This is a genomic window from Type-D symbiont of Plautia stali (assembly GCF_001485335.1).
In the GTDB taxonomy this organism is placed as follows: domain Bacteria; phylum Pseudomonadota; class Gammaproteobacteria; order Enterobacterales; family Enterobacteriaceae; genus Pantoea; species Pantoea vagans_C.
Map to the genome: position 1 here is coordinate 1 of NZ_BBOC01000044.1, position 45,607 is coordinate 45,607.

At 53.5% G+C, this 45,607-nt stretch carries 40 protein-coding genes; 18 read left to right on the forward strand and 22 right to left on the reverse strand.

Annotated features, from left to right (window positions below):
- Positions 1-330 precede the first annotated feature (330 nt).
- Positions 331-990, forward strand: a complete 660-nt coding sequence (locus PSSD_RS14815; RefSeq protein WP_058972772.1) for a DUF1345 domain-containing protein — start codon at positions 331-333, stop codon at positions 988-990.
- Here the strand turns inward: PSSD_RS14815 and PSSD_RS14820 are convergent.
- Positions 987-1,295, reverse strand: coding sequence for a hypothetical protein (locus PSSD_RS14820; RefSeq protein WP_058972737.1), 309 nt, complete (start codon positions 1,293-1,295; stop codon positions 987-989). The genes PSSD_RS14815 and PSSD_RS14820 overlap by 4 nt on opposite strands.
- A 109-nt stretch (positions 1,296-1,404) precedes the next feature.
- On the opposite strand from PSSD_RS14820, the gene PSSD_RS14825 reads away from it, so the two are divergent.
- A complete protein-coding gene (locus PSSD_RS14825; protein WP_058972738.1) occupies positions 1,405-1,683 on the forward strand; it encodes a VF530 family protein in 279 nt (92 codons plus the stop codon).
- A gap of 180 nt (positions 1,684-1,863) precedes the next feature.
- Entirely contained in the window at positions 1,864-3,294 is a 1,431-nt protein-coding gene (locus PSSD_RS14830; RefSeq protein WP_058972739.1) for a purine-cytosine permease family protein, read from the forward strand.
- Between the two features lie 37 nt (positions 3,295-3,331).
- On the opposite strand, the gene PSSD_RS14835 is transcribed toward PSSD_RS14830, so the two are convergent.
- From PSSD_RS14835 to PSSD_RS14850, 4 genes are all read right to left on the reverse strand, one after another.
- Complete coding sequence (locus PSSD_RS14835; protein ID WP_058972740.1) at positions 3,332-3,883, reverse strand: YbhB/YbcL family Raf kinase inhibitor-like protein; 552 nt, start codon at positions 3,881-3,883, stop codon at positions 3,332-3,334.
- A gap of 77 nt (positions 3,884-3,960) precedes the next feature.
- Positions 3,961-6,060 (reverse strand): FUSC family protein, encoded by a 2,100-nt coding sequence (locus PSSD_RS14840; protein WP_058972741.1) that lies wholly within the window; start codon positions 6,058-6,060, stop codon positions 3,961-3,963.
- Between the two features lie 350 nt (positions 6,061-6,410).
- Entirely contained in the window at positions 6,411-7,526 is a 1,116-nt protein-coding gene (locus tag PSSD_RS14845; protein WP_058972742.1) for a lactonase family protein, read from the reverse strand.
- 248 nt (positions 7,527-7,774) lie between these two features.
- A complete protein-coding gene (locus tag PSSD_RS14850) occupies positions 7,775-8,026 on the reverse strand; it encodes a helix-turn-helix domain-containing protein (RefSeq protein ID WP_052205924.1) in 252 nt (83 codons plus the stop codon).
- Positions 8,027-8,153: 127 nt separating this feature from the next.
- Between PSSD_RS14850 and curA the strand changes: the two genes are divergently transcribed.
- Positions 8,154-9,185 carry an NADPH-dependent curcumin/dihydrocurcumin reductase gene (gene curA / locus PSSD_RS14855; protein WP_058972743.1) on the forward strand — a complete coding sequence of 344 codons (1,032 nt, stop codon included), beginning with the start codon at positions 8,154-8,156 and terminating at the stop codon, positions 9,183-9,185.
- Between the two features lie 310 nt (positions 9,186-9,495).
- Here the strand turns inward: curA and rluF are convergent, their stop codons facing one another.
- On the reverse strand, positions 9,496-10,377 hold the full coding sequence (gene rluF / locus PSSD_RS14860) for a 23S rRNA pseudouridine(2604) synthase RluF (RefSeq protein WP_058972744.1): 882 nt from the start codon (positions 10,375-10,377) through the stop codon (positions 9,496-9,498).
- A 189-nt stretch (positions 10,378-10,566) separates the two neighbouring features.
- On the opposite strand from rluF, the gene PSSD_RS14865 reads away from it, so the two are divergent.
- Positions 10,567-11,280 (forward strand): HPP family protein, encoded by a 714-nt coding sequence (locus PSSD_RS14865; RefSeq protein ID WP_058972745.1) that lies wholly within the window; start codon positions 10,567-10,569, stop codon positions 11,278-11,280.
- Positions 11,281-11,300: 20 nt separating this feature from the next.
- On the opposite strand, the gene PSSD_RS14870 is transcribed toward PSSD_RS14865, so the two are convergent.
- The 11 genes from PSSD_RS14870 to PSSD_RS14920 form a co-directional block, all read right to left on the reverse strand.
- Positions 11,301-12,206, reverse strand: a complete 906-nt coding sequence (locus PSSD_RS14870) for a metallophosphoesterase (protein WP_058972746.1) — start codon at positions 12,204-12,206, stop codon at positions 11,301-11,303.
- Between the two features lie 12 nt (positions 12,207-12,218).
- Positions 12,219-13,037 (reverse strand): carbohydrate ABC transporter permease, encoded by an 819-nt coding sequence (locus PSSD_RS14875; RefSeq protein WP_058972747.1) that lies wholly within the window; start codon positions 13,035-13,037, stop codon positions 12,219-12,221.
- Complete coding sequence (locus PSSD_RS14880; RefSeq protein WP_058972748.1) at positions 13,034-13,945, reverse strand: carbohydrate ABC transporter permease; 912 nt, start codon at positions 13,943-13,945, stop codon at positions 13,034-13,036. Before PSSD_RS14880 ends, PSSD_RS14875 begins: the two co-directional genes overlap by 4 nt.
- Positions 13,946-13,955: 10 nt before the next feature.
- Positions 13,956-15,233: an ABC transporter substrate-binding protein gene (locus tag PSSD_RS14885; protein ID WP_058972749.1), complete on the reverse strand. Its 1,278-nt coding sequence runs from the start codon at positions 15,231-15,233 to the stop codon at positions 13,956-13,958.
- Positions 15,234-15,260: 27 nt separating this feature from the next.
- Entirely contained in the window at positions 15,261-16,364 is a 1,104-nt protein-coding gene (locus PSSD_RS14890) for an ABC transporter ATP-binding protein (RefSeq protein ID WP_058972750.1), read from the reverse strand.
- Positions 16,365-16,566: 202 nt separating this feature from the next.
- Positions 16,567-17,562 carry a sugar-binding transcriptional regulator gene (locus PSSD_RS14895; RefSeq protein WP_058972751.1) on the reverse strand — a complete coding sequence of 332 codons (996 nt, stop codon included), beginning with the start codon at positions 17,560-17,562 and terminating at the stop codon, positions 16,567-16,569.
- A gap of 76 nt (positions 17,563-17,638) precedes the next feature.
- Positions 17,639-18,496: a phosphogluconate dehydrogenase C-terminal domain-containing protein gene (locus PSSD_RS14900; RefSeq protein ID WP_039328639.1), complete on the reverse strand. Its 858-nt coding sequence runs from the start codon at positions 18,494-18,496 to the stop codon at positions 17,639-17,641.
- A gap of 5 nt (positions 18,497-18,501) precedes the next feature.
- Positions 18,502-19,311 (reverse strand): sugar phosphate isomerase/epimerase family protein, encoded by an 810-nt coding sequence (locus PSSD_RS14905; protein WP_058972752.1) that lies wholly within the window; start codon positions 19,309-19,311, stop codon positions 18,502-18,504.
- A complete protein-coding gene (locus tag PSSD_RS14910; RefSeq protein ID WP_058972753.1) occupies positions 19,311-20,084 on the reverse strand; it encodes a triose-phosphate isomerase family protein in 774 nt (257 codons plus the stop codon). Before PSSD_RS14910 ends, PSSD_RS14905 begins: the two co-directional genes overlap by 1 nt.
- A gap of 2 nt (positions 20,085-20,086) precedes the next feature.
- Entirely contained in the window at positions 20,087-21,832 is a 1,746-nt protein-coding gene (locus tag PSSD_RS14915) for a dihydroxyacetone kinase family protein (protein WP_058972754.1), read from the reverse strand.
- 1 nt (position 21,833) lies between these two features.
- Positions 21,834-23,168 carry an MFS transporter gene (locus tag PSSD_RS14920; RefSeq protein ID WP_058972755.1) on the reverse strand — a complete coding sequence of 445 codons (1,335 nt, stop codon included), beginning with the start codon at positions 23,166-23,168 and terminating at the stop codon, positions 21,834-21,836.
- A 442-nt stretch (positions 23,169-23,610) separates the two neighbouring features.
- Here PSSD_RS14920 and PSSD_RS14925 point away from each other — a divergent pair, with 442 nt between their 5' ends.
- From PSSD_RS14925 to lplA, 3 genes are all read left to right on the forward strand, one after another.
- A complete protein-coding gene (locus PSSD_RS14925; protein WP_039328632.1) occupies positions 23,611-24,069 on the forward strand; it encodes an RpiB/LacA/LacB family sugar-phosphate isomerase in 459 nt (152 codons plus the stop codon).
- 30 nt (positions 24,070-24,099) lie between these two features.
- Positions 24,100-26,091, forward strand: a complete 1,992-nt coding sequence (tkt, locus tag PSSD_RS14930) for a transketolase (RefSeq protein WP_058972756.1) — start codon at positions 24,100-24,102, stop codon at positions 26,089-26,091.
- Positions 26,092-26,295: 204 nt separating this feature from the next.
- Positions 26,296-27,312, forward strand: coding sequence for a lipoate--protein ligase (gene lplA, locus PSSD_RS14935; RefSeq protein ID WP_058972757.1), 1,017 nt, complete (start codon positions 26,296-26,298; stop codon positions 27,310-27,312).
- Between the two features lie 64 nt (positions 27,313-27,376).
- On the opposite strand, the gene PSSD_RS14940 is transcribed toward lplA, so the two are convergent.
- Positions 27,377-28,081: a pirin family protein gene (locus PSSD_RS14940; RefSeq protein ID WP_058972758.1), complete on the reverse strand. Its 705-nt coding sequence runs from the start codon at positions 28,079-28,081 to the stop codon at positions 27,377-27,379.
- A 227-nt stretch (positions 28,082-28,308) separates the two neighbouring features.
- Here PSSD_RS14940 and PSSD_RS14945 point away from each other — a divergent pair, with 227 nt between their 5' ends.
- Entirely contained in the window at positions 28,309-28,872 is a 564-nt protein-coding gene (locus tag PSSD_RS14945; RefSeq protein WP_058972759.1) for a TetR/AcrR family transcriptional regulator, read from the forward strand.
- A 2-nt stretch (positions 28,873-28,874) separates the two neighbouring features.
- Here the strand turns inward: PSSD_RS14945 and PSSD_RS14950 are convergent, their stop codons facing one another.
- The 4 genes from PSSD_RS14950 to PSSD_RS14965 form a co-directional block, all read right to left on the reverse strand.
- Complete coding sequence (locus tag PSSD_RS14950; RefSeq protein ID WP_268810639.1) at positions 28,875-29,468, reverse strand: TetR/AcrR family transcriptional regulator; 594 nt, start codon at positions 29,466-29,468, stop codon at positions 28,875-28,877.
- A gap of 122 nt (positions 29,469-29,590) precedes the next feature.
- Complete coding sequence (locus PSSD_RS14955; protein ID WP_058972761.1) at positions 29,591-31,015, reverse strand: efflux transporter outer membrane subunit; 1,425 nt, start codon at positions 31,013-31,015, stop codon at positions 29,591-29,593.
- A gap of 1 nt (position 31,016) precedes the next feature.
- Positions 31,017-34,178 (reverse strand): efflux RND transporter permease subunit, encoded by a 3,162-nt coding sequence (locus tag PSSD_RS14960; RefSeq protein ID WP_058972762.1) that lies wholly within the window; start codon positions 34,176-34,178, stop codon positions 31,017-31,019.
- A 1-nt stretch (position 34,179) separates the two neighbouring features.
- Positions 34,180-35,328, reverse strand: coding sequence for an efflux RND transporter periplasmic adaptor subunit (locus tag PSSD_RS14965; RefSeq protein WP_058972763.1), 1,149 nt, complete (start codon positions 35,326-35,328; stop codon positions 34,180-34,182).
- 734 nt (positions 35,329-36,062) lie between these two features.
- On the opposite strand from PSSD_RS14965, the gene PSSD_RS14970 reads away from it, so the two are divergent.
- The 9 genes from PSSD_RS14970 to icmH form a co-directional block, all read left to right on the forward strand.
- A complete protein-coding gene (locus tag PSSD_RS14970; RefSeq protein ID WP_058972764.1) occupies positions 36,063-38,366 on the forward strand; it encodes a type VI secretion system Vgr family protein in 2,304 nt (767 codons plus the stop codon).
- Positions 38,366-40,660, forward strand: coding sequence for a DUF2169 family type VI secretion system accessory protein (locus PSSD_RS14975; protein WP_058972765.1), 2,295 nt, complete (start codon positions 38,366-38,368; stop codon positions 40,658-40,660). The genes PSSD_RS14970 and PSSD_RS14975 overlap by 1 nt, the downstream gene beginning before the upstream one ends.
- Positions 40,661-40,663: 3 nt before the next feature.
- Positions 40,664-41,749 carry a pentapeptide repeat-containing protein gene (locus tag PSSD_RS14980; RefSeq protein ID WP_058972766.1) on the forward strand — a complete coding sequence of 362 codons (1,086 nt, stop codon included), beginning with the start codon at positions 40,664-40,666 and terminating at the stop codon, positions 41,747-41,749.
- On the forward strand, positions 41,736-42,344 hold the full coding sequence (locus PSSD_RS14985; protein WP_058972767.1) for a DUF3540 domain-containing protein: 609 nt from the start codon (positions 41,736-41,738) through the stop codon (positions 42,342-42,344). Before PSSD_RS14980 ends, PSSD_RS14985 begins: the two co-directional genes overlap by 14 nt.
- A gap of 12 nt (positions 42,345-42,356) precedes the next feature.
- The gene (locus tag PSSD_RS14990) at positions 42,357-42,737 is read left to right on the forward strand and encodes a DUF4150 domain-containing protein (protein ID WP_058972768.1); all 381 of its coding nucleotides are present in this window, start codon (positions 42,357-42,359) and stop codon (positions 42,735-42,737) included.
- Between the two features lie 76 nt (positions 42,738-42,813).
- Positions 42,814-43,317 carry a hypothetical protein gene (locus PSSD_RS14995; protein WP_058972769.1) on the forward strand — a complete coding sequence of 168 codons (504 nt, stop codon included), beginning with the start codon at positions 42,814-42,816 and terminating at the stop codon, positions 43,315-43,317.
- Positions 43,317-43,802: a type VI secretion system lipoprotein TssJ gene (tssJ, locus tag PSSD_RS15000; RefSeq protein WP_058972770.1), complete on the forward strand. Its 486-nt coding sequence runs from the start codon at positions 43,317-43,319 to the stop codon at positions 43,800-43,802. The genes PSSD_RS14995 and tssJ overlap by 1 nt, the downstream gene beginning before the upstream one ends.
- Positions 43,803-43,821: 19 nt before the next feature.
- Complete coding sequence (gene tssK, locus PSSD_RS15005; protein WP_058972771.1) at positions 43,822-45,165, forward strand: type VI secretion system baseplate subunit TssK; 1,344 nt, start codon at positions 43,822-43,824, stop codon at positions 45,163-45,165.
- Positions 45,166-45,183: 18 nt separating this feature from the next.
- Positions 45,184-45,607: type IVB secretion system protein IcmH/DotU (gene icmH / locus PSSD_RS15010; RefSeq protein WP_439654604.1), on the forward strand; the 424-nt coding region annotated here is incomplete at its 3' end.

A 45,607-nucleotide genomic window follows, 5' to 3' on the forward strand; every position in this document is an offset into this window, starting at 1 on the left:
TTTAGTGCGCATAATCATGATTATGTTAAATAAGATATCTGGTACGCACTAATCATGGGTTTATGACATTCCCTGACATCACCGACTTCCACTTCCGCCCTTAAGCTGTCCTCTCAAAACGGCGTCGCTACGCAAATCCTTGCGGGTAAAGTCTCACGTGTATCTACAGAATTCACGTAGACGCGTCTCAAATGAAGCCTGTTTATCACTCATTTTGTCAGATTTCGCCGTCACGTCATGTTCGTCACCAGAATCGATCCCGCGTTAACCTGGCTAAGTCAACAATCGTCTACAGTTAAGATACTCAATCTCTGGGAAATTATGCTCGCCATGCCCTTTTCTCTTATGCCTCATCTTTTCGCGCGCCTGCGCCTGCTGATCTCCGTTGCGGCCGGAATCGTCTGCTATTTGCTACTCCCTGCACAATTGGGCGAAATGCAGCGATTACTGATTGGCTGGAATGTGCTGGCCTGGCTCTATTTGTGGTTTCTTTGGTTCCGGATGTTGCGTACTGACTCAGTGGAAATCAAACGTATTGCCAGGATGCAGGACCAAAGTGCGGCGCTGGTACTCGGTATGGTGATCTTGGCTTGTATGGTCAGTATTGTGGCCATTATGAGTGAGTTGCCCGCATTGAAAAGCCTGCATGGCACGCCGCGAGTTATGCATCTGGTGCTGACAGCAATGACGCTGATTGTTTCATGGGCGTTGCTGCCTAGTTCTTTCGCTATGCATTACGCCCATCAACATTACCTGCGAAAAAGTGACAATGTCACCCCGATGATCTTCCCTGAAAAGCCTGATGAGCCCAATTACTGGGATTTTCTCTACTTCTCCTTCACCATCGCGGTCGCCTCACAAACCGCCGATGTGGCAACGGGCACCACTGAGATGCGCAAACTGGCGCTGCTTCAATCCGTGATCTCGTTCATCTTCAATCTGGCTATTCTTGGTTTATCCGTGAATGTCGGAGCCGGGTTACTGAGCTAACGGCGGCCCTTAATCACCGAGGCCGACCAGTTGAAATCATTAACCTCACTCGCCGATTGTGCTTCCGGTTTTTTACGGCGAGTGGGCGTTTTCTTTGCTTTGTCGGCTTTCGCTTTCTCTTTGGCTAGCTTAAGGGTCATGACCTGTTGGCGCGCCTCTGCGGTGTACTCTTTTTCTTTCTTCGCGTCAGGCTCTTTACCGCTGCGCAGCCGATGTTTTTGCATCAGCCCTTTGAAAATCTCATCCACTTCGCCTCGTTCAGCCTCATTAAACTGATCGATTGAAATCATTTTCTTATCGCTCATCGCGTCTCTTCCTGTATAAATGGCCCGACTTCAGTTTACATCATTGCTGCACGCTCGGCTTTCTTGTAACCTTGCCCGCCAATCTCTCGCCTGTAAACAAGGATTCATCATGACCGCACACCCTTCTAAAGATCCGCTGCACGGCGTGACGCTGGAAATGATCGTGAATGCACTCGTGGCCCGCTATGGTTGGGATGAACTCGGCAAGCTAATTAATATTAACTGTTTTAAAAACGACCCGAGCGTCAAATCCAGTCTGAAATTTTTGCGCCGTACGCCGTGGGCTCGCGCGGAAGTTGAAGCGCTGTATCTCGATTCACTGGATCAGCCCGCAGACAACAATGCGGAAGCGCCAGGATTTAACCCATGGACTGAAGGCCGTAAATAACGCAAGGCCATTCGATTAACAACCTTGCCAGCGTCATCACATTTTCCAATGACCCCTCGCCTTGTAACTTCACATCTCGCATGACAATATCGGTACATGTATATACATGTATCTTCAATTGCATTCACACCACACTAACAATAAAGCCCCTGTCGTGTTCATTGTTTCAGCGAGGAAACCATGTCAACCGAATCACCTGCAGCAGATTACACAGGCACTGACAAACAACGCCTGACAGAAACCCGTTCGATCGATTACATCCCGTTGCACGAACGTCATGGCCACCCTTTCAGCCAGTTCACACTCTGGTTTGGCGGTAACTTACAAATCACCGCCATCGTTACCGGCGCGCTGGCCGTGGTGCTGGGCGGCGATGTGGTATGGTCGCTAATGGGTTTGCTTGTTGGGCAGATCGTTGGTGCAGCCATCATGTCATTGCATGCTGTCCAGGGCCCACGCCTCGGGTTACCGCAAATGATCACCAGCCGCATGCAGTTTGGCGTGTTTGGCGCAGTGATTCCGTTGGTCCTGGTGTGCATTATGTATGTGGGCTTTTCCGCTAGCGGTACCGTGTTAGCTGGGCAAGCATTAGCGAAGCTGATCAACGTCAGCAATGCGGCTGGCATGATCCTGTTTAGCGCTATTATTGTCGTGATCGCGGTACTGGGTTATCGCGTAATTCACAAGCTGGGGAAAGTGGCCAGTGTGATTGGGGTGCTGGCTTTTGCCTACCTGTTCATCACCCTGCTTTCTTCGCATGATTTGTCAGCGGTTTGGCAGAATCAGCACTTCACCCTCGCCAATTTCCTGTTGGCCGTTTCGCTGTCATCCTCCTGGCAAATCGCCTTTTGCCCTTATGTGTCGGACTACTCGCGCTATCTTCCGGCTGATGTCTCAGCCAGGAAGCTGTTTAGCTCCGTGTTCTTTGGCACCGTATTGGGTACTCAGGCGTCCATGAGCTTGGGCGTGATAGTTGCCGCGATTGCCGGGAAGGCGTTTTCAGGTAACGAAGTGGGCTACATCGTCGGCTTGGGAAGTACCGCTACCATGGCAATGGTGATCTATTTCGCCATTTGCTTTGGCAAAATCACCTTTACCACGCTTAACGCTTACGGCAGTTTCATGTCACTCACCACTATTGTTTCTGGCTTCCGTCAGCAAACCGCGATCAGCAGGGGTAATCGCATACTGTTTGTGGTGCTAATGGTGACGGTGGCTTGCATCATCGCGCTGATCAGTGAACCGGCGTTCCTGAAATCCTTCACGCATTTCCTGTTGTTCCTGCTCGCTTTCTTCGTGCCATGGAGCGCCATTAGCCTGACCGATTTCTATCTCATCACCAAAGGCAAGGTCGATGTCCCCGCGCTGTCACAGCCCAATGGCCGTTACGGTCGCTGGAACTGGACGGGTATCACGGTTTACTTCCTGGGCGTGCTGGTGCAATTGCCGTTTATCGACAACCCCTTGCACCACGGTTCGTTAACCTGGATTTTTGCTGGCAATGATGTGTCGTGGATTATCGGTTGGTTTGTTACTGCACTACTGTGGCTGGCGGCGAGTCGCTGGGATCGTCGTGGGAAATTAGTACGTTCAATCTACCCATTTGAGTGACATTGTCACGGCCGCCCAATGTGGCGGCCGTTCTGCATTACTTATCGTTGGTAAACTTGCCAACCAGCGTTGCTCCACCTAATGCATGCCCCTTCAATTTCGCTATCAGCTCATCATGCGTCAGGCCAGCCGGTAACTGATTGACGGGCAAATCGGTCGCAACCAGTACAAAGTTGTAGTTATGCATACCACTCCCTACCGGTGGACAAGGTCCATAATAGCTTGTGGTGCCAGGTGAGTTTTTACCTCCGGTATAACCTACTCCTTTGCTCAATTCACCTTGCGCAAACTGGCTGCGATCGGCCGCAATGTTATAGGCTACCATGTGCGTCACACCCAACCCTTTACCGCCTACCGGGTCAGTGAGCATCAGAGCAAAGCTGCGGGTTCCCGTCGGTACATTTGACCAACTCAATGCCGGGGACACATTGTCGCCGGTGCAGGATGGATTGTTTTTGTTGTTGCCCGCGAAGGTCTTGTTCAGCACCGCACTGTCATTAAAATCTGACGATTGCAGTGTAAATACCGGGGCAGCCATCACGGCTCCCGGTAGTAGCGCCAACAATAAAATCGGTTTCAACCTAACCATCATTCACTCCTGTTGATGAAAAAATCAGTCACGGGAACAAGTATATAGCCTGATTGTGTCGCTGCTGCGTTTATCGCTTAGTAGGCGCGCTGGCGATAGTCTTGCAGTTGCATCATCTCGATTTGGCGTGGTGTTGCCACCGGCCACGACTGTTGCGGGTACAAATAAAGCCGGATGCTGAACAGATGGAAAAGTGGCGTCAGCAAGCTGTCATCGCGCTTCGCCAGCCTCTCCAGCAATAACAGTAGAAGATCCAATTCATCCAGCAGATCATGGTGCGGCGGTGTTTGCAAAGATTTGAGGCGACGTTTAAGAAACAGTGCCAGCTCATGAAACATCTGGCCACTGTCCAACTGGTATTTAGCCAACAGATCTTTATGGCGTGCGTAATAATCGAAACTGTTTACCCCCAACCAAACCTCGGTGAGTAACATGCCAGCAGTTGACATGTCGGGCTGCGGATCGAGTCGCAGGCGTGGCAGCACCACATTGACCTTGTCCAACATCAGGCTGATAAATCGTTGCCGCCCAAGCAGCGACGAACCATTACGTTCCAGCTCTTTGATGAAACGCAGCAGCTCGCGTAATCCCTGACGCACTGCACGTCGCGCCGTCCAGGACGGCCGTTTGTTACGCATTAAGACCGTGACAATGACAGCGAACAGTACGCCCGTTAACGAAGCGATGGCATTGTTGATCAACAGAACCAAGTCAGGCTTAAGATGATGCCCTAAACCGATAAAGCCGGGGATTTGGATTGCCACGCTAATCCCAATCATGTTGGTTGAGGGGCGCGCAATCATCAGCCCTAACACTAACAAGCCCGGCGTGAGACAGATGATCAAGGCTTCAAACGAAGTCGCCTGCGGTATCAGTAACGCCACGTAAATCACACTAATAAAAATGGCGACGATGACACCTCGCACAAATAACTTCATCGAGGTGAGCGGTGTGTCCATGCTGGCGAACAATGAACTTAAGATCGCTGCCATCACCGGTGCGGAAGCACCATCATGCCAACCGGTGCCGATCCACAGCAGGCATGATCCAAAGATGGCGCAAAAAGCCGTTAATGCAGAGAGCCGTATCAGCCCTTTATCATAGAAGCGATGGGTTCGCTTGCCGCGAGCTGGTGTGGTATCCCCTGAGAGATCGCTGACCAACCCGCCCACACTTTGATAAGCACCGGCAATGCGCACGAAATCGGCCATGCGCTCCAGTAGTCCGGTTAGCAGCATGCAGTGTTCAGTCGGCAAATCACCGTTGCGCCATGCGGCGTTGATATCACTTTGACAACGGCTGAGTTCCAGTTGAATACCGCTGGTTTCGCCTACCGCTTCACCATCGTTGAGCCAATGCAAAAACAGCCTGAAAGCCACGGCAACGTTGTCTGGGAACGCAATCTGCTGCGCCGACAACCGCTGCAGGCGCATTTCTATAGCCGTCAGGGTTGGGATCAAATAGGACAGATGTTGATACTGTACGCTTACAAGACGGATCAATCGCCTTGCTGCATCACCTTCATACACACAGTGGGTGATCAGCATTTCCACCTGCTGGGGGTTGGTGGCCATACGCGTCAGAATCTCATCGCGCTCTGGTGATTTATCGCTGGGAATGCCGGAGAGCAGGTCGTTGCATAGCTTACGCGCATTGAGATACCACTGGCTGACGCTCTGCTCCAGCAAACTGCGCATAGAGACCGGGAACAGTAAGGCATGAACCAGGCTGCTGCACAACGTACCCACCGCAATCTCTTCGATACGAGATAACACGGTATTGGTGATCGCCATCGGCGTCATGACTTCAGGAAAACCCATGATGGCGGCACTGTAGCCAGCCAGCATAAAGACATAGCTTTTGGGCGTGCGGTCATGCAACGACAAATAGAGACAGATACTCACCCACAGTGAAATAGACAGGCTAAACAGCAGCGGATGTTCAACGGTGAGCGGGAACACAAAGAAGACAAATATGCCACCCAGCAATGTGCCAAGCATACGGAACAAGGATTTAGAGATCGTCGATGCTGAGTAGAGTTGGGAGGCAATAAATACGGTAGTAATTGCCCAAGCCGGTTTATCCAGATTGAGTTCCAGTGAGAGATACAGTGCCAGAAAGGCAGCCAGACAGGTTTTTACAGCAAAAAAAACGGCGTTTTTTGAAAACCACTGCATGACAGTATTGAGACCAAACCAGCTTAAGTGCGGCGTATCCTGACAGAATAATATTTCTGCTCACGGCGATAAATATGTCAAATTATTACATCATCGAAAATGGTGTTTTAACCTTGCAATCGATATCAGGGTAATTATTAAGGTTCACTTATGTTCTTCAACCTAAAAAACATTAATTTTTAGAAATTCCTCTGATTTATATAGGGTTTTAAGTTCGGATTGTTATCAGCACCATAAATGTGTTCTGGATCACACTTTTAAAAATAACCCTAACAATAACAACGGCTCCATAAAAACATTTCGCGCAATCTGGCGCGGTTTGCTGCGCCAGATCATCGCGAAGTCGACATTCAGTCACTAACTATCGTCACCCAGTTTGCATCATCGTCTGCCGGTGCTTCACCAACGCGTATTAGCGCCCCGCTTTCGGCATCGATGGCGTAACTGCCGGTCACCTTGCTTTTCTCACCACTGGCAACAAGCCAACGCCCATCCTGAGTAATGGCAAAGCTACGCGGCTGTTTTTCTACTGGCCAACTGCCAATCAGCGTGAGTTTTCCATCCGCGCTATTCACGCGATACCCGGTTAAGGTGCTACTGGTGCGTTCGCTGACATAGAGAAAATGTCCATTGGGAGTGAGATGAATATCCGCCGACCAAATGCGTGGCGTGGTGTCACTGTATCCAGCTGGGCGTTCGCGGCCATGCTGCAATTTATACTCTGCGGCCACGGCATTCGGTGTTTCACCGACTTTCGACAGCTCACCCTGCTCATTACGGCGGAACTGCGTGATGATGCCGCCCATTTCACCCACGTTATAGAGGTAACGTTGGTCCGGTGATAACACCGAGTGGCGTGGGCCGTTTTCTGCTTCAGTTTTGACGTAACCATTAGCCAGTGCGCTGAGTTCACCCTCGGAACTCAGTTTTAGTTGCAGCACGCGATCGGTACCGAGATTGCCGACATAGGCGGTTTGCCCTGCATCATCAACAATCACCGAATGCGCTGCATGGCCCGTTTTATAACTGCCCACTGCTGGCGCGATTATCTTGCCATCTTTTGCCAGGCGATAGACATGTACCACATCACCGTCATAAGAGGCACCGAGTAAAAAACGCCCTTGTTTGTCGGTGCTGATATAGGGATAGCTGGCTGCAGCAGCGACTTCGCCTGTTTTACTGAGATCGCCCGTTACGTGATCGATGTGCCAGCTCACCAGTTTTAACGGTTTGCTGCGAATGGCGGCGTATAAATGCTGGTGGTCTGTGCTCAGCGCCATCGGCATGATTTTGCCCCCTGCTGGCGTTCGACCGAGCAGCTGCAAAGCGCCAGTTTGATCATTTAAGGTATAGCGCGCGATAGTGCCGTCGTCCGCTTCTGAAACATAGACAAAGGTTTTAGCCAGCAACGGTGTACTGAGTGTCATCGCTGCCAATAGGGTAGCGGCCTGTAAAGCTCTCTTCATTTCATCCTCTCCACGCACCGGTATTGGCACCGCAATAGGTATAGTCAGCTGATTTAAAAGCCGTTATGTGAGATTGCCTGAGACCGGCTGTGCGCTTGTACAAGCTTTGAATTTATTCAAGGGGTTATGAAATTTGGCGTAGAGAAGTTTAGTGTGGGTTTGTGCGCTGGCTCACTGGGAAGAAGTATGCTCCCCAGCGTGTTCAGAGTAAGGAGTCTGTCTTGCGTTTTTTTGGGCGTTTCACATCATCAGTCATCGCTAAACAACGCCTCTAGTTCATCTAACTGCGGAATGCCCGCTGACTGCACGGTAAGCTTTAACCCAAGTGTATTGAGGTATAAGGTCAATACTTTCAAAGATCCTGAGTAATGGCCATTTTCTATCTGAGAGATAACCGTTCGGTGTATCCCCGCATAGGTTCCAGCTGTGGCTTGTGTCCAGCCGTTGGCCTTACGCTTCTCTTGGCACTTCTTCCCGATTTCACGCATACCTGGCAACATAGGCCCTCAAATGTTGTTATATAGCAACATAAAGCCAATAATGAACCTTTTGTTATTATATAGCAACACTTCCATCTGACTTTGCATCAACTACACTTGCCTTATCGAACACTACTATGAGGTTTACATGCCACAACCAACACAGGTCAATCACGCTTGGCTACTCGCCTCACGCCCTCACGGCGAACCGACAAAAGAGAATTTCAGGCTAGTTGAACAGCCCATCCCTGCCTTAAAACAGGGTGAGATGCTGCTGCGTACCGCGTATTTGTCACTTGACCCTTACATGCGTGGACGTATGGATGACAGCAAGTCTTATGCGGCCCCGGCACAACTCGACCAACCTATGGTGGGCGGCACAGTGTCTCAAGTGACGGAATCATTGCATCCTGATTTCAAGGTTGGCGATTGGGTAGTAGCAGGCAGTGGCTGGCAGAGTTATGCCGTGTCCGATGGCAGTGGCGTGAGTAAAATCGGCGACCTTCCCCATCCTTCCTGGGCGTTAGGGATTCTGGGTATGCCCGGATTTACCGCCTATATGGGTTTAATGGACATTGGACAACCCAAAGCCGGTGAAACATTGGTGGTGGCGGCGGCAACCGGACCCGTTGGCGCCACAGTTGGACAGCTCGGGAAATTAAAAGGCTGCCATGTGGTGGGTGTTGCGGGTGGTGAAGAGAAGTGCCGCTACGCAATTGAAACCCTCGGTTTCTCGGCCTGCCTTGATCATCATAAAGAAGATTTCGCTGAGCAACTCGCAGCAGCTTGTCCTGATGGCATTGATATCTATTTTGAAAACGTTGGCGGTAAAGTGTTTGATGCGGTCTTCCCGTTATTCAATACCGCTGCGCGCGTGCCGGTTTGTGGGCTGGTTTCGACTTACAACACAGGTAACGCCCCAGCGGAAGGACCCGATCGCACCCCACAGATCCTTGGCAGCATATTAAAACGCCGCATCCGCCTGCAGGGATTCATCATTTTTCAGGATTACGGTGATCGGTATCCAGAATTTCTACAGGCGATGACGCCTTTGGTTGAGCAGAAAAAAATTCACTATCGCGAACACATGATTGAAGGCCTGGAGAATGCACCGCAGGCATTCTTCGATATGCTGAAGGGCAAGAACTTCGGCAAAACGGTGATCAAGGTTGCTGGTTAGCAGAAATGAAAGCCGGTTGTTTCGGCAGAAACAACTGGCTTAATGGTCAGTCAATTTTGCCTGGTCCGTGGCATGAGCAGTTCAGAAAGGATTTGACTGCGCTGCTGGGTGGAGAGCCAAAACAGGCGTGGAACCCAAGCGGGCCGAGCTTGAACTGCGTAGAGGCATTGCATCTCTTTTAACCATTGTGCGTTATTCATTGTTTCCTCCTTTGTTATGAAAAGTATGGAGGCATAAAACCGGAACAAATAGTGAGGTCTTTATAATTACTGTTCCGGGTTTATGTATTTAATCAAATAACACTGAGAAACTAGCGCCCTTTCTTTTTACGACCAGGTTGGGTGAAGCGCTGACGTCCAGCAGGCTTGCCCGCCGCTTTCTCGCTATGTTTAGGTCCGTTAGAGGCGGGTTTCTTCGCCGCCGTGGCCGGTTTCTTCTTAGCCTGACTTTTCTGTATTTTTTGATCTTCTGAAGAGGAGTCTTCAATCAGCTTAAATAAGTCAATCAGCTCATCATCAGTAAGATCGCGCCACTCACCCAGCGGAATCCCCTTGAGGCTGACGTTCATAATGCGTGTGCGCTCAAGTTTGGTGACTTCAAAACCAAAGTGCTTGGTCATACGGCGAATTTGACGGTTTAAACCCTGTACCAAAATAATGCGGAATACAAAGGTCGACTCTTTCTTCACTTTGCATTTTTTGGTCACCGTACCCAGCATCGGCACACCGGCTGCCATCCCGGCGATAAATTCATCGGTGATAGGTTTATCAACCGTGACCACGTACTCTTTTTCGTGATTATTGCCCGCACGCAGGATTTTATTGACCAAATCACCGTGGTTGGTCAGAAAAATCAGGCCCTGCGAATCTTTATCCAGGCGACCAATCGGGAACACGCGTTTACTGTGGTTAACGAAATCACCAATATTATCGCGCTCGCCTTCTTCCATGGTGGTAATAATGCCCACCGGTTTGTTAAGCGCGATCAGTACCAAGTCTTCTTCGTTGCGCGGTTCGATCAACTGCCCGTTAACCTTCACTTCATCCCCGGCGAACACCTGCGCACCCACCGTGGCGCGTTTACCGTTAATAAAAACGTTGCCTTGTTCGATGTAGCGATCGGCGTCACGGCGTGAGCAGATTCCGCTCTCGCTGATATATTTGTTCAGGCGCGTGGATGAGTTGGGCAGCATGGATCCTCCGAAAAAAACGGACTATACAGCAACCTTAGACGTTGTGTAAGCCACTGTTAACCATCACTGCATTGATGGGCATTTAAATCACCAAACCGTAACAACACACTAACAGTGTGGTTGCTCCTGACGAATCGATCAGCGACAATCGCCATCCATCGTTTTTTCTTATGACAGAGTAATTCCACTATGACAGCCAGATTGCTCCTCTCGCTGCGAACTCTCCTCGCGCGTCTCTGGCCGCATCCGCTTCCCGTGGCCAAAAAGCAGATGGCGATAGCCAGTTTTGGTGCAGGCCTTGGATTAATGATCACCAGCCTGATCAGCCACAAGTTGCTCGGCGAGGTGAACCTCTGGTTTGTTGCCCCAATGGGCGCTTCCGCAGTATTGCTTTTCGGTTTGCCCAACAGTCCGTTGGCACAGCCATGGTCGATTGTCGGTGGGAATCTGGTTGCAGGATTGATCGGTGTGACCACGGCGATGTATGTTCCTTACCCCGCTTTGGCCTGCGGCATTGCCGCTTCACTGGCGATTGCCGTGATGTTTCAACTGCGCTGCTTACATCCACCCAGCGGCGCAGTGGCGTTGACGGCAATTCTTGGCGGCAGCGGAGTGCAACAACTGGGCTACCACTTCATTCTCACACCGGTATTGTTGAACTCTTTGTGTCTGGCGCTGCTGGCCGTGCTGTTTAACAATCTTGCTGGCCGACGTTATCCTCACCCGCTGGCGGCGAGTGAATCCAAGCCTCAACCGATTGCTTTGGAGGTCCCTATTACGCGCGCCGACCTGCACCAAGCGCTGGAGGGAGGCCAATTGCTCGATATTGATGAGGACGATTTGCAGCAGTTACTACAGCGAGCAGAAGAGATCGCCAGATGCCGGCAACAGCAAGGTGAATAATTTTAAGAGCCGGGCGCGCGTCACGTCCGGCTGATTTCACCACCAAATCCGCTAATACTTACCCGTTCTTCGCTTAATTCCACAACCGCAAACGGGACGTTGCTGGGGTCATCCAGCATCCCTTTCATGGTATAAAAGCCTGTTTGACCGATACGAGCAACGTTGCCGCGATGGTCATGGCCAGAGAAGCAGAACCGTATGTTGTAACTAGTTAGGAGTTCCACCAGCACACTGCTGTTCATCAGGGCATGTGTCGTCAGTGGTGCCAGTGGATAGTGGCCAAATACCCCAACATTTTCGCCCCGCAACTGAGCCTCAATAAGCTGCTGCTCAATCCACGCTAATTGCTGTTGCCCTACCGCACCATTCCACGGCTGGGCCTGCGGTTGTTGTTGCGCCTGTAACTCAGCTAGCAAGGTTTCGGCTTGAGAATAATCATCGCCATTCAACGCATTGCAGTAGAGGCTGACATCGTTTCCGTCATAAACAATAAAACGCCACCCGCTGAAGCGAAATGCGTAATAGCTTTTCGGCAAGGGCGCACGATGGCGAAGATGCTGTGCAATGGTCTGAGCATCATGATTACCCAACACCACCGCGTGCGGGTGTTCCAGCCGATCGTACAGCGGCAAAATAGCGCTGTAGCTCTCCCACCCGCGGTCAACGATATCCCCTAGCGTGACGACAAAATCCAGGGGCTGTTGATTCAGTGCCGCTATCGCTTGTGGCAACTTTTGCAGCGCATGGCGATAGTAAAGATTATTGGCGATATCCGGGGCCACATCGGCATACTGAGGATCGGCAATCAGGCCAAAGCGCAGCGTGCTGTTTAATGGATTAGCTCGCAAATCGGGCATGGCGTAGAGTTCGGCAACATCACCCAACAGTTCGCGCTGTAATGAGGTCAATGGATGCGGATTTGTCACGGAAAGTACTCCTTAGCGAATACCGGCACGCATAAATGACTGAATAAACTGGCGCTGAAAAATCAGGAACAGCACCAGTAATGGCAAGCTGGTCATCAGCGTCGCCGCCCCAATCAGCGCCCATTGCACGCCCTGCTCTGGCGCGGAAAATAACTGTAATCCCACGGTCAGTGGTCGCACATTAACCGAGTCGGTAATCACCAGCGGCCACAGGAAATCATTCCAGTGGAAACTGATCGACACCAGCGCAAAGGCGATATAAATCGGCTTTGCCAACGGCATATAGATTTTGCGCAGGATATAAAAGCGACTCGCCCCCTCCACTATTGCCGCCTCTTCCAGCACCAGCGGAATGCTTTTGAACGTCTGACGCAGCAGGAAGATAGCAAAAGCAGAGGCAAAATAAGGCAGTGCGATGCCCGTCAAGGTATCGCGCAAACCCAGTGCGCCGATGGTTTTGTAGTTATTCAGAATCAACACATCGGGGCTGATCATGAGTTGCAGCAAAATCAGCGCGAAGATGAATCCTGAGAACTTCATTTTGAAGCGCACCAGAGCGTAAGCCGCCATGGTCGCCAGAATCAGTTGCACCACCACAATCATCAGTACCAGCAGCGTGGTATTGAGGAAGTAGCGCGCAAAAGGTGCGGCATGCCACGCGTTGATAAAATTATCAAACGTCAGAGGTGATAACAGCGAGAAACTGGCCTGATCCGAGGCGGGATGAATTGCCACCCATAATGCCACCAGTATCGGCAGAAACCACAGTAGCGCAGCAAGCCAAATGACCAGGTTCAAACACTTGCCACCCAACGAATCTGTCTTCTTCATTGATAGTGAGCTCGCTTGTCCAGCAGGTTAAATTTAATCAGCGCAATCGCCGCCAGAATCACCAGTAGCACTACTGTCATCGCAGCAGCGGCTGGCATATCCCAGAAGCTGAACGCGGTGCGATAGATATAGAACAGCAGCAAACTACTGCTGTTGTTAGGCCCGCCGTTGGTCATCGCAATGACCTGATCAACAATGCGGAAGGCATTCATCGATGCATTGATCAACACAAACAGCGTGGTGGGCATCAGCAGTGGCCACTGCACGCGTCGGAAAAAATATCCGCGTGACGCCCCTTCAATCTCTGCAGCTTCACTCAGACGCGGATCGATCTGCTGCAATGCAGCAAGATAAAAGATCATAAAGAATCCGGCCTCACGCCACACCGACACTGCCATCAAGCAATATAGAGATGTACCAGGTTCACCAAGCCAGTTCACCGCAGGCAACGAAAACAGCGCCAGCAACTTATTGAGTAACCCTAACTGCGGCGTATAGAAAAACAGCCACAGATTCGCGATGGCAATCATAGGCAACAGTGAAGGAATAAAGAACGCAGCACGCACCAGTGAGTTACCCGCCAGACGGCGATTTACCGCCAGCGCCATCAGCAAGGCCAGGATGACGGCGAGAGGAATGGTGATCAACGCATACAGCAGATTGTTCCACAGCGACTGGATGAAGATATCGTCATCCAGCAAGGCCAGATAATTATCCAGCCCGACAAAATGGGCTGGATGGTTACTACGCGAAGCACTGAACAGACTCTCCCAGACGGTTGCTACCGCAGGATAGTGAGTGAACAGCAGCAAAAAACACAGCGCCGGTAGAATTAACAGATATCCATAAAGTTGCATTGACCATAAACGCGGGCGATGCAGCGGCATACTGGTGAGAGTCGTGCTCATAGCGCTTCCGTTACTGATACGATTTTAACAGGCGTTCGGCTTGCTTCTGTGCACCTTCCAGCGCTTCAGCAGGGGATTTGGCCTGCATCACTGCGGCTTCTACTGCATGATTGAGTGCATCCTGAATCTGCACGCTGTTATAAGTAGAGAGTTCTGGCTGGGCATATTTCAACTGCTCGCGAGCCACCAGTGCCTGAGGCACTTGTTTCACGTAATCCTTCATCACAGCGGTGTCCCATGCAGCTGGAGACGTTGCGACGTAACCTGTTGCGATACTCCAACGTGCGGCCTGCTCAGGCGACGTCACCCAACGGATAAACTCCATCGCTGCTTTTTGCTGTTCAGGTGAGCCATTTTTGAAGACGTAAAGGTTGCCACCCCCGGTTGGGCTGCCGCGCTGGGTTTTCTCTGGCAGCATGGCCACGCCAAACGGGAATTTAGCGTTATCACGCACGTTGGTCAGATTGCCGGTCGTTGTCACCATCATGGCGGTTTTCCCGCTGATGAAATCCTGCGGCGTTGTGCCCCATGCGATCGCGCCTTTCGGAGAGACTTCCTCTTTCTGACCCAGGTCGGTCAGCCACTGCAGGGTCTCAATGTTGCCCGGCGTATTGAAATTGACCGCAGTGCCCTTGCCATTATCCAGGCGACCGCCATTGGTGGCAGACAATCCCTGAAAGGTCCAGTAACCAATTGGCGTTGAGGGGATTTCGATGCCCCATTGACTCACATCATTGCCATTTTTGATGGTCAGTTTCTTACCAAAATCGACCACTTGCTGCCAGTTGGCAGGCGGAGTGTCAGCATTCAGACCGGCTTTCTCGAACGCCTGCTTGTTCCAGAACATCACGATAGTCGATCGCTGGAACGGCACACCCCAGACCTTGCCGTCGATATGACGCAGGAAAGCCGGATAGAAACCTTCGATCCACTTTTTACCCTCATCACCGGTTGCCAGATCGCTGGCTGCCACAATCGCACCCGCATCAATCAGCGAATAGGCTTCAATATCACCGATCACCGCCAGTTGTGGCGCATTACCGCCACGGAAGGCGGTCAGTGCTTTGGTGACTGTCGTCGAGTAGTCACCGGTGTACACCGGTTGAATGCTCACTTCCGGATGCACTTTTTCGAAATCAGCGACCAGCGCGTCAACGGTATGGCTGACTTTGCCACCCACCGCGATCGGATAGTACATCTGCAATTTGACAGGATCGGCCGCAAAGGCCGAGGCAGTGACGCAAAGTAGTACAGCAGAGGCCAGACGTGAGTAACGGATCGCAGACATGATTTTCCCTTGGGCGAAAAACAACGGTTAAACAGCGTATTTATTTTGTGAAGCAAACATGTGTTGTTCAGCGGAGGTGCTGCGTTTGCCACTGGTGGTTGAAAACAGGTATTGGCGGGCGGCAGACCACTGCAATCCCACCTGGCTGCCCTCGTCATAGCGCTGCATGCCGGGCACTTTGACGGTGATCACTTCGCTCAATCCAGCCAGTTGGCAGGCCAGTAAGGTGTCAGCCCCCATATATTCGTAACTGACAACGCGCGCAGTCAGTGCCGCACTGGCGGGGGAAATCAGCTGGATATCTTCGGCGCGCAGCCCGAGGCTCATCGCGACCTCATCGCAATGCTCCACCACCGGAGTCTGTAAATGGCTGAGATAGTGATGCTCACCTTTCGCATGCAGCGGCAGGATGTTCATCGGTGGCGCGCCGATAAACTGGGCAGCAAAGATACTGGCCGGATTGTTATAGAGATCGTTCGGTGTGCCGTGCTGTTCAATCTGGCCGTCATTAAGCAGGATGATGCTGTCAGCCATGCTCATGGCTTCTGTCTGGTCATGCGTGACATACAGCATGGTCAGTCCCAGCTTCTTCTGTAACGCGCGGATCTCGCGACGCATGCTTTGGCGCAGCTTGGCATCAAGATTGGATAATGGCTCGTCCATCAGACACAGATTGTTATTGGCGATCACCGCCCTACCCAACGCCACGCGTTGCTGCTGCCCACCAGAGAGTTGCGAGGGCAAGCGTTCCAGCAGTTTATCCAGTTCCATCAACTTGCTGACATCATCAAGCCGCGAGGCGAAAGTCTGCTTATCTTCGCCGCGCGCTTTCAAACCAAACAGCAGGTTCTCCCGCACGTTGAGGTGCGGAAACAGCGCATAGGACTGAAACACCATTGAGAGCTTGCGCTGTGAGGGTGGCAAATGAGTAATGTCGCTGTGTTTAAAATGGATCTGACCGCTGTCTGCGGTTTCCAGTCCCGCTATGGTGCGAAGCAGTGTCGATTTACCACAACCAGAGGGACCAAGTAGCGCGACAAAGCTGCCTTCTGCAGCGTCAAAACTGATGTTGTCCAGGGCAATTTTTTCACCCCAGGCTTTAGTAATGTGATGAAGCGAAAGATGGCTCATGCATCCGCAGTCCTGAAAACAGAATGGCGGTAAGCTAGCGTAGGGAAATGAAGGATTTATGTAACTGGAGTGACGGTTGAATGACTGACAAAAAATGACAGCATTCGACCGCAAGGAAAGTTTATAAAACTTGTTATCAACGGCGATAATCGCCGTTGATTTAAGATCTTATAAACTCTCTTGAGCGAACAGTGATTCTAAATTACTGCGACATACTCAAAATCGTGCGGATATTCTGTGCAGTGGTCGCCACAATATCGATCGCGCCGGTGCGCAGTGCGCCGAGAATCGCCAGCGCTTTGGTATTCTCTGAGGCAATGGCAATCACGCAGGGGATCTTACGCAACTCTTCGATGCTGAGACCAATGACGCGGTCGTTCATCACCGTGTCCACATGTTGTCCCTGCGCATTAAAAAAGTCATAGCCAGCGACATCGCCTGTCACGCCCTGATTAACGTGCGCATCAATAATTTCGTGCGGCGTAAACCAGCCCAGTTTGACCATATAACTGTTTTCATTCATATCCCCGATGCCCACTAAAGCGACATCGGCTTTACGTGCACGGTCTAGCGTCTCTTTAATGGTGCCGTTTTGCATAAAGGCATCACGCAACCCGCGGTTTTCGACGTAGGCCGGCGCATACAGGGTTTCACTGATGCCACCAAACTTCTTCGCCAGACGACGGCTAATGTGGTCCGCATTAATCGCATCACCCGGACGATGGGTACCCCCAATCCCGCTGATAAACAGACAGTTGCGCGTGGGAACCTGACCAGGATAATCGGCGACGGCGGCAACGTTGCGCCCCTGTCCTACCGCGACAATGGCGTTATCTTTCAGCGACTGGGCAAGATGCGAGGAGACGAGCGCAGCAACCTGACGGCGCTGTTCTTCATCATCGGGGGAATCCAGGGCGATCAACGCGCGTTGCAGTTGCGGGAAACGGTTTTGCAGTTGTTGTTCTAGACGCGTACTGAAAACCGGATGGTAGCGTACATTAATTTCGACGATGCCCTCTTCGCGCGCGCGTTTGAGCAGGCGTCCAACCTTAATGCGGGAAATCCCAAACTTACGCGCAATCTCCTCCTGGGTGATTTCGTCCTGATAATAAGCCACTGCAATTTCGGTCAGCAGCTCGGAGTCCTGAGAAAGCGTGTTTTTTCCATCCGTTACCTGTCTTGTATCGTGACACTTGATTTGAGGAAGGAGTTATATCATTGATACGACTCGCTTCGCCAGACAGCGACGATGCGAGTCGTTGACCACATCACGCTTAACGCTTGATCGCGTCGATTTTCAGCATGCGGGCAATCACGATATCCAGTTCTTTCTGATCGAAGATCTGCTTCCAGTCTGGCTTCACAATCTTCTCACGGCCGTACTCCATGGCGATCATGCAGGCATCAGAGAACGGGTTAGTGGCACGGAAGGCCACGGCCAGTGCGATCTGAATATGACCATAAAGCATCGCTTTAGCGGCTTCTTCTGGTACACCGCTGTGTTTCACGGTCTCATCCAGCGCTTCTTTCATAAAAGCACCGACCATACAGGCCACGGTTTCTACCAGCGTTGGCTCCAGATAAGCCAGCTGCGTCACGGTGACCCAGTGCACTTCCTCCACCGGGCCGTACATCACGCTGATCACTTTGCTGAGCTCGGCTTTCTGTGCGTCACTGCCGGTTTCATAGGAAGCTGCAACGTGTTGAACAGCCGCAATACCGCCGAAGGCATCAGCGTGCTCTTCTTTGGTGTAGCGCTCCAGGAACACGGATGGATGGCAAGGATGCGCAACCGCATACTCAATACCCTCACGATGGGCAATCAGATTCGCGTAGGCTGCAGCCGGGTCCAGCGTCAGCAGAATCGCGCCTGCCTTCATCTGCGGTACTACGCCTTCTGACACTTTGCCCAAAACGATATCTGGCACCGCCAGAATCACCACGTCACTCAACGGCACCACTGAGGCAGCATCAGACAATTCGCGACCTTGAGCGGTAACTTGTTCCTGTGCTTTTGGCGAGTTCTCAACGTAAAACACCTGGTAGTCGCTTTTCTGGAAGTTGGCAGAAATACGCATACCCATTTTGCCGCCCGCGCCAATCACGGTGATGGTTTTCAATGCATTGCTCATCTGTATTACTCCTGATCTTGTTTACTACGTAAGAATTCAACGGTGCGGCGAGTCCATTCGGCTTCTCGCTCGCAGGTCAACGCGGCATCGTCCTGCCACGGCAACCAGTGTTCGACGATTTGGTTAATCTCTCTTTCGACCGGGCGCACGCTGGCGATCATCCGGTCGTAATCCAGTAGCCCTTCGCCCATCGGGCAACCGGCAAAGGTAAAGCCGACCCAGCCATCACGACGGGTGAAGGCGAAATCTTTGATATGCAGATTGCCAACACGTGCCGCGGTATTGGCGATCACCTGCTCCGGCAGTTCCAGTCCGGCAACACAGTTTGCCGGGTCCAGACAGACGCACAGCCACGGCGACAGAAACTTATTGATCACCGACATCATGGCGCCACTGTTCACCTGCTCATAGGTCTCAAGGCAAAGGCGTACTTGCTGGCGGGCGAAATCAGGCAACACCGCACCAATCAATTCCGCTGCTTCATCCAGTGACGGACGATGATCGGCGGTATAGAACATCGAGCGCACCACACGCGCATCAAGAATGTTGGCCATGTGCAAATAGCGACGCAGATGGGCCGTGCCCAACCCACGCGTGCCCAGCTCAAGCGTGATGCCCAGCGTATCCGCCTGCTGACGCAGCGCCTGCAACTGCTCGTCAGACCAACTTTCTATCGCTGGATAGTCACAAATCTGGAATACCGACACATCCATTTCTGCGGTCTGTTGCAGCATCTGCTCCAGCGTCAGGGGATGCGGTACTTTGCTGGACATACGCCAGAAAAAGGCATAAGTACTGAGTCCGATACGGCTCATTAACGGATCTCCTTTGCCAGCACGCTGGCTTCTTCAATAATTTGCGCCAGCGCATGCGGATCATGGGCAAAGCGACCAAGGAACAGACCATCCACGTCTGCCCCCAGGCGTTGAATCAGCCCCGGTCCAGCACTGCCGCCGTAGATAATCTTCAAGGTAATGCCTTCAGGCGTTTTCAATTGCTGCAAGCCCGCGCACACTGCACGAATGTAGCTGTCAGGTGCGGGTTGTGGTGCGCCAATCGCCCACTGCGGTTCATAGGCGAAGAACACTTCACCTCGCAACCCTTGCTGCGTGGCATCGGCCAGCGCTTCGGCGAGTTGCTGCTCGCACAGTGCAATCGCCTGCTCTGGCTCAGCCTGTTGCTCTTCCCCAATGCACAGCACCGGCGTCAAACCGTGGCGCAGTGACATCGCCACCTTGGCTGCGATTTGCGCTTTATCTTCATGAAAATGACGACGGCGCTCAGCATGACCAATTTCAGCCAGGGAACAGCCCAACTCCTGCAACATGCTGGCGCTGACTTCGCCGGTCCAGGCACCGTTTTCCGCCTGACAGACATCCTGTCCGCCAAAACGTATTGGCGTGCGGGAAAAAATCTCGGCAACCGCCGGAATTGCCGGATAGGCCGGCAAAACAAATAAACCTACGTCGCCGTTTTTGACAGCCGGAAGCTGCGCCAATCCGGCCACTTTGCGGCACCAGTCCAACGTTTGCTGGTAGCCGAAGTACATTTTCAGGCTCACGCCAAGCCAGATTTTAGGCTGAGACATCATTAGGCTCCTTGCTGAGAGGCACGGTATTCTTTTAGCAGGTCGCCGACCGTGTTGACGATCATCGCCAGCGAAATCGCACCGGCATCAGGCGTACCCACACTTTTTTCTGCTAAAGGACGCGCACGGCCCATTTTTGGCACCAGTTGCGCAGTATCCTGAGCTGCTTTGTCCGCGATTTTCGCTGCAGCCAACCAGGCATCAGTGAGTGACGAACCCTCAGCAACCGAGGCATTCAGGCTGTCGCTGAATGGCACCAGCACATCCACCATAGTCTTATCGCCGACTTTCGCTTTACCAAAGTGCATGATGCCCTCTTTGGCTTCTCGCACGCCCGTTGCTACGCGCTGCGCATTCGGTGATTGCTGATCGCCTATCGCCGTACCCAGCGCCGTCAATGCAACGCCCCACAGCGCACCCGACGTACCGCCGGCTTTATCTGCCCAGGCATCTGCAGCACGGCACAGCAAGCTGCCCGCACCCGCACCACGCGCAGCCACTTCACGCGCTTTTTCTACGGCACCCAGTACGCCGCGCTCCATACCAATGCCGTGGTCGCCATCTCCAGCCACGGCATCGATATCCCCTAACTTGCCAGCGTTACGTTGTAACAGGTCAGCAACGGCTTCGAGTGTATGCAACACACGTTGCGCGCTTTGCTGCGACTCAACAGAGGCCTGCGGCAACGCTTCTTCGCTGCTTTCTTCACACTCTGCCGCGCTCAGCGGTTCCGCAATCAACACGCTGCCTTTACGGTAAGCCGGCGTATTAGCCGGTGCGCGCCACAGTGTTTCCAGCTCTTCGTCAAGCCACATCAAGGTCAGCGACGCACCGGCCATATTAAAGCTGGTGACAAACTCACCCACATCCGGCTCAACCACCTGCAATCCTGCCGCATCGAGCAATTGCGCGACGCGGCGATACACCACAAACAGTTCTTCATACTTCACCGATCCCAGGCCATTCAGGATCACCGCCACGCGCTGACCTTCAATTTGCTGGATATCGACAGGCAGTTCACTCAGCAGGCGCTCGACAAAGATTTCGGCCAGTTCATCTGCACGCGGAACAGCGGTTTCACTGATACCGGGTTCGCCGTGAATACCTAATCCCAACGCCATACGCCCTTTTTCAACTTCAAACAGCGGATGAGACGCGCCAGGCAGCGTACAGCCCGAGAACGCCACGCCAAAGGTGCGGGTACGATCGTTAGCATGCTGTGATTTTTTCAGCACGGTGGCTAAATCATCACCTGCTTCTGCCGCCGCACAGGCGGCTTTGAACACGCATAAGTCTCCGGCCACGCCACGGCGCTTCGCCAGTTCGTCTTTGCTGGCACTGGAGATATCATCCGTTACCGCCAGAATTTCGCAGGCAATGCCTTCAGCACGCAGGCGTTCGCAAGCCTGGCCAAAGTGCAATACGTCACCCGCGTAGTTTCCGAACATCAACAGCACGCCCGCACCGTTATGCGCCGCACGTGCCACGTTGTAAATCTGCTGAGCAGATGGCGAAGCGAAGAGATTGCCCATTGCCGCGCCATGTGCCAGACCTTGTCCAACCAACCCGGCGAAGGCCGGATAATGACCGGAACCGCCGCCCACAATCACCGCAACAGTATTGGGCTGGCTGCGCGTACTGCGCACCACACCACCAGTGACCTGACGAACTTTATCGGCGTTGGCGGCGACAAAGCCTTCAATGAGTTCAGCAGCAAAGGCTGAAGGTTGATTAAACAGGTACGTCATTTTAGTGCTCCTGTGCGATAGAGGTCGGCTGAGACTGCGGACGGCGGCGGTTAAGTAACAACATGAGGACAGCAGACAGCAGCATGAATCCACCGACCACAAACATCGGTAAGACGTAGCTGTTGGTGGCGTCATGCAGTGCGCCGGTGATATAGCCCGCGGAGAAGCCCGCCACGTTTCCTAAAGTATTGATTAATGCAATCGCAGCCGCCGCTGATGCGCCCGTCAGGAACTGCGTAGGCAGTGTCCAGAAGTTCGGCAAGGCAGCGAAGATCGAGCTGGCTGTAATAGCAATGACCATGATGGTGGTGAACGGTGAGTCCATATACAGCGCCAGAGGCACGCTGATACCCCCCGCCAGTGCCGGAATAGCAATGTGCCAGGTTTTGCAGCCGCGACGAGTGGCATCTTTTGACCAGAAATACATCACCACAGCCGCGATAAGGTATGGTACGCCGGTAATTAAGCCTTTCTGCATCACGTTAAAGGTGGTGCCAAACTGCTGCTGGAAGCCAGAAATAATGGTTGGCAGGAAGAAGGCCAGCGCATAAAGGCCATAGATAAAGCCGAAGTAGATCAGGCACAGCATCCACACGCGACCATTACCCATCACTGAACGCAGGCTGTGTTTCTGTTGACCCTGCTTCTGCTGGTGCTCGGCTTCCAGTTCGTTAGTCAGCCAGGTTTTCTCTTCAGCTGTCAGCCATTTGGCCTGGCGTGGGGAATCCACCAGCCAGAACAGCGCTGCAATACCGATCAGAATCGCCGGGACGGAAACCCCCAGGAACATCACGCGCCAGCCGTCCAGACCAAACAGACCGTGCTGTTCGATCAATCCAGCTGCCAGCGGTGCACCGAACACCACGGTCAGCGGCTGCGCCAGATAGAACAGTGACAGAATTTTGCTGCGATGGCGGCCCGGCACCCACATGCTCAGGTACAGAATCGCGCCTGGGAAGAAGCCCGCTTCGGCGATACCCAGCAGCAGACGCAGCGTATAGAGCCCTTCCACACTGCTCACCCAGGTGAACAGCAATGAAACGATACCCCAGCTGATCATGATGCGTGCCAGCCAGCGACGCGCACCAAACTTATGCAGCGCCAGGTTACTTGGCACTTCCAGCAGGATATAGCCGATAAAGAAGATGCCCGATGCCAGGCCAAACTGAACGCCCGTCAGACCAAGGTCCTGGGTCATACCGTTAGGGCCAGCAAATGAAATCGCCGTGCGGTCAAGGAAGTTGATAAAGAACATCAGCGCCACAAAAGGCACCAGACGCCAGGAGATTTTGCTGATAGCGGACTTTTCAACCGCTGTCATGTTTTGCTGACTCATAACGCACCTCCGTGACGTGCGTGGTTAAAGCTTTTGATTGGTGTTGACCAGCCGCCAAAGTGGCGCTGGGTGCAGGTGTACTGAGAGGTACGTTTTAAATGACACATGTTCGAGTCCTCGATGGGTCTTCTTGTACATTGGTATCGTTATGCGAACAAATGAACACTACACGGATAATTGTGCATCTCTCAACTGCAAATGATGAAAGTGTGAGCCTGCTCATGAGATTTGATTTTGGTGTTAAATCGGAGGAATACGGCAAAGTAGCGGCAAACTAGCGCTGAGACTGCGTTCCTGCCCTGCGATGGTGGGCAACACGCATTTAAAACACATGAACAACCGTTGAACATATGATGGTATTTATGGCAGGCTGTCAGTGAACATCTTATCGCCTACGTAACAAACGTTCAGGCATAGGAACCCAACCTGCTGGAGAACCACGATGAAAACAATCGCTATTGGCGCCGATGATGCGGCTATCGAATTGAAAAACATCATTAAAAAACTGCTGGAAGAGAAAGACTTTCAGGTGACGGACTACACCAATGACGCGCAAAACGACCGTCCTATGTACCCGGATGTTGCTTTTGCTCTGGCCACCGCCATTCAGAAAAATGAATTCGAGCGCGGCATCCTGCTGTGTGGCACCGGTATTGGCGTTGCGATTGTGGCGAATAAGGTTGAAGGCGTACGGGCCGCTCAGTGCCACGACACCTTCTCTGCCGAACGTGCCCGTAAAAGCAACAACGCACAGATCATGACCATGGGCGCGCGCGTGATTGGTCCAGAGTTGGCGAAAAATATCGTTAACGCCTGGCTGGCTTCAGAATTTGAAGGCGGCGGTTCAACGGCCAAAGTTGAGAAGATCGGTTACTACGAACAGGTTTCACATACTAAATAATCGCCGACTTCTCACCTCTGGAGAATCCTTATGTCAACACGCCGGGAAAGAGCAAACGCCATTCGTGCATTGAGCATGGATGGCGTTCAGCAAGCGAATTCAGGACATCCGGGTGCCCCGATGGGCATGGCGGATATCGCGGAAGTTCTGTGGCTCGATTTTTTGCAACATAACCCTTCACACCCTCAGTGGGCCAACCGTGACCGCTTCGTGCTGTCTAATGGCCACGGCTCGATGCTGATTTATAGCCTGTTGCATCTCACCGGCTACGATCTGCCTATCGATGAACTGAAAAATTTCCGCCAGTTGCATTCTAAAACGCCGGGGCATCCGGAATACGGCTATACGCCAGGGGTGGAGACAACCACCGGGCCGCTCGGTCAGGGCATTGCTAACGCCGTAGGTTTCGCGATTGCCGAACGTACACTGGCAGCACAATTTAACCGCCCAGGTCATGACATCGTCGATCACCACACTTACGTGTTTATGGGTGACGGCTGCATGATGGAAGGCATCTCTCACGAAGTGTGCTCCATCGCCGGTACCCTGAAACTGGGCAAACTGGTGGCCTTCTATGATGACAATGGCATCTCTATTGATGGCCACGTGGATGGCTGGTTCACCGATGACACCGCGATGCGTTTCGAATCCTACGGCTGGCACGTGGTGCGTGGCATCGACGGGCACGATGGCGATGCCATTAAGCAGGCAATTGAAGAAGCCAAAGCGGTGACTGACAAACCTTCACTGTTGATGTGTAAAACGGTGATTGGTTTCGGTTCGCCGAACAAAGCCGGCACCCATGATTCGCACGGCGCCCCGCTGGGTGTTGACGAAATCGCGTTGAGCCGGAAGCAGCTAGGCTGGAACCACGCCCCGTTTGACATTCCTTCAGACATTTATGCCCAATGGGATGCCAAGGAAGCCGGTCAGGCCAGAGAAGCGGCATGGGATGAAAAAGTAGCGGCATACGCAGCGGCCTACCCGGATTTGGCTGCAGAGTTCAAACGCCGTGTGAATAACGCGTTGCCAGACAATTGGGCCAGTGAATCGCAGAAGTTCATCGAACAGCTGCAGGGTAATCCAGCCAAAATCGCCAGCCGCAAAGCCTCTCAGAATGCCATTGAAGCCTTCGGTAAGATCCTGCCGGAATATCTTGGCGGCTCAGCTGACCTGGCACCAAGCAACCTGACCATGTGGTCTGGTTCTAAGCCGATCAATGAAGATGCTGCCGGTAACTACATCCATTACGGCGTGCGCGAATTCGGTATGACCGCTATCGCCAACGGCATTGCGCTGCACGGTGGTTTCCTGCCATACACCGCCACCTTCCTGATGTTTGTCGAATACGCCCGCAATGCTGCGCGTATGGCTGCGTTGATGAAAGTGCGTCAGATCATGGTCTACACCCACGACTCAATCGGTCTGGGCGAAGATGGCCCAACGCACCAGCCGGTTGAGCAGATGGCCAGCCTGCGCGTAACGCCAAACATGAGCCTGTGGCGTCCATGTGACCAGGTTGAATCTGCTGTGGCGTGGAAATACGCGATTGAGCGCGTAGACGGCCCATCAGTGCTGGTGTTCTCACGTCAGAACCTGGCACAGCAGGATCGTACTGCTGAGCAGCTGGCTAACGTGGCACGCGGTGGTTACGTGCTGAAAGACAGCGAAGGTACGCCAGAGCTGATCCTGATCGCCACCGGTTCAGAAGTCGAGCTGGCTGTCACCGCTTACGAGCAACTGACCGGCGAAGGCCGTAAAGTGCGTGTGGTGTCTATGCCATCTACCGACGCCTTCGACAAGCAAGACGCGGCATACCGTGAATCTGTGCTGCCGAAAACGGTGGCTGCACGTGTCGCGATTGAAGCCGGTATCGCCGATTACTGGTTCAAATACACTGGTCTGCACGGCGCGATTGTTGGCATGACTACCTTCGGTGAGTCTGCACCGGCAGAGCTGTTGTTCAAAGAGTTCGGCTTCACCGTTGAGAACGTGGTGAAGACCGCGAAATCGATTCTGTAATCCGTGGTCGCCATAAATGGCGACCGTACAGATTCTGATAACCGTAGCGTGCGCATTTATGCGCACTTTTTTTAAGCCCGCACTTGAGCTGATACTTGTCCCCCATGCGACCCCCGGACGGCTTTAGCACAGGTTGCTTACCTTCGCCCCTGAATACGCGTATTCTGTCCCCCGCTTGCCCTTTCTCATGGAACCGGAGGAACGATGTCCACCCTACGCTTACTTATCTCTGACTCGCACGATCCCTGGTTTAACCTCGCGGTAGAAGAGTGCATCTTTCGTCAGATGCCCACCACCCAGCGCGTGCTGTTTTTATGGCAGAACGCGGAGACCGTGGTCATCGGACGCGCGCAAAATCCGTGGAAAGAGTGCAACACACGGCGCATGGCTGAGGATGGCATCAAACTGGCGCGACGCAGCAGCGGCGGCGGTGCCGTGTTTCATGACCTGGGTAACGCCTGCTTTACCTTTATGGCGGGCAAACCGGAATACGATAAATCGGTTTCAACCGCCATCATCTTGCAAGCGCTGGAAAAACTTGGCATGCGTGCAGAAGCCTCGGGGCGCAATGATATCGTGGTCGATGTTGAAGGCGGCATGCGTAAAATATCCGGGTCAGCCTACCGTGAAACCCCAGATCGCGGTTTCCATCACGGCACCTTTTTGATGAATGCTGACCTGTCACGGCTGGCGGATTACCTCAATCCTGATATCAAGAAACTTCAGGCCAAAGGCATTACCTCTGTGCGCTCTCGCGTGGCCAATATGGCCGAGTTCATCCCAGATATCAGTTTTGCTGATATCTGCCGTGAAGTGATTGCTGCCTATTTTGCTTACTATGGGGAAACCTGCGAACCCGAGTACATCTCGCCACAGGCATTGCCGGATTTACCCGGATTTAAAGAGCAGTTTGCGCGTCAGAGCAGTTGGGAATGGAATTTTGGTCAGGCACCGGATTTCTCACATGTGCTACAAGAACGTTTTGCCTGGGGCGGCGTGGAGATCCACTTTGATGTTGAGCGCGGCGTGATTACTCGCAGCCAGATATTTACTGATAGCCTCAATCCTGCCCCGTTAGAAACACTCGCGGTGCGCTTGCAGGGCGTGGCCTATCGCCCGGAGTCTCTGCAAACCGAAATGCAAAAACTTATCAACGAATTTCCGGCGCAACACAATGAACTGAACCAACTGGAAAATTGGCTGATTAACAGTATCAGGTAAATATTCACACGGGTGCGGCGTGGAAAGGCGTACCAAAGTACGCCCCTACCACCCTCGGATAAGCTCAGGTCCCACTGACCGTCCCGCTCATTACCGCCGTTGCGGCATCGCGCACCAGAAACGCGATGAGCGTCGTGTCACGTTCGCCGCGCACCGGCGGCAGTGCGCCCTGCACACTGATAGCATCCCCTTGCAGCAGACGCGCCTCGCCCACCTGCACGATACCGTCCAGCACGGAAATCCAGCTGCTATATCCACGCAAATGCGGAACATCCACTTCAACACCACGCGCAATTTTGAGATCGAAAATCAAAACATCCTGACGCAGGATCATCGGCGCGTCGCTACTTTCCGGTCCAGCCAGCAATGTCCAACTGTTAGCGGGCGCATCGGCGGCACGGCTGAACGTCTGCACGCGTGACTCCCCGCCGCTGTAAGATGGCCGAATATACACCTGCAGCATCTCTGTTTCGATAAAAGGGGCAGACTCGGCAAAACGCACGCCGCTGCCGGCACTGACCACCATCGCGCGTCTGGTATTGAGCGCCGTTTTCTCGCCGTCCTCGCTAAGATGCTGAGCCGAGCCGCGCCAGACATAGCTGAAGATCTCATCATCTTTGTGCGTATGCAGCGGGATGTGCGCATCCATTTTCAGCGTCATCTGGTCGATAACCGCCAGCGGACCTAATGACTCACCGGGACGTTGACGACGAATAGTAAAGGGACCGTATTCAAACAACTGATCCCGCTGAGCACGTATCAGATTCATGGTTTCTTCCTCACGAATTTCTCTCTTACCCATCATGATAACGGCAGAAAAAAACCTGAACAGATGTACAATTTGCTCGCTTACATCAAATATTTTGAATATTAATCACCTGTAGCAATCATCATCGCAAGCACACAAATCCTCAGCGTTAAGTTTTTCCATTCTGGATTAGTCAATAGGCTTTTTTTTGCGTAAAATAAGCTTTTTTCTAGCGGGTAATAAACAACATGAATCGCAGCGAACAAATTTTGGATGCAGCCGAGCAGTGCATGCGACAAAAAGGTTTTCATCAAACGTCGATTCAGAATATTGCCAGCGAGGCCGATGTCAGTATTGGTTTGATATATAAATATTACAAAAACAAAGAGGCAATCATCGAGGCGCTGGTGACGCACGTTGTTCAGCGTATGATTACCATGCTCAATGCAGATTTCGAGCAAATTGCCCATGCCGGTGGCATGACGCATTCGGCCAATGACATTATTCCCGCTGAAGTGGAAAACAGTATTATGTTGCTGATGGAAGTGTCGTCAGAAGCGACGCGCAATACGCGCATTCGTCAGATAATGAACGATGCCTGGCAGGTACTGAAAAATAACTTCATTACTCAGGAGCAGGCACTGAATCCTGCTCTGGACGCCAATAAAATCCACACGCGTTTGTACATCATGTCGCTGGTGATTGACGGCATCATCATTCGCCGTTGCATGAAACAGCGAGAAGTGCCGGCCAGTTTTATGTCCTTTTTTGACAACATCGCTAATGATGTTAACCAGCATGGCATCGCGTAATCTCAGCTAAACAGGTGACGGCTGAGGATACCGTTGATCCTGGTGAGTTCCTGTTGATCCACCTCTTTATCGCCAAATGCGCGACAGGCAACACCGTCCACCAGCATCAATAAAAACTGAATCCGATGCGCACGCTGTTGAGGATTGACCTGCGGCATCTGTCGGGTAAAAATGGCGTCCAACTCCGCCACCAGTAATTGTTCTTCTGCCGCCAGCACATCGCGGACAGATTGACTGCGTGATGCTTCTGAATACATTTCAAGTAATAGACAGCGGTCCTGATGCGGCCACGCCTGCCAGAAAAGGGAATCCGGATTGATAATATCATCGGTCCGCGTTTCGCCCGGTAGATTACTGGTCAGAAAAACACGCCAGTTAATTGCAATATTCTTAATCGTTTCGCTTACAATTAACTCCTTACTCTTAAAATAACGATATATCTGCCCTGCCCCCAATCCGGATTCACGGCTAATATCGGCCATGCTGGCACCGTGAAAACCCGAGCGGCTAAAACAGATTTTCGCAGAGGCGATAATCAACCGCTGACGCTGTTGTATTAATGATTCATTTTCTGATCTGCTCAAAATAACTCCCACAATGACAACGGCATAATTATTTTTTTATCATCATACGCGAAGGTTTTTATCGCCGGAATGGCAGACTTAAATCCGGTTACATTTTTACCCCAAGCCGATGCGTGACCGGCTTGGGGTTTTCCTTACATTTTCAGTTCAGATTCTTTCAACGCCGTACCGCCACCCATCACCTTGTAGAAAGTATTGAGATTTTGGTAGTAGGCCTGCTCAACGCTCACCAGGCTGGTGCGCGCGGTATACAGCGTGCGCTGCGCGGTTAAGGCATTAAGATAGGTATCGACCCCATTCTGATAGCGCAGATCGGCCAGATGGTAGTACGTCTGCGAAGCCGCAACGTTATTACGCTGGCTGGTGAGCTGATCGTTAATGGTGCCACGCCGTGCCAGGGCGTCAGCCACTTCCTGGAACGCGGTTTGTACCGCCTTCTCGTACACCGCCACGTAATACTCCTTCTGCGCTTTGGTGTAATTCAGGTAAGCCACGTTATAGCCGCCTTTGAAGATCGGCAGAGAGATGCTGGGCGCAAATGACCATACGCCCGCCCCGTTCTTAAACAGTGACGAAAGATCAGAACTGCCCACGCCGCCGCTGGCCGTCAGCGAAATGCTCGGGAAGAAGTTGGCACGCGCCGCACCGATATTGGCATTTGCCGCTTTCAGATTGTGCTCTGCCTGCAACACGTCAGGGCGATTATTTAACGCGTCAGATGATACCCCAGCCGGCACGCTACGCAGCGCATTGCCAATTGACTCGATGCTCTCCGGCAGCAGGTTATCCGGCACGTTTTTTCCTACCACCAGGTCCAGCGCATTTTTATCCTGCGCCACACTGGTGGTGTAACTGGCCACATCCGCCTGTGCCGACTGATAGGTGGTTTCAGCCGAAGCGACATCCACCATTGAATCCACGCCGTTTTGCATGCGTTTGCGCGTGACCTCCAGTGACTGTCGCGCGCTTTCCGCTGTCTCTTTGGCGATGGCCAAATTGCTGCGATCGGCGGCCAGTTGCAACCAGTAATCCACGGTGTTGTAGAGCACCGTCAGGCGTGTACTGCGTGCGCCCTCCAGCGTGCCAAGATAGGTTTCATATTGCTGGCGCGTCAGACTCTGGTTTTTACCAAACAGATCCAACTCGAAGGAGCTGACGCTGCCCTCTGCGGTATAGCTATTGCTCAGCGCGGTTTGATTGCCTTCTCCGGTCAGGGCGCGCGAGCGTGTGCCGCTCACGCCAGCACTGAGGGACGGGAACAGATCGGCGCGCTCCTCACCGTACTGCGCATGCGCAGATTTCACGCTGGCCACCGCTTCGCGCAAATCACGGCTGCTGTCGAGCGCCATCGCCACCACCTGGCGCAACTTCGCATCCAGCACATAATCCTGCCAGCTGATATCGCGATAGTTCGCCGCCGCTCCCCGCAGATTACGATAGGCATCGCCGGTCGGTGTTGTGGTGCTGACCGCATCTTTCGGACGATCGTAATGCGGATCGAGTGATACGCAGCCCGCAAGGAAGCACGGCAAAATCACCATTAAAAGTTTTGCAGACATATTACTCCTCCGCCTTAACAGCAGATTCAGTTGACTGTGCATCGTCATGCGGAATCGCCGGGAACACGCGACGGACCAGAACAAAGAACAGCGGAACAAAGAAGATGGCCAGCAAGGTGGCGGTCAAGGTACCGCCGATAATGCCGGTACCGATGGCGATACGGCTGTTGGCCCCCGCGCCCGTGGATATCGCCAGCGGCAGCACCCCAGCGGTAAATGCCAGTGAGGTCATAATGATCGGACGCAAACGCATCGACGCAGCATGAATCGCCGCTTTGACCAGATTCTCCCCTTTGCGGTAATTCTCCTCAGCAAACTCGACGATCAGAATCGCGTTCTTCGCCGACAGCCCGATAATGGTCAGCAGCGCCACCTGGAAATAAACATCGTTTTCCAGCCCGCGCAGGCTGATCGCCAGCAACGAACCAATCACCCCTAACGGCACCACCATCATCACCGAGAACGGCACCGACCAGCTTTCATACAGCGCCGCGAGGCACAGGAACACCACAATCAGTGAGATGCCATACAGCGACATCGCCTGGTTACCCGAGAGTTTTTCCTGATAAGAGAGCCCACTCCACGCGAAGGTCGTTCCGGCCGGCAGTTTCGCCGCCAGTTTTTCCATGGCGGTGATGGCGTCACCCGAACTTTTACCGGATGCGGCCGATCCTTCAATCTCGTAGGAAGCCAAACCGTTATAACGTGACAGCACATCTGGACCGTACGCCCATTGGGAGGTAGCAAACGACGAGAACGGCACCATGGTGGTATTACTGTTGCTGTCCGTGCCGCGTACATACCATTGATCGATATCTTCAGGCTTGCTGCGGAACTGTTGATCGCCCTGCATATAGACTTTCTTCACGCGACCGCGATCGGTGAAGTCATTGACGTAACTGCCGCCAATCGCCGCACTGAGCGTGTCGTTGATATCGCTGATGGTCAGGCCCAGCGACTGCGCTTTAGCATCATCAATGCTGACATCTAACTGCGGCAGATCCGGCAGCGAGTTAGCACGCACCGCACTCAATACCGGATCCTGATTGGCTTCAGCAATCAGCTGGTTACGCATCTGCAGCAGCTGGTTACGGTCGGTTGCGCCGCGTCCCTGTAGCTCAAAGGTAAAGCCGTTGGATTGTCCCAAACCCGACACGGAAGGCGGTGACAGCACAAAGATTTGTGCATCGCGGATACTGGACAGCGCCGCCATCGCGCGGCCGGCAATCGCATCGGCGCTGTTTTCGCTGCCTTTGCGCTCGCTCCAGTTTTTCAGAGAGATAAAGCCGATGCCGGCGTTCTGACCGCTACCGGCAAAACTGAAGCCGTTCACCAACATGCTAACGTTGACGTTGTCCTTCTCTTTGGTCGCGAAGTACTGCTGTACCTGGCGGCGAACTTCACTGGTGCGATTTTCAGTGGCACCCGGCGCCAGCTGATACTGCACCATGATATAACCCTGGTCTTCGGTCGGCAGGAAGCCGGTCGGCAGACGCATATAGAGCACCGCGCAACCAATGAGCAGCACCGCATACAGCAGCAGATAGCGCACCGAGCTGTGCACCACATGGCCAACGCCTTTGTGATAGCGCGCCTGCACTTTTTCATAGCTACGGTTAAACCAACCAAAGAAACCTTTGGTGCCACTCTCGTGGTTATGCGGTTTCAGCAGCGTGGCGCACAGCGCCGGGGTCAGCGTCAGGGCGACAATCACCGACAGCACCATAGAAGAAACAATGGTGATAGAAAACTGACGGTAGATCACACCAGTCGAGCCACTAAAGAAGGTCATCGGCAGGAATACCGCTGACAGCACCAACGCGATTCCCACCAGCGCGCCGGTGATCTCCTTCATGGATTTCTCCGTCGCCTGGCGCGGCGGTAATCCCTCTTCACGCATCACACGTTCAACGTTCTCCACCACCACAATCGCGTCATCGACCAATAGCCCGATGGCGAGCACCATACCAAACATGGTGAGGGTGTTGATGGAGTAGCCAAATACGGATAGCACGCCAAAGGTGCCCAGTAATACCACCGGTACGGCAATCGCAGGGATTAAGGTGGTGCGGATATTTTGCAGGAAGACAAACATCACGATGACCACCAGAATCACCGCTTCAATCAAGGTCTTAACGACCTCTTCGATTGAAATCTTGACGAAGTCGGTGCTGTCCAGTGGGTAGGCAATCTCATAACCCGCTGGCATGCTGCTGCGGAATTCATTGATGGCGGATTTAACCTGCTCGGCGGTGGAAAGAGCATTGGCACCCGATGCCAACTGCACCGCGATACCCGAAGCCGGATGGCCGTTCGCCAGCACGTTCGCGCTGTAGTCTTCATCGCCCATCTCGACACGCGCCACGTCACTGAGGCGTACCACCGAACCGTCAGTCTGACTTTTCAGCACGATATTGCGGAACTGTTCAGGCGTTTGCAGACGTGAACGGGAACGCACAGTCGCCACCAGCTGCTGTTCTTTGCTGGCCGGCTGCGCGCCCAACTGACCGGATGAGACCTGGGTGTTCTGGCTCTCCAGTGCCGTGGTGACATCTGACGGCATCAGTGAATAAGAGGCCAGCTTGCTGGGATCAAGCCAGATGCGCATCGCGTATTCAGCGCCAAATACCTGCACGCTGCCCACGCCTGGCACACGCGCCAGGGTATCTTCCATGTTACTGACCATGTAGTCGGCAACATCCGATGAACTGCTTTTATTGGTTTTATCGTAAACCGCAAGAATCAGCAGGAAGTCGCTTTGCGCCTTTTCCACCGTGACACCTTGTGACGTCACCGCTGTCGGCAGACGACTCTCGGCTTGCTGAACCTTGTTCTGCACCTGTACCTGAGCGATGTCAGGATCGGTGCCCTGTTGGAAGGTCACGTTAATTTTCACCTGCCCCGTGGATGCGGTGCTGGTGGAGTTAAAGTAGAGCAACCCATCAAGCCCGGTAAGCTGCTGCTCGATCACCTGCGTCACGCTGCTCTCCAGCGTTTCCGCCGAGGCGCCGGTGTAAGTGGCCTGAATGCTGATCTGTGGTGGCGCAACGTCAGGATATTGTGCAACCGGCAAACTATTAATACTCAGCAGACCGAACATCATAATGCAGATGGCGATAACCCAGGCAAAAACCGGGCGGCGGATAAAGAACTGAGCCAACATATCAGTTGCCCTCGCTGGTCGCGGCTTTATCGTTTGGCGTCACTTCCACCGCTTTGACGCTCATGCCCGCCTGCACTTTACCGGTGCCTTCAACAATTAGTTTGTCACCCTGATTAAGTCCCGAGGTGATCAGCCATTTATTGCCAATCACGCGGTCAGCCACTACTTCACGGCTTTCCACTTTATTCTCTTTATCCACCACCAGCGCCGTGGCATTGCCTTTGGCGTCACGAGTGATGCCCTGCTGCGGTGCCAGAATCGCATTGGTTTTTACGCCGTTCGTCACGTTGGCTCGCACATACATGCCGGGCAGAAGTTCATGCTGCGGATTGGGGAAAATCGCGCGTAGCGTGACGGTGCCGGTCGCTTCATCCACGGACACCTCCGTCAGTTCCAGTTTGCCGGGATGATCATAGGCGCTGCCATCTTCCAGTTTCACCGTCACCGGCACTTCATCCGTGCTCTGCTGCAGTGAGGCCTGCTGGCGCTTCAGTTTTAGTAACTGCACGCTGGATTGGGTCAGGTCGACATAAATAGGATCTAAAGCGCGGATGGTTGCCAGCGCGGTGGTTTGGCTGGCAGTCACCAGTGCACCTGGCGTAACCGATGAAATACCAATACGACCGCTGATCGGTGCGGTAATACGCGTGTAGTTCAAGTTGATGCGCGCGCTTTCAACGGCAGCACGATATTGATCAACTGACGCCACATTCTGCTGATAGGTAGCCAGCGCATCGTCAGCATCCTGACGCGATACGCCATTTTCTTTCACCAGCGCGGCATAACGTTCCGCTTTCAATTTGCTGCTTTTTACCAGTGCCTGCGCATTTTTCAACTGCGCCACTGCCTGGTCGTAACTGGCCTGGTAGCTGGCAGGATCGATCTGATACAGCACCTGCCCGGCTTTCACTTCATCGCCCTCAGTGAACAGGCGTTTCTGAATAATGCCCTCAACCTGAGGCCGTACTTCTGATGTCATGCTGCCCGTGACGCGCCCGGCGAGTTGGCTGTCCAGCGTGACTGATTCGCTTTGCAATGTTTTGACGCCCACTTCGGTGGCCGTATTCGGGGCTTGTTGGTTGCTATTTTGATCGCAAGCGGCGACTAACATCACCAGCCCGGCGATCACACTGCGCTGAAAATTCTTCATGAATTACCCTGTAGTGAACGTTCATTCTCAGATTGTAGTCTATCAAATCATCTACGCAGCGACTGTCAGGAAAATGAAAATTTGCCGGGTACGGGATTCTGGAAACATGAGGAAATTTAATATTCAGCATGAAAGATAATCATGTTACGAACTGGCAATAGATATGTTCTGTGAAATACAAAACGACAAAATTAAAATGCAGTCATTTGCATTAAAGTGCATAAATGTACTACCCTCGATTAAAGTGACATTAGGAAAGGCCATTTTCAATAAATAACTTTCAGTTAAAGTTACTCCCGATATCTTCCCCAACAAACATCATCACCCTCTGTTTTATTAACCCCACCCGCCCCTGAATTTATTGAGCAGCCCGTCATAATAAAAAATTATTATTCACTCAAAAATAAAGTAGCAGGTGAAATACAGGTTTTTGCTATTGGCTGCCAGGCCAATATTCACAAGGCAAGCGCTATTTGTCGTACTAAAGATGACAATTTAATTTGAAGCGTTATGCTTTTGTTAGAAAAGCGTTTAGGAAGTTTCTTATCTTCACACCGACCAGCAAATAATATAAAAACATTTCAAGATTTGTAAATTTCACTATTAGCAAAGGGCATCCGTGAAAACGGAATTAAGTGCTCTCAGGTTTTTATTGCCAATTTATTTCAGGATGCAAAATGGAACATTTTGCGGTCCGTGCGGTAGCCATGCCGAAATAAAAAGGAAGGGTCAATATGGATCGTGTCGTTGTTGCACATTCTCCACTGGGCGAGTCACTACTGTTCAAGAGCATGACTGGCCATGAATCACTCTCCTGCATTTATCACTATGATGTTGAATTCCTGTGTAAAGACAACAGTATTGCTCTGCCTGACCTGTTGGGGAAACCGCTGACTCTGGCGCTTAATCCGCGTCCCGGCGTGACCCGTTATTTGAGCGGCATCATTACGCGCATGGCATTTCTCGGACATGAGAAACATCGGGAAGAATATTATACCTATCGTGCGGAGGTCAGACCTGAATTATGGTATCTGACGCAAAACCGCGGTTTCCGCATTTGGCAAAATCAGACGGTGAAACAAATCATCGCGGTGGTCCTGAATGACGCGGGCATTATCTTTGAAGACAAACTCACGGGCAGTTACCGGGAGTGGGAATTCTGTGTGCAGTATCAGGAGAGCAGCTTTGATTTCATTCAGCGACTGATGGAGCACGAAGGCATCTATTTTTATTTCGAGCATGCCATGGATAAACAAACGTTGATTCTGGCTGACGATCCTTCGGTCCACACTCCTTTTCCCGGTTACGACACCATCGAATATCATCAGGCTGCTGCAGGCGGTTATGTGAATGATGAAAGCATCAATATCTGGCAAGCATCGGCCGCTATTTCACCCAGCCTTTATCAGCATGATGATTACAATTATCTGGAAAGTAATGCTGATCTTTCCGCAAATGGGCAAATTAGTCAGTCACACGCCGAAAAAGTCGCTACCCAACGTGAATGGCCGGGGCAATATCCGCAGCAGGCAGACGGACAACAATACGTCACGGTGCGTCAGCAGGAGTTTGCCTCCCGTCAGTTGGAGTCCGATGGCGTGGGCGATGCGTTTGGTTTAGCCCCCGGATACACCTTTGCCTTAGCGAAAGCGCCGCGTGCCAGCGATGAAGGGCAATCGTTTCTGATTACCTCAGTGGATTATCAACTGGTAGAAAACAGCTACGCCAGTAACGATGAAGACTTCACGCGCCATTGCTTTCAGTTCCGCGTTGTCCCGGCCACGGTGAACTGGCGCCCTGCCCGTAACACGCGCTGGCCACGCACCAGCGGCCCGCAAACGGCGGTGGTGGTTAACGCCCCGGATGCCAGCAAAGGCGACAACAGCACCGTTGCCACAGACCAGTATGGTCGCGTGCGGGTCAAGTTCCTGTGGTTCAAACCCGACAATGAGCAAGATCTTTACTCATGCTGGTTACGCGTCGCCAGCGGTTGGGCCGGCAGCCAGCAGGGTTACTACCAGATACCGCGCGTGGGTGAAGAAGTGGTCGTAGATTTCATCAACGGCGATCCGCATATGCCGGTGATCACCGGGCGCGTTTTCAACAATCTGCAAACGCAACCCGTGGGTGAAAGTCTGTTAACCATCGGCAGTGAAAGCGATGTTGCCGACAGCGACAGCATCACCGCCGAAGCGGCCGACTCCTGGTCGTGGTCCAAAAGCGGATTTTGGTCGCGTTCGGTTGGCAACAGCGATGCCAGCAACGGCAACTTCATCTCGTTCGAGGATTTATCGGGCGAAGAGTCGCTGGATATCCACGCGCAGAAAGACCTCAATCTCTCGGCCAACAACGCCATCAAAATCTACGCCGCCAAGGAGGGAGATGGCGCGCTGAAGATTTGGGCTCCGGGTAAGGTGACGATTCACAGTAACGATACTGTCTCCACCAGCGCCCCGACCACCTATCACACCTCACGCGGCAGTTACTACACCGTTACCGGGGCTAACTTCACCACCACCGGTATCGGGCTGACCATTAACGGCGTCAACGGCACGGTTAACGCCGTCAGCAACGTCGCGGCCAGTACCAGCGATTTTGCCGTAAAGGGTGTCAGCATGGATTACACCTACATCAAGCGCAGTAAAACACAGGTCGAGTACAAAGCCGATTTGCAGCGTTTTGAGCAGGTACCGTTTTACACCTTGCGGACCAACATGATGTCGATCATGAGCGGCGCGGTGAGTGAAGGTCTCGGCAATACCCTGCAAGAGAAGATCAAGAAACTCACCGATGAGCGCGATGCGCGCAAAAGCATCAAACAGGACGCTGACGACAAGAAGAAAACCGACTGGGAATCACAACGCGACGAAAAGGTTACGCAGAAAAACAGCCCACAAACGCGTGAACAGGCCCAAAGAGAGAACAACAACAACAACAACAACAACAACAACGATAACAACCAGAACAATAATAACCAGAACAACAATCCTCCTGCGGATGAAAACGACCCTACCTTTAATCCATGGGCGGACGCGTAATGCAGCTGATCAAACCAACACGGCTCAGCCTGATCACCCGCCCCTATCGCTGGCAGCAGCAAGACTATCTCGGTGTGGCGGTCATCGCCCTACTGGATATGTCAGCCCAGCCCGAACTGCGCGATGAGCAAACCTTATGGCAGCGCGTCAGCGAGGAGCTGCAATCTCCTGACGGGGTGTTGGATTTGGCGATACCCAAACGCTGTGCTGAATTTCTCGCCAGTGGCTATGGCTATGCGGCCCCCGAGGAAACCACCTGCGAAGTCGCGATTCAGGTAGAAAAGATCCGTAAACAGCAAACTGTCGCCCCGCAAGCAGCGGCATCGTTTCATGCGCTCGCCATGGATCACCCCATGCGCCAGGCCTTGATGGGAAAAGAATACGACGACCATTGGTTGCAGCATGATTATCCCGGTTTTGCCCGTGACACGGACTGGCGGCTGTTCAATCAGGCCGCCTATGACCAGTGGTGGCCGGAGCAGGATGCGTTACCTGCGGGCGCCGAATGGCGCATCGACAACATGCATCCCAGCCAGCCCGTACAACAGGGCAAACTGCCACTGTGGAAGGCCCGCGCCTTTGCTACGCGTCAACATCAGGACACATTGCTGTTCGAAGAGCTGGCGATGCGTGCCACCACGGTTCACTTCCTGCCGCATTGCAGTGAGTTATTGATCATCTGGCACGGTTGCTGTGCCTGCAATGAAGATGATGCGTCGGATGTGCAATCGCTGATGGTGGCACTGGAGCGAGACGAAGCCCTGCGTGACCCGCAACACTATCGCCAGGTTCATCAGTTACGCAGCACCGATGCTGACGCCGCACTACACGCTCTGCGCGACAGCGATTTGATTGATCCCGCGATCCTCGCTAACGCGGCCCCTGCCACGCTGAATCGCGATCCCGGACCCTTTGTGCAAAACCTCGCTCGCTACGAGCAGCAGCAGCGTCAGCAGTTTGAGCGACCGGTACCGGAAAGTGCGCTCCACAATTTCACGGTGGAACAGGACATCGCCGCACAGCTGGCGTGCCAGGAAAAGAAAGGTGAACAGCACTACCAGCAGATGATGGCGCTCCACGATAACGAATCCCGGCGCAGCAATGCGGCAGATTTACCGCTGCTGGATGGTGCGGCCCAGTATCGACAGCAGCGCGAAGAATTACAGGCCAATCGCCATTTGCTCGGCCCACGAGCCAGTGACATTGCACACAGTGAACAGGCATTACTGGACAGCTATCGCCTGACCGCGCAGCAGCAAAAATCCGCCCCGCGACTGAGCCTGAGCGATTCAGAAATGCAGCGCAAGCAACTGATGCATTGTATGGACAGTGACAAAGACGCGCGAGGTTGGGATTTAACCGGAGCCGATCTGTCGGGTCTCGATTTGCGGGGCATCGATCTGGAAAACGCGCTGCTGGAGAACGTTGATCTGAGCCATTGCCAACTCGATGGTGCCGATCTGCGCGGCGCGATTCTGGTCCGCGCCGAATGCCACTTTACCAGCCTGACACATTGCTTGTTGGACGGCGCTAACCTGGCGCAAGCGCAGTGCTGGCACTGTAACTTTAGCGACAGCAGCCTGAGCGAAGTTGAGCTGGAAGATAGCCAGTTGGAGCACTGTGGCTTTGAGCGTGCGCTTCTGCGCCAGCTGTTTGTGCAACAGGCGACGCTGGCGCACTGCAATCTGCAACACGCCCTGCTCGACCGCTGCGATTTCATGGACTTGCACCTTGAGTCACTTAATTTTTCTCACGCTCAGTTTACCCAGTGCAACCTGATCCGCTGCGAACTCATCAAAGTGCAATTTAACCACGTTGAAGCCCAGGGTCTGGCGCTGGTGACCTGTCGCTCCAACGATCTGTGTTTCGACGATGCACAACTCAAACAGTGCATGTTCACCGCGCAGAGCCAGTTGCCACACGCCCATTTTCGCCGTGCCACTCTGGTGGAGTGCAATCTGCGCGACATTGATCTGCAGTCAGCCTGTTTTGATCAAGCAACGCTGAACAGCAGCGACTTCAGCGGTGCCGATTGCCGTCACGCCAGCCTGCAGCTGTTACGCACGCGCATGAGTCGTTTTGTCCGCACCGATTTACGCGCGGCGCGCCTGACCGGTAGTTTGCTGCTGGGTGCCGACCTGCAAAAGAGCCAGCTTGCCGGCTGTGACTTAAGTGATTGCAACCTGTTCCGTGCCGATCTGTCGCAAACCTTCACCGATAGCGCCACCCGCTTTGACGACGCATTGATGGACAGCATGAAAACGCTGCCGCGTCGCCGTGAAATTCAGGTATAAACCATGACGCCAAAAGACATTCAACAAGCCATAAAGCAGGGCAACGTGATCCACGCGCTGACACCTAAACAGCGTGACTTCGCAGGTATGGATCTCTCCGGCGGCTGTTTTATCGGAGTCGATTTGCTGGGTGCAGACTTCCGCAACTGTAACCTGCACCAAACCCAGTTCAGTGAGTGTCAGCTCTCCGCTGCGCAGTTTGAGCAGGCACAACTGCGTGAGACGCTGTTTAGCCAGTGCAGAATGGTCGCCAGCCAATTTAGCGGCTGCACGCTAACGGATTGCCTGTTCAATCAGTGCGCATTGATGGAAAGCGATTTCAGCGAAAGCATTCATATCAATAGTCAGTTCAACAAAGGCGATCTCAGCGACAGCAGCTTTTTGCTGGCATCACTTTATCAGTGCGGCTTTCTCACACTGCCAGTCCCACAGTTACTGCTGCGCCATGCCAGCCTTGAGCAGTGCACCATGATGAGTCTGGATCTGCGCCGCAGCGACTTGCACCGCAGTCGTTTTGCGCTCTGCACCTTTTATCAGTGCGATATGCGCGGCGGTGACTATCGCCAGCAGCACTTTTCCCGCAGTCAGTTCACCGCCAGCCAGCTTGATGAAGCCAGCTTTCACGATGCCGAGTTGATGCAGTGCAACTTCAGCCAGGTGTCACTGCGAGCAGTCGATCTGCGCGGCGTACAGGCCAGCAAGGCGCTGTTCACCGGCAGCGATTTGCGTGACGCACGCTGTTCTGCAGCCGACTTTAACCAGGCCATTTTTATGCAGGCGCAGCTGGATGACACCGATTTCAGCCACAGCCAGTTACAACGCGCCGTGCTGCAACAAGCCCATGCTGAACGCAGTAATTTTCGCCACAGCCAGCTGCATTACGCCGATTTTTCCTATGCCACGCTCGATCACGCCGATTTGCGTGAGGCGCAGTTTTGCCAGACCCGCTTCCATCGCGCCAGCCAGCAACAAAGCCAACTGACGAGCCGGGAAGGCATTCTTGAACAGGATGAGGCGCTGTTTGCCGCTGAAAACTGGCAACCCCGTACCCGTCTGACACCGCACGAGGATCACCATGAACCCCGCTAACAATACTGTGGCACTGCCGCTGGATTTACCGCTGCAAGCTGAAGGCTTGCTGTTAAGCGTTGATCAAAACGGCCTGACTCAGGTGCTGATTGATGGCCGTCGCTGGCCCTGCCAGCGCGCCGCCAGCTGCTTGTTGACGCCGCAGGTTGACGATCGTGTGTTGGTCTACCGTGCCGGAGAACAGCTGTGGCTGCTGGCGGTATTGGTACGCGCACAACCGCAGCAGGCTGCTGAGTTGCATTACGAAGGCGAGTTGAGCCTGAGCGCCAGCCAGAAGCTCACGCTGCGCAGCCCAGAGTTTCACCTGGAAGCGGACAGCGGTGAATGCCATATCGACCAACTGAGCTATCGCGGTGAAAAGGTCTCCGCATGGGTCACGTTGAGCCGCCTGTTTGGCCAACGCTGTGAAAGCGTGTGGGAGAACCTGACACAGATCAGTCATCACCTGCTGCGGCGCACCACACATACCGAGCAAGTCCGTGCCGGGCAACTCGACGTCAAAACCAGCCAGCTCACACGCCTGCGCGCCCCCACCACGCTGATCAGCAGCGAATCGCTGACGCGGGTGGATGGCAAACAGATTCACATGGGTTAAGGGGAGGAACCGATGTTTGCGAATTGTCAGTCCGGCGGCACCGATCAGGCAGTGGCCGATGTGTGCAAAACCCCGGCACCGGTCACCTTCGTCAATCTGGCGCTCGGCAACACTGCCGTGCCAACTGCCAGCACCGTGCTGTTTACCGGCATGCCAGCGCATACCCTTTCGACCATCACACCCATAACGCAAGGCGATGAAGCCGGCGTGCTGGGCGGCGTAGTCTCTGAAACCTTTATGGGCCTGTCACGCCATCTTACCGGCTGCAACTCGCTGCTGATCAACGGCATGCCCGCGACCCGCATGGGCAGCGTGACGCAGCAGAACGTGGCCAACGCGCCCGGCGTGCGCATCACGCCAAGCCAGACCACGGTGGCGCTGTTGGCAACCTAAAAACGCACGTGGTTTGTAGTGGCGCAGCTTATCCCTTTTAAAATCAAGTGTTTACTTACACAGGACGTTGATAAAAATGAAAAAACAGCACAGCAAACTCGCCTTTATCGCCGCCCTCTTCGCGGTAACCCTCACCGCCGGATGCAAGGCTCCGCCGCCGACCGTCACGGCCGACACCCTGGAAACCAGCACTGTCAATGACGTGGCGCTGGTACACATGCATATCGTGCAGCCGCCGCAGCAGTTCACTGCCATCAACAGCGCCTATCGCACCCTCTATCCCGCCTCCTTGATGAACCGACCGGATTTCGGTGGCCTGCGTATGGAAACACTGGATGCCGGTGCCACGCTGCAAGTGCTGGGCGAAGTGGAAAATAGCTGGCTGGCGGTATCGACACAAGATAACGGTCAGCTCAGCGGCTATATTCCCTTTCGCGCAGCCGTCACAAGTGACCGCTACGACGCCACCGTCAAAGCCCAGGCCGCACGCCCACGCCGTGCCCAGCAACAATGCATTGGGGTGGGTGCCGGTGACAAAGCCTGCCGTAAAGGCAGCTCCTCCACCTGGATTATTCAGTGATGTGGCCGCGTATCGCCGTATTGCTGGGGCTGCTGCTCACCGGCTGCATGTCCTCATCCCGCCAGGTACCGTCTGACTGGCAACTGACGCTCAACAGCGCGCCTGACGCAAACAGTGGCGCCCCACTGAAGGTGCGCGTGTTTGTGCTGCGTTCCGATGCCAACTTCCAGTCAGCCGACTTCTATTCACTGCAAAACAGCGCATCCAGTGTACTGGGCGGCGATGTGTTGGATACCCAGCAGCGCTTTCTGACCACACAGCAGCCACAGCAGAACATTACCGGTAATCCTTCGCTGGAAGCGCACTACCTCGGCGTGATCGCCGAATACGCCAACATCAACGGCAAAACCTGGCGCGTGGTGATTCCGCTACCCGCACCAACCGAAACCAATTTCTACAAGTTCTGGCAGTTCTCGCCCAATGCACTGCATGGTCGCGTAACGGCCACCGCAGCCGGGCTGCATCTCACCGCCAAAGACGAATAAACCCACGCAGGAAGACGCTATGCACACCGCAGATAAGGTGATTTGGAGTGAAGGGATGTTCTTGCGTCCCCACCATTTTCAGCAGTCGGAACGTTGGCTGGAAGCTTACAGCCGCAGTTGGGGCAAGCTGCAGTGTCCGTGGCACTGGGGGTTTATGACGCTGAGCATCGACCAGGCACTGTTACGCCAGGGCAAACTGGCGATTGCGGAAGCCAGCGGCTTGCTGCCCGATGGCACACCATTCTCCATCACCGGCGCAGACAATGCGCCAACGCCGCTGGCGCTAAGCGATGTCCAGGAGCCGATTGACGTGGTGCTCGCGCTTCCCGAACAGCGTCAGGGCCAGACCGAGGTCATCTTCAGTGACGCCAGTGATTCGCTGGCGCGCTATCTCAGCCAGGATCGTGAAGTCGACGATCTCAACGCATCGTCCGTAGGTCGTGCGCCAATGCAGTTCGGTCGTCTGCGCCTGTGTCTGATGCCCGCCGCAGACCTGAATGCGGAGTGGACCGCTATCGGGGTGGTACGCGTCAAAAGCAGCGGCAACGATCGTGCACTGACCCTCGACAGTGATTACATTCCGCCACTGCTCAATGGCCACATCTCTCCTGCCATCACCGCCTTTCTCAACGATATGCACGGCCTTTTACAACAGCGCAGCGAGCAGATGGGTGAGCGCCTGCAACAGGCTGGGCGCGGCGGCAATAGCGAAATGATCGACTTTATGCTGCTCACCTTAATCAATCGTTACATCGGTCAGGTGGCACACAGCCGTCGTTTGCCGCAGCTGCATCCGGAACGTTTGTTCAGTGAATGGCTGCAGTTCGCTACTGAGTTAGCCAGTTGGTCTCCGTCGCGTCGACCGGGCGAACAACTGCCGGTGTATGACCACGACAATCTTTATCTCAGTTTCAGCCGGTTGATGATCCAGTTGCGCCAGAGTCTGTCACTGGTGATGGAAGAGAACGCGCTGCAACTGACGCTCACCGAACGCTCGCACGGGCTGTTTGTGGCGACGGTTTCTGATGTCAGCCTGATCCGCGACTACGGCTTTGTGCTGGCAGTGCGTGCCGATCTACCGGGCGAAATGCTGATCACCCACTTCCCGGCACAGATGAAAATTGCACCTGTCACGCGCATTCGCGACCTGGTCCAGTTGCAGCTTCCCGGCATAGGTTTGCGCGTGATGCCTGCCGCTCCGCGTCAGATCCCGTGGCACTCCGGCTATGTCTACTTTGAGCTGGAGCGCAGCGGTGAACTGTGGCAGCAGATGGCGAAAGCAGAAGCCTTTGCCCTGCATCTGGCGGGCGAGTTTCCTGGTCTTGACCTGCAACTATGGGCGCTGCGCCACGCGCGCGGCTAAGCACGGAGAGAAGCGATCATGATGCAGCCACAATCGCTTAATGGCGAACTGGAAGGCACCACGGCCCATGAAAATCCACTGGTGGCGATTGCCAATCCACTGATTAATTCGATTGCGCAGCTACGCCACTCCGTTTCCCACGACAACCCAGCGGGATTGCGTCAACAGTTGATCGACCTGGTACGCCGCTTTGAAGTGGCCTGTCAGCAGGCACAATTGCCGTATGAAACCATTGTCGGCGCGCGTTACTGCCTCTGCACCTCGCTGGATGAGGCCGCCGCACTCACGCCGTGGGGCAGCCGCGACGTCTGGCCGCGCAGCGGGCTGTTGGTGACCTTCCACAATGAAACCTGGGGCGGTGAGAAGTTTTTCCAGCTATTGGCTCGCCTGTCGCAGCACCCGCAGCAAAACATCCTGCTGCTGGAGTTGATGAACGCCTGCC

What these genes read in the sequence shown, in the direction of transcription:
- PSSD_RS14815 (WP_058972772.1), top strand. Translation starts at nt 331, where the DNA reads ATGCCCTTTTCTCTTATGCCTCATCTTTTCGCGCGCCTGCGCCTGCTG.
- PSSD_RS14820 (WP_058972737.1), bottom strand. Translation starts at nt 1,295, where the DNA reads ATGAGCGATAAGAAAATGATTTCAATCGATCAGTTTAATGAGGCTGAA.
- PSSD_RS14825 (WP_058972738.1), top strand. Translation starts at nt 1,405, where the DNA reads ATGACCGCACACCCTTCTAAAGATCCGCTGCACGGCGTGACGCTGGAA.
- PSSD_RS14830 (WP_058972739.1), top strand. Translation starts at nt 1,864, where the DNA reads ATGTCAACCGAATCACCTGCAGCAGATTACACAGGCACTGACAAACAA.
- PSSD_RS14835 (WP_058972740.1), bottom strand. Translation starts at nt 3,883, where the DNA reads ATGGTTAGGTTGAAACCGATTTTATTGTTGGCGCTACTACCGGGAGCC.
- PSSD_RS14840 (WP_058972741.1), bottom strand. Translation starts at nt 6,060, where the DNA reads ATGCAGTGGTTTTCAAAAAACGCCGTTTTTTTTGCTGTAAAAACCTGT.
- PSSD_RS14845 (WP_058972742.1), bottom strand. Translation starts at nt 7,526, where the DNA reads ATGAAGAGAGCTTTACAGGCCGCTACCCTATTGGCAGCGATGACACTC.
- PSSD_RS14850 (WP_052205924.1), bottom strand. Translation starts at nt 8,026, where the DNA reads ATGTTGCCAGGTATGCGTGAAATCGGGAAGAAGTGCCAAGAGAAGCGT.
- curA (WP_058972743.1), top strand. Translation starts at nt 8,154, where the DNA reads ATGCCACAACCAACACAGGTCAATCACGCTTGGCTACTCGCCTCACGC.
- rluF (WP_058972744.1), bottom strand. Translation starts at nt 10,377, where the DNA reads ATGCTGCCCAACTCATCCACGCGCCTGAACAAATATATCAGCGAGAGC.
- PSSD_RS14865 (WP_058972745.1), top strand. Translation starts at nt 10,567, where the DNA reads ATGACAGCCAGATTGCTCCTCTCGCTGCGAACTCTCCTCGCGCGTCTC.
- PSSD_RS14875 (WP_058972747.1), bottom strand. Translation starts at nt 13,037, where the DNA reads ATGAAGAAGACAGATTCGTTGGGTGGCAAGTGTTTGAACCTGGTCATT.
- PSSD_RS14880 (WP_058972748.1), bottom strand. Translation starts at nt 13,945, where the DNA reads ATGAGCACGACTCTCACCAGTATGCCGCTGCATCGCCCGCGTTTATGG.
- PSSD_RS14885 (WP_058972749.1), bottom strand. Translation starts at nt 15,233, where the DNA reads ATGTCTGCGATCCGTTACTCACGTCTGGCCTCTGCTGTACTACTTTGC.
- PSSD_RS14890 (WP_058972750.1), bottom strand. Translation starts at nt 16,364, where the DNA reads ATGAGCCATCTTTCGCTTCATCACATTACTAAAGCCTGGGGTGAAAAA.
- PSSD_RS14900 (WP_039328639.1), bottom strand. Translation starts at nt 18,496, where the DNA reads ATGAGCAATGCATTGAAAACCATCACCGTGATTGGCGCGGGCGGCAAA.
- PSSD_RS14905 (WP_058972752.1), bottom strand. Translation starts at nt 19,311, where the DNA reads ATGAGCCGTATCGGACTCAGTACTTATGCCTTTTTCTGGCGTATGTCC.
- PSSD_RS14910 (WP_058972753.1), bottom strand. Translation starts at nt 20,084, where the DNA reads ATGTCTCAGCCTAAAATCTGGCTTGGCGTGAGCCTGAAAATGTACTTC.
- PSSD_RS14915 (WP_058972754.1), bottom strand. Translation starts at nt 21,832, where the DNA reads ATGACGTACCTGTTTAATCAACCTTCAGCCTTTGCTGCTGAACTCATT.
- PSSD_RS14920 (WP_058972755.1), bottom strand. Translation starts at nt 23,168, where the DNA reads ATGAGTCAGCAAAACATGACAGCGGTTGAAAAGTCCGCTATCAGCAAA.
- PSSD_RS14925 (WP_039328632.1), top strand. Translation starts at nt 23,611, where the DNA reads ATGAAAACAATCGCTATTGGCGCCGATGATGCGGCTATCGAATTGAAA.
- tkt (WP_058972756.1), top strand. Translation starts at nt 24,100, where the DNA reads ATGTCAACACGCCGGGAAAGAGCAAACGCCATTCGTGCATTGAGCATG.
- lplA (WP_058972757.1), top strand. Translation starts at nt 26,296, where the DNA reads ATGTCCACCCTACGCTTACTTATCTCTGACTCGCACGATCCCTGGTTT.
- PSSD_RS14940 (WP_058972758.1), bottom strand. Translation starts at nt 28,081, where the DNA reads ATGAATCTGATACGTGCTCAGCGGGATCAGTTGTTTGAATACGGTCCC.
- PSSD_RS14945 (WP_058972759.1), top strand. Translation starts at nt 28,309, where the DNA reads ATGAATCGCAGCGAACAAATTTTGGATGCAGCCGAGCAGTGCATGCGA.
- PSSD_RS14955 (WP_058972761.1), bottom strand. Translation starts at nt 31,015, where the DNA reads ATGTCTGCAAAACTTTTAATGGTGATTTTGCCGTGCTTCCTTGCGGGC.
- PSSD_RS14960 (WP_058972762.1), bottom strand. Translation starts at nt 34,178, where the DNA reads ATGTTGGCTCAGTTCTTTATCCGCCGCCCGGTTTTTGCCTGGGTTATC.
- PSSD_RS14965 (WP_058972763.1), bottom strand. Translation starts at nt 35,328, where the DNA reads ATGAAGAATTTTCAGCGCAGTGTGATCGCCGGGCTGGTGATGTTAGTC.
- PSSD_RS14970 (WP_058972764.1), top strand. Translation starts at nt 36,063, where the DNA reads ATGGATCGTGTCGTTGTTGCACATTCTCCACTGGGCGAGTCACTACTG.
- PSSD_RS14975 (WP_058972765.1), top strand. Translation starts at nt 38,366, where the DNA reads ATGCAGCTGATCAAACCAACACGGCTCAGCCTGATCACCCGCCCCTAT.
- PSSD_RS14980 (WP_058972766.1), top strand. Translation starts at nt 40,664, where the DNA reads ATGACGCCAAAAGACATTCAACAAGCCATAAAGCAGGGCAACGTGATC.
- PSSD_RS14985 (WP_058972767.1), top strand. Translation starts at nt 41,736, where the DNA reads ATGAACCCCGCTAACAATACTGTGGCACTGCCGCTGGATTTACCGCTG.
- PSSD_RS14990 (WP_058972768.1), top strand. Translation starts at nt 42,357, where the DNA reads ATGTTTGCGAATTGTCAGTCCGGCGGCACCGATCAGGCAGTGGCCGAT.
- PSSD_RS14995 (WP_058972769.1), top strand. Translation starts at nt 42,814, where the DNA reads ATGAAAAAACAGCACAGCAAACTCGCCTTTATCGCCGCCCTCTTCGCG.
- tssJ (WP_058972770.1), top strand. Translation starts at nt 43,317, where the DNA reads ATGTGGCCGCGTATCGCCGTATTGCTGGGGCTGCTGCTCACCGGCTGC.
- tssK (WP_058972771.1), top strand. Translation starts at nt 43,822, where the DNA reads ATGCACACCGCAGATAAGGTGATTTGGAGTGAAGGGATGTTCTTGCGT.